The organism is Microbulbifer variabilis (genome assembly GCF_020524905.1).
Taxonomy (GTDB): domain Bacteria; phylum Pseudomonadota; class Gammaproteobacteria; order Pseudomonadales; family Cellvibrionaceae; genus Microbulbifer; species Microbulbifer variabilis_A.
In genome coordinates, this window is sequence record NZ_JAIVKI010000004.1 from 1 (window position 1) to 57,671 (window position 57,671).

At 49.3% G+C, this 57,671-nt stretch carries 61 protein-coding genes, 1 tRNA gene and 1 pseudogene (1 of these 63 running past the window's edge); 16 read left to right on the top strand and 47 right to left on the bottom strand.

From position 1 onward, the window contains the following. Window positions 1-266: 266 nt before the first annotated feature. The 12 genes from LC073_RS06630 to LC073_RS06685 all read right to left on the bottom strand — a co-directional run bounded on the left by LC073_RS06630 (window position 267) and on the right by LC073_RS06685 (window position 11,535). Window positions 267-356: transfer RNA gene (locus LC073_RS06630), tRNA-Ser, on the bottom strand. A gap of 279 nt (window positions 357-635) precedes the next feature. Further along, window positions 636-830, bottom strand: coding sequence for a carbon storage regulator CsrA (gene csrA / locus LC073_RS06635; RefSeq protein ID WP_091391203.1), 195 nt, complete (start codon window positions 828-830; stop codon window positions 636-638). Between the two features lie 239 nt (window positions 831-1,069). Then, complete coding sequence (locus LC073_RS06640; protein ID WP_152452370.1) at window positions 1,070-2,293, bottom strand: aspartate kinase; 1,224 nt, start codon at window positions 2,291-2,293, stop codon at window positions 1,070-1,072. 129 nt (window positions 2,294-2,422) lie between these two features. Then, window positions 2,423-5,035 (bottom strand): alanine--tRNA ligase, encoded by a 2,613-nt coding sequence (gene alaS / locus LC073_RS06645; RefSeq protein ID WP_226645269.1) that lies wholly within the window; start codon window positions 5,033-5,035, stop codon window positions 2,423-2,425. Window positions 5,036-5,106: 71 nt separating this feature from the next. Further along, complete coding sequence (locus LC073_RS06650; RefSeq protein WP_226645272.1) at window positions 5,107-5,454, bottom strand: histidine triad nucleotide-binding protein; 348 nt, start codon at window positions 5,452-5,454, stop codon at window positions 5,107-5,109. A 4-nt stretch (window positions 5,455-5,458) separates the two neighbouring features. Then, the gene (locus LC073_RS06655) at window positions 5,459-5,644 is read right to left on the bottom strand and encodes a Trm112 family protein (RefSeq protein ID WP_152452364.1); all 186 of its coding nucleotides are present in this window, start codon (window positions 5,642-5,644) and stop codon (window positions 5,459-5,461) included. A gap of 132 nt (window positions 5,645-5,776) precedes the next feature. Beyond that, the gene (locus LC073_RS06660) at window positions 5,777-6,616 is read right to left on the bottom strand and encodes an alpha/beta hydrolase (protein WP_226645274.1); all 840 of its coding nucleotides are present in this window, start codon (window positions 6,614-6,616) and stop codon (window positions 5,777-5,779) included. 44 nt (window positions 6,617-6,660) lie between these two features. After that, the gene (locus tag LC073_RS06665; RefSeq protein ID WP_226645277.1) at window positions 6,661-7,680 is read right to left on the bottom strand and encodes a class I fructose-bisphosphate aldolase; all 1,020 of its coding nucleotides are present in this window, start codon (window positions 7,678-7,680) and stop codon (window positions 6,661-6,663) included. Between the two features lie 47 nt (window positions 7,681-7,727). Then, window positions 7,728-9,206: a glycerol kinase GlpK gene (gene glpK, locus LC073_RS06670; RefSeq protein ID WP_226645281.1), complete on the bottom strand. Its 1,479-nt coding sequence runs from the start codon at window positions 9,204-9,206 to the stop codon at window positions 7,728-7,730. A 99-nt stretch (window positions 9,207-9,305) separates the two neighbouring features. Then, window positions 9,306-9,794, bottom strand: coding sequence for a regulatory protein RecX (locus tag LC073_RS06675; protein ID WP_226645284.1), 489 nt, complete (start codon window positions 9,792-9,794; stop codon window positions 9,306-9,308). Beyond that, window positions 9,795-10,835: a recombinase RecA gene (gene recA, locus LC073_RS06680; RefSeq protein WP_226645287.1), complete on the bottom strand. Its 1,041-nt coding sequence runs from the start codon at window positions 10,833-10,835 to the stop codon at window positions 9,795-9,797. Between the two features lie 184 nt (window positions 10,836-11,019). Continuing rightward, window positions 11,020-11,535 (bottom strand): CinA family protein, encoded by a 516-nt coding sequence (locus LC073_RS06685; protein WP_226645290.1) that lies wholly within the window; start codon window positions 11,533-11,535, stop codon window positions 11,020-11,022. A gap of 613 nt (window positions 11,536-12,148) precedes the next feature. On the opposite strand from LC073_RS06685, the gene LC073_RS06690 reads away from it, so the two are divergent. The 3 genes from LC073_RS06690 to LC073_RS06700 are packed head-to-tail and all read left to right on the top strand — an operon-like array spanning window position 12,149 to window position 17,405. Continuing rightward, window positions 12,149-14,176, top strand: a complete 2,028-nt coding sequence (locus LC073_RS06690; RefSeq protein ID WP_226645293.1) for a family 16 glycosylhydrolase — start codon at window positions 12,149-12,151, stop codon at window positions 14,174-14,176. A gap of 18 nt (window positions 14,177-14,194) precedes the next feature. Then, window positions 14,195-14,650: a hypothetical protein gene (locus LC073_RS06695; RefSeq protein WP_226645296.1), complete on the top strand. Its 456-nt coding sequence runs from the start codon at window positions 14,195-14,197 to the stop codon at window positions 14,648-14,650. A gap of 13 nt (window positions 14,651-14,663) precedes the next feature. Next, the gene (locus LC073_RS06700) at window positions 14,664-17,405 is read left to right on the top strand and encodes a discoidin domain-containing protein (protein ID WP_226645298.1); all 2,742 of its coding nucleotides are present in this window, start codon (window positions 14,664-14,666) and stop codon (window positions 17,403-17,405) included. Between the two features lie 139 nt (window positions 17,406-17,544). Here the strand turns inward: LC073_RS06700 and LC073_RS06705 are convergent, their stop codons facing one another. Then, complete coding sequence (locus tag LC073_RS06705) at window positions 17,545-17,979, bottom strand: GNAT family N-acetyltransferase (protein ID WP_226645301.1); 435 nt, start codon at window positions 17,977-17,979, stop codon at window positions 17,545-17,547. A gap of 26 nt (window positions 17,980-18,005) precedes the next feature. On the opposite strand from LC073_RS06705, the gene LC073_RS06710 reads away from it, so the two are divergent. Further along, the gene (locus LC073_RS06710) at window positions 18,006-18,614 is read left to right on the top strand and encodes a tRNA-uridine aminocarboxypropyltransferase (protein ID WP_226645304.1); all 609 of its coding nucleotides are present in this window, start codon (window positions 18,006-18,008) and stop codon (window positions 18,612-18,614) included. A gap of 339 nt (window positions 18,615-18,953) precedes the next feature. Here LC073_RS06710 and LC073_RS06715 read toward each other — a convergent pair whose 3' ends face one another. The 4 genes from LC073_RS06715 to LC073_RS06730 form a co-directional block, all read right to left on the bottom strand. Next, window positions 18,954-19,295 (bottom strand): DMT family transporter, encoded by a 342-nt coding sequence (locus LC073_RS06715; protein ID WP_226645306.1) that lies wholly within the window; start codon window positions 19,293-19,295, stop codon window positions 18,954-18,956. A 548-nt stretch (window positions 19,296-19,843) separates the two neighbouring features. Further along, a complete protein-coding gene (locus tag LC073_RS06720) occupies window positions 19,844-20,623 on the bottom strand; it encodes a hypothetical protein (protein ID WP_226645309.1) in 780 nt (259 codons plus the stop codon). Window positions 20,624-21,656: 1,033 nt separating this feature from the next. Then, window positions 21,657-22,007: an antibiotic biosynthesis monooxygenase family protein gene (locus LC073_RS06725; RefSeq protein ID WP_226645313.1), complete on the bottom strand. Its 351-nt coding sequence runs from the start codon at window positions 22,005-22,007 to the stop codon at window positions 21,657-21,659. A gap of 321 nt (window positions 22,008-22,328) precedes the next feature. Next, the gene (locus tag LC073_RS06730; RefSeq protein WP_226645316.1) at window positions 22,329-22,907 is read right to left on the bottom strand and encodes a TetR/AcrR family transcriptional regulator; all 579 of its coding nucleotides are present in this window, start codon (window positions 22,905-22,907) and stop codon (window positions 22,329-22,331) included. A 101-nt stretch (window positions 22,908-23,008) separates the two neighbouring features. On the opposite strand from LC073_RS06730, the gene LC073_RS06735 reads away from it, so the two are divergent. After that, window positions 23,009-23,491: an HPP family protein gene (locus LC073_RS06735; protein WP_226645318.1), complete on the top strand. Its 483-nt coding sequence runs from the start codon at window positions 23,009-23,011 to the stop codon at window positions 23,489-23,491. A gap of 534 nt (window positions 23,492-24,025) precedes the next feature. Then, the gene (locus LC073_RS06740; protein ID WP_226645320.1) at window positions 24,026-24,967 is read left to right on the top strand and encodes an IS110 family transposase; all 942 of its coding nucleotides are present in this window, start codon (window positions 24,026-24,028) and stop codon (window positions 24,965-24,967) included. A gap of 104 nt (window positions 24,968-25,071) precedes the next feature. Here the strand turns inward: LC073_RS06740 and LC073_RS06745 are convergent, their stop codons facing one another. The 20 genes from LC073_RS06745 to LC073_RS06840 form a co-directional block, all read right to left on the bottom strand. Continuing rightward, window positions 25,072-25,611, bottom strand: coding sequence for a helix-turn-helix transcriptional regulator (locus tag LC073_RS06745; RefSeq protein ID WP_226645322.1), 540 nt, complete (start codon window positions 25,609-25,611; stop codon window positions 25,072-25,074). Between the two features lie 139 nt (window positions 25,612-25,750). Beyond that, complete coding sequence (locus LC073_RS06750; RefSeq protein ID WP_226645325.1) at window positions 25,751-26,089, bottom strand: hypothetical protein; 339 nt, start codon at window positions 26,087-26,089, stop codon at window positions 25,751-25,753. Window positions 26,090-26,237: 148 nt separating this feature from the next. Further along, on the bottom strand, window positions 26,238-26,465 hold the full coding sequence (locus tag LC073_RS06755; RefSeq protein WP_226645329.1) for a hypothetical protein: 228 nt from the start codon (window positions 26,463-26,465) through the stop codon (window positions 26,238-26,240). Window positions 26,466-26,555: 90 nt separating this feature from the next. Next, on the bottom strand, window positions 26,556-26,918 hold the full coding sequence (locus tag LC073_RS06760) for a hypothetical protein (protein WP_226645332.1): 363 nt from the start codon (window positions 26,916-26,918) through the stop codon (window positions 26,556-26,558). Between the two features lie 290 nt (window positions 26,919-27,208). Further along, window positions 27,209-27,544 carry a hypothetical protein gene (locus tag LC073_RS06765; protein ID WP_226645335.1) on the bottom strand — a complete coding sequence of 112 codons (336 nt, stop codon included), beginning with the start codon at window positions 27,542-27,544 and terminating at the stop codon, window positions 27,209-27,211. A 126-nt stretch (window positions 27,545-27,670) separates the two neighbouring features. Further along, a complete protein-coding gene (locus LC073_RS06770) occupies window positions 27,671-28,153 on the bottom strand; it encodes a hypothetical protein (RefSeq protein WP_226645337.1) in 483 nt (160 codons plus the stop codon). Between the two features lie 159 nt (window positions 28,154-28,312). Continuing rightward, window positions 28,313-28,666, bottom strand: a complete 354-nt coding sequence (locus LC073_RS06775; protein ID WP_226645340.1) for a hypothetical protein — start codon at window positions 28,664-28,666, stop codon at window positions 28,313-28,315. Between the two features lie 168 nt (window positions 28,667-28,834). Continuing rightward, the gene (locus LC073_RS06780; protein ID WP_226645342.1) at window positions 28,835-29,149 is read right to left on the bottom strand and encodes a hypothetical protein; all 315 of its coding nucleotides are present in this window, start codon (window positions 29,147-29,149) and stop codon (window positions 28,835-28,837) included. Window positions 29,150-29,268: 119 nt separating this feature from the next. Further along, the gene (locus tag LC073_RS06785; protein ID WP_226645345.1) at window positions 29,269-29,763 is read right to left on the bottom strand and encodes a hypothetical protein; all 495 of its coding nucleotides are present in this window, start codon (window positions 29,761-29,763) and stop codon (window positions 29,269-29,271) included. Window positions 29,764-30,294: 531 nt separating this feature from the next. Continuing rightward, window positions 30,295-30,660 (bottom strand): hypothetical protein, encoded by a 366-nt coding sequence (locus LC073_RS06790; RefSeq protein ID WP_226645348.1) that lies wholly within the window; start codon window positions 30,658-30,660, stop codon window positions 30,295-30,297. A 92-nt stretch (window positions 30,661-30,752) separates the two neighbouring features. Further along, window positions 30,753-30,986: a hypothetical protein gene (locus LC073_RS06795; protein ID WP_226645350.1), complete on the bottom strand. Its 234-nt coding sequence runs from the start codon at window positions 30,984-30,986 to the stop codon at window positions 30,753-30,755. 437 nt (window positions 30,987-31,423) lie between these two features. Next, complete coding sequence (locus LC073_RS06800) at window positions 31,424-31,723, bottom strand: hypothetical protein (RefSeq protein ID WP_226645353.1); 300 nt, start codon at window positions 31,721-31,723, stop codon at window positions 31,424-31,426. 106 nt (window positions 31,724-31,829) lie between these two features. Next, complete coding sequence (locus tag LC073_RS06805; protein ID WP_226645357.1) at window positions 31,830-32,090, bottom strand: hypothetical protein; 261 nt, start codon at window positions 32,088-32,090, stop codon at window positions 31,830-31,832. A 461-nt stretch (window positions 32,091-32,551) separates the two neighbouring features. Next, the gene (locus LC073_RS06810) at window positions 32,552-32,860 is read right to left on the bottom strand and encodes a hypothetical protein (protein WP_226645361.1); all 309 of its coding nucleotides are present in this window, start codon (window positions 32,858-32,860) and stop codon (window positions 32,552-32,554) included. 128 nt (window positions 32,861-32,988) lie between these two features. Then, entirely contained in the window at window positions 32,989-33,390 is a 402-nt protein-coding gene (locus tag LC073_RS06815; RefSeq protein ID WP_226645363.1) for a hypothetical protein, read from the bottom strand. Between the two features lie 1,031 nt (window positions 33,391-34,421). After that, the gene (locus tag LC073_RS06820) at window positions 34,422-34,706 is read right to left on the bottom strand and encodes a hypothetical protein (RefSeq protein WP_226645365.1); all 285 of its coding nucleotides are present in this window, start codon (window positions 34,704-34,706) and stop codon (window positions 34,422-34,424) included. A gap of 118 nt (window positions 34,707-34,824) precedes the next feature. After that, window positions 34,825-35,223 carry a hypothetical protein gene (locus LC073_RS06825; RefSeq protein ID WP_226645367.1) on the bottom strand — a complete coding sequence of 133 codons (399 nt, stop codon included), beginning with the start codon at window positions 35,221-35,223 and terminating at the stop codon, window positions 34,825-34,827. A 106-nt stretch (window positions 35,224-35,329) separates the two neighbouring features. Next, window positions 35,330-36,496, bottom strand: a complete 1,167-nt coding sequence (locus LC073_RS06830) for a transposase (RefSeq protein WP_226645369.1) — start codon at window positions 36,494-36,496, stop codon at window positions 35,330-35,332. Window positions 36,497-36,633: 137 nt separating this feature from the next. Further along, complete coding sequence (locus LC073_RS06835; RefSeq protein ID WP_226645372.1) at window positions 36,634-37,029, bottom strand: energy transducer TonB; 396 nt, start codon at window positions 37,027-37,029, stop codon at window positions 36,634-36,636. Window positions 37,030-37,131: 102 nt separating this feature from the next. Further along, complete coding sequence (locus tag LC073_RS06840; protein ID WP_226645375.1) at window positions 37,132-37,716, bottom strand: DUF4375 domain-containing protein; 585 nt, start codon at window positions 37,714-37,716, stop codon at window positions 37,132-37,134. A gap of 766 nt (window positions 37,717-38,482) precedes the next feature. Between LC073_RS06840 and LC073_RS06845 the strand changes: the two are divergent. Beyond that, window positions 38,483-38,847, top strand: a pseudogene (locus LC073_RS06845) (site-specific integrase). Next, window positions 38,766-39,497 carry an integron integrase gene (locus LC073_RS06850; RefSeq protein ID WP_226645820.1) on the top strand — a complete coding sequence of 244 codons (732 nt, stop codon included), beginning with the start codon at window positions 38,766-38,768 and terminating at the stop codon, window positions 39,495-39,497. Before LC073_RS06845 ends, LC073_RS06850 begins: the two are co-directional and overlap by 82 nt. 78 nt (window positions 39,498-39,575) lie before the next feature. Here LC073_RS06850 and aroC read toward each other — a convergent pair whose 3' ends face one another. Then, complete coding sequence (aroC, locus tag LC073_RS06855) at window positions 39,576-40,652, bottom strand: chorismate synthase (RefSeq protein ID WP_226645378.1); 1,077 nt, start codon at window positions 40,650-40,652, stop codon at window positions 39,576-39,578. A gap of 177 nt (window positions 40,653-40,829) precedes the next feature. Further along, window positions 40,830-41,753 carry a 50S ribosomal protein L3 N(5)-glutamine methyltransferase gene (prmB, locus tag LC073_RS06860; RefSeq protein WP_226645380.1) on the bottom strand — a complete coding sequence of 308 codons (924 nt, stop codon included), beginning with the start codon at window positions 41,751-41,753 and terminating at the stop codon, window positions 40,830-40,832. A gap of 384 nt (window positions 41,754-42,137) precedes the next feature. Between prmB and folE the strand changes: the two genes are divergently transcribed. Both folE and LC073_RS06870 read left to right on the top strand, forming a co-directional pair. After that, entirely contained in the window at window positions 42,138-42,683 is a 546-nt protein-coding gene (folE, locus tag LC073_RS06865) for a GTP cyclohydrolase I FolE (protein ID WP_226645381.1), read from the top strand. Between the two features lie 62 nt (window positions 42,684-42,745). Then, window positions 42,746-43,090: a 5-carboxymethyl-2-hydroxymuconate Delta-isomerase gene (locus tag LC073_RS06870; RefSeq protein WP_226645383.1), complete on the top strand. Its 345-nt coding sequence runs from the start codon at window positions 42,746-42,748 to the stop codon at window positions 43,088-43,090. A gap of 12 nt (window positions 43,091-43,102) precedes the next feature. Here the strand turns inward: LC073_RS06870 and LC073_RS06875 are convergent, their stop codons facing one another. The 7 genes from LC073_RS06875 to LC073_RS06905 form a co-directional block, all read right to left on the bottom strand. Continuing rightward, window positions 43,103-43,972 (bottom strand): alpha/beta fold hydrolase, encoded by an 870-nt coding sequence (locus LC073_RS06875; protein ID WP_226645385.1) that lies wholly within the window; start codon window positions 43,970-43,972, stop codon window positions 43,103-43,105. 143 nt (window positions 43,973-44,115) lie between these two features. After that, window positions 44,116-44,574: a phosphohistidine phosphatase SixA gene (gene sixA, locus LC073_RS06880; protein ID WP_226645387.1), complete on the bottom strand. Its 459-nt coding sequence runs from the start codon at window positions 44,572-44,574 to the stop codon at window positions 44,116-44,118. Between the two features lie 19 nt (window positions 44,575-44,593). Further along, window positions 44,594-45,118, bottom strand: coding sequence for a DUF4389 domain-containing protein (locus LC073_RS06885; RefSeq protein WP_226645388.1), 525 nt, complete (start codon window positions 45,116-45,118; stop codon window positions 44,594-44,596). Between the two features lie 12 nt (window positions 45,119-45,130). Beyond that, window positions 45,131-46,162, bottom strand: a complete 1,032-nt coding sequence (locus tag LC073_RS06890) for an NAD(P)H-dependent glycerol-3-phosphate dehydrogenase (RefSeq protein WP_226645390.1) — start codon at window positions 46,160-46,162, stop codon at window positions 45,131-45,133. A 253-nt stretch (window positions 46,163-46,415) separates the two neighbouring features. Next, complete coding sequence (gene htpG, locus LC073_RS06895) at window positions 46,416-48,329, bottom strand: molecular chaperone HtpG (protein WP_226645392.1); 1,914 nt, start codon at window positions 48,327-48,329, stop codon at window positions 46,416-46,418. A gap of 264 nt (window positions 48,330-48,593) precedes the next feature. Further along, window positions 48,594-49,802 (bottom strand): serine hydrolase domain-containing protein, encoded by a 1,209-nt coding sequence (locus LC073_RS06900; protein ID WP_226645395.1) that lies wholly within the window; start codon window positions 49,800-49,802, stop codon window positions 48,594-48,596. A gap of 237 nt (window positions 49,803-50,039) precedes the next feature. Further along, the gene (locus tag LC073_RS06905; protein ID WP_152454432.1) at window positions 50,040-50,642 is read right to left on the bottom strand and encodes a peroxiredoxin; all 603 of its coding nucleotides are present in this window, start codon (window positions 50,640-50,642) and stop codon (window positions 50,040-50,042) included. Window positions 50,643-50,977: 335 nt separating this feature from the next. On the opposite strand from LC073_RS06905, the gene LC073_RS06910 reads away from it, so the two are divergent. From LC073_RS06910 to bfr, 3 genes are all read left to right on the top strand, one after another. After that, a complete protein-coding gene (locus tag LC073_RS06910; RefSeq protein WP_226645396.1) occupies window positions 50,978-51,190 on the top strand; it encodes a bacterioferritin-associated ferredoxin in 213 nt (70 codons plus the stop codon). A gap of 161 nt (window positions 51,191-51,351) precedes the next feature. Further along, complete coding sequence (locus LC073_RS06915; RefSeq protein ID WP_226645398.1) at window positions 51,352-52,680, top strand: DUF2254 domain-containing protein; 1,329 nt, start codon at window positions 51,352-51,354, stop codon at window positions 52,678-52,680. A gap of 299 nt (window positions 52,681-52,979) precedes the next feature. Next, on the top strand, window positions 52,980-53,459 hold the full coding sequence (gene bfr / locus LC073_RS06920) for a bacterioferritin (protein WP_226645401.1): 480 nt from the start codon (window positions 52,980-52,982) through the stop codon (window positions 53,457-53,459). Window positions 53,460-53,565: 106 nt separating this feature from the next. On the opposite strand, the gene grxD is transcribed toward bfr, so the two are convergent. Continuing rightward, on the bottom strand, window positions 53,566-53,892 hold the full coding sequence (grxD, locus tag LC073_RS06925; RefSeq protein ID WP_226645403.1) for a Grx4 family monothiol glutaredoxin: 327 nt from the start codon (window positions 53,890-53,892) through the stop codon (window positions 53,566-53,568). Window positions 53,893-54,234: 342 nt separating this feature from the next. Here grxD and LC073_RS06930 point away from each other — a divergent pair, with 342 nt between their 5' ends. The 3 genes from LC073_RS06930 to LC073_RS06940 form a co-directional block, all read left to right on the top strand. Further along, on the top strand, window positions 54,235-55,419 hold the full coding sequence (locus LC073_RS06930; RefSeq protein WP_226645406.1) for an aspartate aminotransferase family protein: 1,185 nt from the start codon (window positions 54,235-54,237) through the stop codon (window positions 55,417-55,419). A gap of 22 nt (window positions 55,420-55,441) precedes the next feature. Further along, window positions 55,442-56,356: an ornithine carbamoyltransferase gene (gene argF / locus LC073_RS06935; RefSeq protein ID WP_226645409.1), complete on the top strand. Its 915-nt coding sequence runs from the start codon at window positions 55,442-55,444 to the stop codon at window positions 56,354-56,356. Window positions 56,357-57,190: 834 nt separating this feature from the next. After that, window positions 57,191-57,671, top strand: the 5' portion of a protein-coding gene (locus LC073_RS06940; protein ID WP_226645412.1) for a ribonucleoside-diphosphate reductase subunit alpha. The gene runs 2,459 nt beyond the window's last position; 481 of the gene's 2,940 nt are visible here — the first part of the coding sequence; the start codon lies at window positions 57,191-57,193; its stop codon lies off the right edge, out of view.

The window sequence follows — 57,671 nt, forward strand, 5'->3', positions numbered from 1 at the left end:
TGCTTGATCGAATTTTTAAACAACTCAGTTGAGCGCTCGGCCCTAACTGCGGGACGCGTATTCTACACATCCAGGCTGCTGAATCAAGTGATTTTTTGCAGCTTTTTTCGGTGATCCGAGTGGCTCAAAGCCTTTTTCGAATCCCGGCAAGTGCGTTTCCGCCCCTGCTTGAAGTGGCGCGCATTATAGTCGCGACTCCTTCTTTTGCAAGCCCCTCAAAATTTCTTTTGTGAGACTTAAGCCTTCAAATAAGAAGGCCTAAATTATGGCGGAGAGAGAGGGATTCGAACCCTCGATGAGTGTTAACCCATACGCCCTTAGCAGGGGCGCGCCTTCAGCCACTCGGCCATCTCTCCTTTTAAGCCTCAATGGAAGCTCAGCTTCCAGGCCACCTCCGAAGAGGCCTTTCGAATCGATCAATCTATTTGATTGCTCGCTGAAAGTGGGCGGCATAATACCAACGGTTCGGCAAAAATCAATGGTGAATCAATAACTTTTTGCAGTTTTTTGCTTTTCCGGACACCTTTTACACAAGGTGTTCAAAAAAAAGACTTTTCCGCCAAGCGCGAAGCATAAACAACAAACAGCACAAATAAAAAAAGGCCGGGATCCCGGCCTTTTAGAAAAGAGTTCGCTTACTCGTTGCCACCCTCCTCAGAGGATTGCTTTTCACGCTGGATGCGCTGGTAAATTTCTTCGCGGTGTACGGCGACTTCTTTTGGCGCATTTACGCCAATACGCACCTGATTGCCTTTCACCCCCAGCACGGTAACCGTGACATTGTCGCCAACCATCAGCGTCTCGCCAATTCGGCGGGTTAAAATCAACATTACCTACTTCTCCTTGATCATCCTGTGATAAAGAGCAGCCTGCACTTTCCCAAAGCTGCTCTTATTTGGTCATCATAACCGGGTGGCGGTACACGCAAGGTCAAAAACTACCCATCACACTCTTCAGTATTGACCAGTCGAACGAAATCTCAACAGGTTGGATGCAATGCCAAACAACTGAATCGAAATGGGAAGGCTCTCTTTGCCTTAACTCCGGTTATAGTGTTCTTTCATCTCTCTCACTTGGAGAGTTCAAACTCACTGTGCAAAGCGCGCACTGCCAGCTCGAGATAGCGCTCATCAATAATCACCGAAATCTTGATTTCGGAAGTGGTGATCATCTGAATATTGATATTGTCTTCACCCAGCGCACTAAACATACGACTGGCCACATTTGCATGGGAACGCATTCCCACGCCGACAATAGAAACCTTGGCAATCTTGTCGTCTGTGATCACCTCACGCGCGCCAAGTTCCGCTGAGACACGCTCCAATACTTCGCGAGCCTTGCCTAAATCGTTGCGATGCACTGTGAAAGTGAAATCGGTGGTTCCATCAACCGCACTGATGTTCTGTACGATTACATCCACCTCGATGTTTTCTTTGCCAACAGGCGCCAAAATACGGCAGGCAACGCCGGGGGTGTCCGGGACACCACGGATCGTTAACTTGGCCTCATCACGGTTGAATGCGATGCCGGATACGACAGGTTGCTCCATCTCGTTATCTTCCTCATCCAGGCTTATCAGGGTTCCTTCACCCTCTTCAAAAGTCGAGAGCACGCGCAACGGAACCTTGTACTTGCCAGCGAACTCCACGGCGCGGATTTGCAGGACCTTAGAGCCAAGACTGGCCATTTCCAGCATTTCCTCAAAAGTAATCCGATCCATACGGCGCGCACTATCCACCACACGTGGGTCAGTGGTATAGACCCCATCAACATCCGTATAAATTTGGCATTCCGTGGCATCAAGCGCAGCAGCAAGCGCTACACCCGTGGTATCTGAACCGCCGCGCCCCAGAGTGGTGATATTTCCGTTGTCATCCACCCCTTGGAAGCCGGCGACCACAACCACTTTGCCGCTATCCAGGTCCGTGCGCATACGCTCGACATCAATACGCTGGATACGGGCTTTGGTATGGGCATTATCCGTGAGGATTTTGACCTGCCCGCCGGTATAGGAGCAGGCATCGTAGCCGCGCTTTTTCAGGGCCATGCTCAACAGCGCAATAGTGACCTGCTCACCAGTGGATACCAGTACATCGAGTTCGCGAGGGTCGGGTTTTTCCTGAATCTGGTAGGCTAGATCAATCAGGCGGTTGGTCTCTCCACTCATTGCGGAAAGCACGACAACCATACCGTGCCCCTTTGCACGAAATGCGGCTACCTTGTCGGCGACAGCTTCGATACGCTCAATAGAGCCCACGGAAGTACCGCCATATTTCTGCACGAACAAACTCATAACTTTCTGTGTTTCCTTAGCTCCAGGCCAAGTCCGCGCACCGCTCGAAATCGTGCAGGCGCGCACTTAATCACCAAACTTCGGCGAAATCAACTTCACACACTATTTATGGCGCCAATTTGACCTAAATTAGCTCTTGAGGGAGTTCTCCACCCATTCAGGCACTTCCTGCAACATGCTTGGCAGAGCCGAGGCATCGGTCCCTCCTCCCTGCGCCATATCGCTGCGGCCACCGCCTTTACCGCCAATCTTTCCTGCGGCAAAGCGCATTAGATCACCCGCGGACAGGCGATCGGTGAGGTCTTTAGTAACCGTTGCAACAAGGGCAACTTTCTCTTCACCCGGCGCCGCCAACAATACGACGCCACTGCCCAGCTTATTTTTCATCTGGTCGGCCAGATCGCGCAAAGATTTGGGATCAGCTCCATCAATTGAAGCAGCTAACAGCTTAAAGCCTGCAATCTCTATCGCTTGGGCACTGAGATCACCTCCAGCACCACTGGCCAGCTTGGTTTTTAACTGCGCAATTTCCTTTTCCAGTTTGCGATTATTGAACAGTAACTGTTCCACTTTATCCGCAAGTGTGTCTGGACGCGCCTTGAGAAGTGCCGCCACATGCTCGATCCGCTGCTCAGCACGATCAAACTGAGCCAATGCATGAGCACCGGTAACTGCCTCAATACGGCGCTGGCCGGAAGCGATACCGCTCTCACTCACAATACGCAATAGACCGATATCACCGGTGCGTTTCACGTGGGTGCCACCACACAGCTCTACGGAGAAAGCGACACCTTCTGCAGCCCCCATAGAAAGGACGCGCACTGTATCGCCATACTTTTCGCCAAACAGTGCCATGGCGCCCATTTCTTTGGCTGACTCAATATCAGTCTCACGAGTATCCACCGGCGTATTGGCGCGGATCTGTGCATTCACCAGGGATTCAATCGCATGCAACTGCTTGGCGGTGACCGCTTCCGGGTGGGAGAAGTCAAAACGCAAGCGCTCGGAATCAACCAGTGAACCTTTCTGAGTCACATGTTCACCGAGCACTTTGCGCAGAGCGGCGTGTAGCAAGTGAGTTGCGGAGTGATTTAAAGCCGTCGCCTGGCGTACATCCGCAGATACTTCTGCAGTAAGCTGCTCACCGACAGCTATAGTTCCCTGTAGCATTTTACCGGTATGCAAATGATGGCCGCCCTGCTTGTTACAATCGCGCACCTCAAAACGGCCCGATACGGCCTTTAGATAACCACTATCGCCAACCTGGCCACCCGACTCAGCATAAAACGGTGTGCGATCAAGGATTACCACACCCTCTTCACCCTCTTCCAGGAGCTGAACCTGCTCACCAGCTTTAACGATCGCAATCACCGTGCCTTCGGCTACAGTCGTTTCATAACCGAGAAATTCCGTGGTGCCCTGCAGGTCCAGGGCATCGGTGTAATCCTGTTTGAATTTACCAGCGGCACGTGCCCGCTCTCGCTGGGCTTCCATAGCGGCTTCATAACCTGCCATATCCAGGGACAATCCACGTTCGCGGGCAATATCCTGGGTCAGGTCTGTAGGAAAGCCGTAGGTATCATGTAAGGTAAATACCAGCTCGCCAGGTACTTCACTGCCTTCAAGAGAGCTCAATGCACTTTCCAGCAAGGCCATGCCCTTGTCTAAGGTCTTAGCGAATTGCTCTTCCTCTTTGCGCAAGGCCTGCTCAATCAGCGACTGCTTCTCGCGTAACTCCGGATAGGCCTCACCCATCTGCTCTACCAGGGCCTTCACCAATTTGTAGAAGAATACTTCCTGGTGGCCCAACTTGTGCCCGTGACGTACTGCCCGGCGAATAATACGGCGCAGTACAAAGCCACGGCCTTCATTGGAAGGCATAACGCCATCGGCGATAAGGAAAGAACAAGAGCGGATATGGTCGGCAATTACCCGCAGGGACTTTTCTTCCAGATTATCGCAACCAACAATTTCACTGGCCGCTTTCAACAGCGCCTGGAATAGATCGATTTCATAATTTGAATGCACGCCCTGCATAACAGCGGCGATACGCTCCAGACCCATGCCGGTATCGACGGAGGGCTTGGGCAGTGGGTGCAGCTCGCCGTCCGCAGTGCGCTCGTACTGCATAAATACCAGGTTCCAAATCTCGATATAGCGATCGAGATCATCGTTGTCGGAGCCGGGAGGACCACCGGGGACATCTTCACCGTGGTCATAGAAAATCTCTGAGCTTGGACCACAGGGGCCGGTATCACCCATCTGCCAAAAATTATCCTCGTCGAGGCGGGAGAAACGCTCCGGGCTGACTCCCACTTCCTTTTGCCAGATATCGGCGGCCTCATCATCGCTAATATGCACGGTTACCCATAGGCGCTCTTCGGGCAGATTCAGCACTTTGGTGAGGAAGTCCCAGGCAAAACGGATGGCGTCGCGTTTGAAATAATCGCCAAAGCTGAAATTACCCAACATCTCGAAGAAAGTGTGGTGACGCGCGGTATAACCTACGTTTTCCAGGTCATTATGTTTACCACCCGCGCGCACACAGCGCTGAGAACTCGCCGCGCGCTTATAGGGGCGCGACTCCTGACCGAGAAAGGTATCCTTGAATTGCACCATGCCGGCATTGGTGAACAACAGGGTCGGATCATTGCCCGGCACCAGAGAGCTAGACGGCACCAGGGTATGGCCCTGTTCGGCAAAGTAATTCAGAAAGGCGTCGCGAATCTGTGCGCTTTTCATCCGGCGTAATTCCACTTCGTTAGTTGAGAGTTATTGAATGACACCGATGACGCGGTGTCTCGTCTGTCCCGCTACTGTGCGAGCCCCTGTTCGGGCATTAATTGTTGAGCCAGCAGATGAACATGCAGGTGAAATACGGTCTGTCCCGCGCTTCGACCATTGTTGACCACAAGTCGAAATCCCTCTAGCTCTAGCATTCGCCCGAGTTCAGCGGCTACCCACATCAGGTGGCCGAGCAGGGCCTTGTCATCGCTTTTGGCGTCGGACAAGTTAACCAGGGGTTTACGCGGAATAATGAGGAGATGGGTCGGGGCTTGTGGCGCCCGGTCCTCAATAACGACACAAAGATCGTCCTCGTAGATTTTCTCGTTTGCTATTTCGCCCGAGATTATTCGACTGAAAACGCTGGGTTCACCCATTGGTTTATTTTTCCAGCTTTTCCTCAGCAGTTAGCTGACGCGCCTCGGATTCCAGCATTACCGGAATGCCATCCTTTATTGGATAGGCCAGACCACTGGCTTTGCACACCAGCTCCTGGGTCTCCTCACGGTACTCAAGCGGCGCCTTGCTCACCGGACACACTAACAGGCTCAGTAACTTCTTATCCATGTTCCACCCCACGATTTCCCCCTGACATAACAGGCAGGGGGCAAAAATGACCGCGTATCATACAATGCTTCATAGGGTTTTTCACGGCATTCGCCACGGCTTCGAGTCTCCGGGGTTGGCACCCGCTTATTTTTATCCAGAGGTGACAGGGCCCGCTTGCTGTACATAGGATTTCAGGTGTCCAAGCAACAAATCCCGCGCCAGACGCCCTTCTTCCACCTCGTTAAAAAGCTCGTGATACGCCTCGGGAAAGCAATGCAACATTTTACGAATCGACCCCATCCGCCCGAACCACTCACGGCTGACCGCCGCATCCGCAAGCCGATCGGATTCTGGCAGCAGCATCAGACAGGGCACCAACAATCGCTCCAGATTGGCGGAAACAAACTCCCGCTCGCGCAAAAAGGTCTCAAACCAGCGCAGGGAAACTCCGCGATGAACCAATTCATCCTCGCGGTAGGCTTCAACCACCGACGCATCCCGACTCAACCACTGGCTATCAAGCCTGCTGGAAAGTACCAACCCCGGGAACAGTTTTGCCAGTAATAACACCAGCTTCAATTCCAAACCCGATGGCTCTTTAGCTCCACGGAATCCCGGCGCAGACAGGATGATACTGTCCACCGCACCATAGCGAATGGCACTACCACAGGCGACCATGGCCCCCATACTATGCCCCAGCAGATGCAACTTTGTACCGGGATTACCACTTTTGACCAGGCAGATGAATTCATAGAGATCCTCGCAATAGAGGGAAAAATCCTCTATGTGGCCCCGCTTCCCTTCCGACAAACCGTGACCGTAATGATCCGGCACATAAACGCTGAAGCCGGCCCGATTGAGGTGCGCCGCCAAGGCACTGTAGCGACCACTGTGCTCTCCCAGCCCATGGGAAATCACTACAACCCCCTGTGCACCTTCAACCCACCAACGGCGGTAATGCAGAATTACATTCCTTGTTACGAATTCCATTGGCACTCCCTAACTTTTATTGTTTTATCTCGGTTAACTCGCCCCTAACCCTCACTTTCAAGGCTATCGCGGTACTTGCCCAACATAGCCAGGTGATTCATACACGCTCGCTTGACCAGTGCCCTTTGCGCCACTTCGGTGTTCTCTGTCTGACCACTCCAGGCCTTTAGCGCCGGCTGCTGTAACGCCCGCCCATAGGAGAAGCTCAGCTGCCAAGGGGCATTGTTAAGCTGATTGAGCGCGTTAAGGTTTTCTGTAGCCTCTTCTGGCCCCTGACCACCAGAAAGAAAATTGATACTGGGCACTGCGGCGGGCACACAGCGCCGCAGGCTGCGCAAGGTATATTCAGCGACTTGCTGCGGCTCAACTTTAGGCAATTCCGATCCGGGAGTAACCATGCTCGGCTTTAACAGCATCAATTCCAAGATGACGCCGTGGCGATACAGGGCGTGGAAAACGCTGTGCCAAACTTGCTCATTGACAGCAGCGGAGCGTTCGAGACTGTGATTGCCATCCATAAGCACTTCCGGCTCAACAATCGGTACCAGTCCCTCAGACTGACAGGCAGCAGCGTAGCGGGCCAGCATTTCCGCATTGGCCGTGAGCCCCAATTCTGTGGGGTTATGGGAAGTCACCGGATAGACTTCCCGCCACTTGGCAAATCGTGCCCCCTGTGCCTTGTACTCCCGCAAGCGCTCGATAAGCCCATCGAGTCCATAGGTAATCATATCTCCCGCCGCGCCGGGTAACGGTCCCTTACCTTTGTCGACTTTGATCCCTGGCAAAATGCCCTGTGCGGCCGCCACCTGCGGCAGAGGAGTGCCACCCCGATCACTTTGACCAAGTGTTTCCTCGAACAGAATCACTCCACAAATAAAGTCTCCAAGACCTTCACTCGCCAGCAGGGCCGCACGGTAATCTCGGCGGTTTGTTTCGGTCGACTCCACCCCGACCGCAGAAAAGCGCTTGGCGATAGTTCCGCTGCTCTCATCTGCGGCCAGAATCCCACGCCGGCCATCGACCAGGGAATCTATTGTTGCCTGCAACTCATCTCGAATCGTCATAGAGACACCTCCATGTACCAAAACCCAGTCAAGGATAGCCGCTTCAATCAAAAAGCTTTACAGGCCGCAACCGCTCGCTGCCAACCCGACAATAAAGATGCTCTTTTTATTGCGGGCATTCCCGGCAGAAAATCCCGTTCAATCTCCTGCAGGCACTCGGGTAACCGGTGAAAATGCCAGAGATCACTGCCGATTCCCGCCAATAGCGCCGCCCCAATCGCCGTAGATTCAATCTGCTTGGGGCGCTCTACACGCAGGTCGGAGATATCGGACTGAAACTGCATCAGAAAATTGTTCGCGCTGGCCCCGCCATCGACACGCATATGGGTGATATCGACCCCCAGGGCCTCCTCCATAAGCCGTGCCAGCTCATCACTCTGGTAAGCGATAGATTCGAGTGTGGCACGAACCACTTCTGCGCGCCCAGCACCCCGGCTCAATCCACACAGGGTTCCCCGCGCCGATGAGTCCCAGTGCGGAGCACCCAAACCACTAAACGCCGGCACTAAATACACACCACGGGTATTGGGAATACTCTGCGCGATAATTTCGGTATCGACGGCCTGCTGAATCAACCCCATTTCATCCCGCAGCCATTGTATTGCAGAACCCGCGGTGAAAACTGACCCCTCAACCGCATAGGCTGGTGAGCCATGGATATCACAAGCGATGGTGGCAAGCAGACCACGGGGCGGGTCGGGCCGCTTATCACCGGCATAGGCCAGCATAAAACAGCCAGTGCCATAGGTATTCTTGATATCTCCAGGATTAGTGCACCCCTGACCAAAAAGGGCCGCCTGCTGGTCACCGGCCACCCCACAAATAGGTGCATTAATTCCGGCAAAGGCCATGGGGTCTGTATCGGCAAAGTGCCCAGCGGATGGCCTTATCTCAGGCAGAATGGACTCGGGGCATTCGAACAGCGCCAGTAATTCCGGGTCCCAGCACTTTTGTTCCAAGTTGTACAGCAAGGTGCGACTTGCGTTCGTGTGATCGGTCAAGTGCGCGCAGCCGCCGCTCATTTTCCAAATTAACCAGCTATCTACCGTACCAAAACACAGATCCCCCCTGCGGGCACGCGCCTGCAATTCCGGCTGCTGACGAAACAGCCACAACAGTTTGCTGGCAGAAAAGTAAGCATCCAGGAGCAGTCCACTGCGCTGGCGCAGCCATTCGGATTTCCCTTCGGCAGCAAACTGCGCGCAAATGTCCGCCGAGCGCCGACACTGCCAAACAATCGCCCGATGTACTGGCTCACCCGTGTGCCGGTCCCACAGAATTGTGGTCTCCCTCTGGTTGGTAATACCTACCGCTTTGATATCGGACGCTCGAATCCCGGCACGCTGCAAGGCTGCAGCACAAACACGCTGGGTGACCTGCCAGATTTCCTCGGCATCCTGCTCAACCCATCCGGGTTCTGGATAATAATTGGGGATCTCGGAATAACTGCGGCCCACCAAGGCACCACCACTATCAAAAACAAAAGCCGTGGTGCCCGTAGTGCCCTGATCAATGGACAGGATCATAAAGTCTCTCGCGCTTATTATTTTTTCTCTCACTACCCTGTAGCCCGGCTGGGAAGCATAGCTTCCGCACCCCAAGCAAGCATGAGAGTATAAGCGTGATTACTCTTCGTCCAGCGCCCAGCAAATGGCGTCCGAGGGGAAACCGCGGTAAGTCAGGTAGCGCTGGCGGCGTGCGCGCTCTTTCATCTGCTGCTCACGCGGCAGCTCCAAATCAATTGGCGAGCGGTATTTTCGCTGCAGCTGCTCAAGCGCCAGGACAAACCAATCCACCTCCAACTGCTCCACAGCCTGGGATAACAGCTCAGCGGAAATGCCGCGTTGCTGCAATTCCAAACGGATACGCAGGGGCCCCTGGCCACGCTGAACGCGAGAACGGGCAAAGACTTCGGCAAAGCGCTGATCAGACTGGTAGTTGAGTTCTTGCAGGCGCTCGAATAGCGCATCGAAATCGGCATCGGGGAACTTACCCGCCAGCTTCTGCCTCAGCTCGAGACGGGAGTGCTCGCGGCGGGTAAGTAGCTCAAGCGCCGCGCCGAAAAGCGCTTGAGCCGGGTCAGCGGTGAAAGCCGCTTTGGAAGAAAAAGACACTTACTCTTCCGGTAGTTCCACAGCCTCTACCGGGCTGGAGTTGGCTGGAGCCGAGTCACCCAACAGTTGAGCACGCAGCTGGCCTTCAATCTCGTTACGGATATCCGGATTTTCACGCAGGAACTTGGTGGCATTGGCCTTGCCCTGACCAATCTTATCGCCCTTATAGCTATACCAGGCGCCCGCCTTATCAACCAAGCCCAGCTTCACGCCATAATCAACGATCTCACCGAGCATGTTGATGCCTTCGCCGTACATAATCTGGAAGTCAGTCTGCTTAAAGGGGGGAGCCACCTTATTCTTCACCACCTTCACACGGGTCTCGTTGCCCACCACTTCATCACCATCCTTCACTGAGCCGATGCGACGGATGTCCAGGCGCACAGAAGAATAGAACTTGAGGGCATTACCGCCGGTGGTGGTCTCCGGAGAGCCAAACATCACACCGATCTTCATACGAATCTGGTTAATAAAGATCGCCAGGGTATTGGTGTTCTTAATATTGCCAGTCAGCTTGCGAAGCGCCTGGGACATCAGGCGGGCCTGCAAGCCTACATGGGTATCACCCATCTCCCCTTCGATCTCCGCGCGCGGGGTCAAGGCCGCCACAGAGTCCACAACCAATACATCCACAGCACCGGAGCGCACCAGCATATCCGCCACTTCAAGGGCCTGCTCGCCGGTGTCGGGCTGGGAGACGATCAGCTCATCAACATTCACGCCCAGCTTCTCGGCATAAATCGGGTCCAGAGCATGCTCCGCATCAACGAAAGCGCAGGTCCCGCCCTTGCGTTGAGCTTCGGCAATCACTTGCAGTGTCAGGGTAGTTTTACCAGAGGACTCCGGACCATAGATCTCGACGATACGACCGCGTGGCAGACCGCCTATACCGAGCGCCACATCCAGGCCGAGGGAGCCAGTAGAGATTGCGGGGATACGCTCGCGCTCTTTATCCCCCATACGCATCACTGTGCCCTTGCCAAACTGGCGTTCGATCTGCGACAGCGCCGCCTTCAATGCCTTGTCTTTATTGGAATCCATGACCATTCCCGTATTTCTGAGCTGTGTTGAGTGGGGGCAAGCTTATCGAAGGATTACTGTATAAGCAACCAGTAATTCCGGCACAACCAGTACCACTCTTCCCAGCATAGAATCGCAACCCCTGCCCGGCACAATACCGCTGCCGCAAAGACAAACAGACCCGGTATCCTCCCTGGTAGCCTCCCTAAACAGGGTGGTCTTCCAGAATTTCTAGCATCCCCTTGATGGCTTCCTCCACCGCTTGGGCCTGCACAATGGCGCGACCCCCCTGGAAATGGAAACAGCGGGCATCAATCTGAACCGGCTCCTGCCCTTCCGCATGGGCCCACGCAATCCATACTGTCCCCACCGGCTTCTCCTCAGTGCCACCGTTAGGCCCCGCAATACCACTTACTGCCACAGAAAGGTTGGCATCCATCATGGCCAACACCCCACAGGCCATCTGCCGGGCAACTGGCTCGCTGACCGCGCCAAACTGCTTCAAGTCCTTAACGTCCACCCCCAACAATTTGTGCTTGATACGATCGGCATAGCTGACAATAGAGCCATCGAACCAATTGGACGCGCCGGAAATGGAGGTTATCGCCGCAGCAATCGCACCACCAGTGCAGGACTCCGCCGAAGTCGCAAACCAGTGACGTTTTCCCAATTCCTCCCCAAGCCGCTGTGCCAATGTCGTTATCTCGTCACGATCAACCATTTTTCTTCCCGCTATTTGTCTCTCTAGACACCCACCCATCAGGGCAACCTGAATATCACCACATTGTAAGCCTGCAGCAAGCACCTACCACCAAGCTTTTAATTTTTCAGTGCCAATCTATAGCACATAGCATATCGACTTTTTCATCCATGGAATAAAGAAAATAAGGCCCCAGAAGCAATAATGTAGTTACAACAATTACTGCCAAACAGAAGTGTATTTAAAATACTATTTTAAACCGCCATCCATCCAATCAAACCAAAGGAAAAATCCTCCTATACATAGATATCTTACCCTCATAACTAATTGGCTTTTATGGCATTAAAGTTTATCCCTTAGGCCCTTTCCTAAAATCGCAACAGGAACAGCCCCACAACCGACTAAAAAATATTGCATCACTCGTATGCGGCAGGCAGGACTGGCCTCACGATAAAGGGGTAGAGCTGTCGCCCCAGTACAATCGGTTATTTGTTAGGCTTTGATCGGTGTCGATAAATCACAACCAAAAAACATTTTTTCATTAAATCAACGGCACTCACTGCGATAACACAACGCCAAATAACAATATTATTAAAACGGCATTCCTTATAAAAACCAACAAAGAAAACAAACTATGCTAGTTAAACAATCAGCGATGGCACTGGCCATTCTTGGGATCTGTACATCTTCATTAACCAGCGCGAAAACCTTAATCTGGGAGGATAATTTCGATAATGACAGCATTGATAAATCTATCTGGACTTACGATGTAGGCCATTGGGGTTGGGGCAATAATGAACTGCAAAATTACACTGATGATAGTGATAACGCCTATATAGAAGATGGCAATCTGGTTATTCAAGCCCTGCGCAACAGCGATGGCAGTTACACTTCTGCTCGCCTGAAAACGTTAGGCCGACTCTCTTATAAATATGGCTCAATCGAAGCCCGGATCAAACTACCCGATCTCAACGCTGGCCTCTGGCCGGCTTTTTGGCAGCTTGGTAGCAACTATGGGCAGGCAGGCTGGCCCGCTTGCGGTGAACTGGATATCCTCGAAGCTGGTATGGCGGAGGCACTTAATAGCGGCAGTGTGAACTCAGCCATCTCTGGCGCTTTCCATTGGCATCACGAATCCGATGACTACACCGGGCAGGCGGACTACGGCCAAAGTAAAAACCTTATTGAAGATTTTGGTTCCAACAGCGACTTAACCGAGGAGTATCATATCTTCGGTATGACCTGGACTCCCGACAGCATTACGATGTGGGTAGACGATGAAGCCAATGAGATAATCAGCATTGGGAGTGAAGATCCGGCGTTTGACGAATTTCGCCAAGAACACTTCCTAATCCTCAATCTCGCTGTGGGTGGTCTTTTTCCTCAGATTTTCACCAATGAAGAAATCACTGCACCGATGCCCGCCAAAATGTATGTGGACTATGTCCGTATCTATGATAATGACGACAACAATTACAGTACTGAAATCATCCTGGCCGAAGACAGCGCAAAAACCGGCAACGTCGGTATATACGGTGAGAATGGGAATATCACCGAGTCTCTAGAGCTCGGGACCGATACCGAGCTCTATATTTGGAACAATATGGAGTCCGTTGCAAGCCTGGAAGACAGTGAAGCACTGGAATTTAATATTGGTGCCGGCGACTGGTTTGGTATGGGCTTTTGGATGCACTACGACCTAAACATGATGCACTACCAAAATGGCCACCTAAACCTGCGCATCAAGACCACCAGCACCGAGACTATCGGTATTGGTATCGCCAGTACCGGCAGCGCTAGCGATACCTGGATTGATTTGGTCGATGGCGGTGAAGCTTATGGGTTAAAGCGCGATGGTGAATGGCACCAAGTCAGTATTCCACTCAGCAAGTATGCACTGGATTTTCACACCATTAGTCAGGCCCTAATGATTCGTGGTGGTGCACCTGCTGAGGACTTCACCCTGGCTATTGATGATATTTACTTCAGTGAGGGAGAAACAAAGGTTATCCCCGGTGACATCTTTGCCTTATACAGCGAAACTGCCGAGAGCGATTCCACTTTTGAGCTGGGTACCGACGGCAATTTATATGTGTGGGAAAACACACTGGTGGAAGCCCCTCAATCCCCATTCGAGGGAGAGAAGTCCCTTTCCTACCAGTCCTCTGGAGCTGGTTGGTTCGGCATGGCATTTACCGCCGATAGCTACTACGATCTGTCCGCTTTCGACAACAATACTGCCTCATTGAATTTTGCCCTCAAAACCAGTAGCAATACCCCCTTTAAGATTGGTATGAAAAGTGGCAGCATCAATGATGTTGAACAAAAATGGATCGAATTTAATAGCGGTTCTGATCCCTATGACTTCATCCGTGATGGTCAATGGCATCAGGTATCCATCCCCATCAACGATTTCAGCGATGAAGTTGATATGTCTAACGTGATTCAACTCTTCGAGCTACTAGGAGTTGAAGGAAATATCGACGCTATTGAGATCGATAACATCTATTTTTCCAGTGGAACCACGGAACCCAGCTGTCAGCGCCCACCCCGCAAGTGCCGCCCACATTACGGGCGACATAAGCACCCTAAAGGAAAATGCAAACCCTGCGGCCCCCGCCCACCGAAAAAGGGCCCCAGGCACACGGTAATTGAAGGGTAAGAAAGCCAAGCTCTGTTTTTGAGTGTCTACCGCCCAAATAATGATTCACTAAACAATGAAATAGATGAATATTCATCTATTTCATTGTCGCCCATCGTTAACGATAACTTGTTGAGCCTTAGCACTAGTAACAAGCCAGGACTTTCTATAACAATAAGTACATATTCTCTAGACCATTTTCCTCAAACCCCAACCCAAAACAAAACAAAACAACAGAAAAAACCGTTATTTCTACAAGATTCCGCAGATAAAAATTTTTTTCTTTTCTGTGGGATAGGGCGGACCACAATTACGATAGAAAGGCTCGAGGAGCTTTTATTTGGAATTTCTGTTTTGCTAGGCTTCCCAGCGGGCAACCAATTAAGCTGTCAGATAAAAAAACAACAAACATTCAATCACTCAATAATAATTATTCCATCTGAAAATATTGGTGCCGCAACCTCACAATCAAGATGTTCACTTCACTATAAATAAAGAAAGAAAAATCATGCTTATCAGAAAATCAGCGATAGCCATGGCTATGGTGGGCGCCTGCGCGTCTTCATTTGCCAACTCTAAAACCCTAATGTGGGAGGATAATTTCGATGGCGATAGCATCGACAGATCCATTTGGACTTATGATACTGGAGATTCCGGCTGGGGTAATAATGAATTACAAAACTATACAGATAATAGCGACAACGCCTACGTTGAAAATGGCAACTTAATAATTCAGGCATTAAAAAATGCCGATGGTAGTTTTACCTCAGCACGACTGAAAACCCTTGGGCGTCTATCTTATAAATATGGCACCATTGAAGCCCGTATTAAACTGCCAGATTTGAATGCAGGCTTATGGCCCGCTTTTTGGCAACTAGGCAATAACTACGGCCAAGCTGGTTGGCCCGCCTGCGGCGAGCTGGATATTCTTGAGGCTGGCATGGCCGAGGCTATCAATGCAGGCAAGGTAAATTCCGAAGTCTCTGGCGCTTTCCACTGGTGGCATGAGTCTGATAATTACACCGGCCAAGCGGATTTCGGGCAATCTAAAAACCTTATAGAAGACTTCGGTTCCAGCACAGGTTTCACGGATGGCTACCATATCTTCGGTATGACCTGGACACCTGAAAATATCGCCATGTGGGTGGACGACGAAGCCAATGAAATTGCCAGTATCGGTACCGATGACCCAGCATTTAGTGAATTTCAACAGCAGCATTTCTTAATTTTTAACTTGGCTGTCGGCGGCATCTTCCCTCAGATCTATGACAACAATGAAATCACAGCTCCCATGCCCGCCAAGATGTACGTTGACTATGTTCGTATCTACGACAACGACGATAGCAACTACAGTACAGAACTCTCACTAGCTACCGATACCGCAAAAAACGGTAATATCGGCGTCTATGGTGAAGGCAATATGCTCTCCGAATCCCTAGCATTCGGCACCGATATTGAACTTTATGTGTGGAACAATATGGAGAGTCTATCTGACCTTGATAACAACGAAGCGTTAGAATTCGAAGTCGACGCAGGCGACTGGTTTGGCATGGGCCTGTGGATGTACTACGACCTAAATTTGATGAACTATCAAAACGGTCATCTGAACTTCCGTATGAAGACCACTAGCGAGCAGAGTATTGGCATTGGTATCGCTAGTACCGGCGGTGATGAGACTTGGATAAACCTCAGTGTCGACGGCGAGACTTTTGGCCTGGAACGGGATGGCCAGTGGCATCAGGTCAGTATTCCACTAAGCAAATTTGGTGTGGATTTTCACACTATCAACCAAGTATTCATGTTGCGAGGCGATGCGCCCAATGAAGCCCTCACCCTGGCCATCGACGATATCTACTTCAGTGAGAGCCTGGCCAAAACAACGCCTAGCGGCACTTTCTCTCTATATAGCGAGACTGCCGAGGCCGACTCCTCCTTCGAGTTAGGTGCCGATGGCAATCTGCATATATGGGGGGAAACCCTGGCTGAGGGGGCCACTTCCCCTTATGAAGGCTCTGAGTCCCTATCCTATGCCTCCACCGGTGCAGGCTGGTTTGGAATGGCCTTTAGTGCTAACAATTACCACGACTTGTCCGCGTTTGACATCGATACCGCTAGGCTGAACTTTGCCCTCAAAACCAGCTCTACCACCGCCTTCAAGATTGGTATGAAAAGCGGGAGCATCGACGATATCGAGCAAAAATGGATCGACTTCACTAACAGTGCAGACCCTTATGGTTTCACTCGCGACGGCCAGTGGCATCAAATATCTATCCCACTAAGTGACTTCAATGATGAAGTAGACATGTCTAACGTAATCCAACTATTCCAGCTCTTGGGTGTAGATGGTGATATCAGTGATATCGAAATCGACAATATCTATTTTTCTGGAGGCAGCGTCAGCGAAGGCAACTCTGATGGCAATACCGGTAACAACGACGATTCCAGTGGAGAAGAAAATAGTGAAAATGGCTCCAACAATGATGATGGACCCGGCAACAAAGACTTGACGACCCAAGCTACCATCTCCGCCAGTAATGAAATCCAGCCCATCGCCAATGTCATTGACGGCAATAACAATAGCCGATGGGAGAGTGCTCACGGTGGGGATTCCGCCTGGATTCTACTGGACCTTGGCGAAGCTGAAACTCTAAAGACACTTTCTATCCAATGGGAAACCGCCAACGCCGCAACCTACAGCGTACAAGGCAGCAACGACACTATCACCTGGACAACACTATCCAGCTTTGGCGGTGGTACTGCTGGTGAGCGTACCGACGAGCACTCGCTTAGTGGTAGCTACCGCTACGTGCGCCTGTACTTTACCGAACGCAGCACCGCATACGGTTACTCTATATGGGAATTAGGGCTAACCGGTGGCAGCGTGCAAAGCCTCAGCGTCTCCGCCACCTCAGAGATTCAAGGTGCAACACTGGCTATTGATGGAGATAACAGCAGCCGCTGGGAAAGTGCTCACGGCCTGGATACTGTCAGCCTAACCTATGATCTTGGCGCGCAGCAGGCCATCAGCACTGTAACTATCGACTGGGAGACCGCCAACGCCGCCGCCTATACCTTACTTGGCAGTATCGATGGCAATAACTGGAACACAATCCAATCCTTTTCAGGATTAAGTGCTGGCGAACGTCGAGACTCAATCAGTGTAGACGGCAACTACCGCTACCTGAAAATTGACTGTACAGAGCGCAGCACAATATACGGATACTCCATCTGGGAGATCAACGTTCTTTAAATAAGTGGGGTACCGCCTTGGGCTGGTGCCCCGTTTATTACCTGCCCGTAAAAAATTTCAGTTTCAATTAAACGCTGCAGTGCAACTCTATAACTCTAGGATTGCCTTCTGGTATGAAAACAAATATCTATTGATTTAATTATCGATAGACCATTGCCAAAATTGAACGCCCCTGATCCAAGTAACATTGGTACAGTTCAGCAACGGGTGTAGCCAGCGATTCTGCATCAACCCGTTCAAAGCCCAATGACAAATAAAAAGACTCTAAGTGGGCATAGGGAAATGTATAGGTATCCCCACCAAAGCGCTCAGCTAACAGTGTTAGCAACAGTCGAGCAACGCCCTGCCCCCGTTGCTCCGGGGCCACTGCAATCCCCGCCAGCAGTTTAAAGGTTCCATATCTGCGCAAGTATCCACAGCCAACTATCTCGCCACGCTCGCTACGCACTACGGCACAATCCTCGTGACGCTTGGCTTTGCCACGAAATCCATGCATGCGATAGAATTTGTTTGCCAGTGGAATCTCAATATCTGCCAGCCATTGGACCTTATAAGAAGGCTGCGTGATCCCCATAAATCTGCCCGTACCCAGAAGTCAAAATGCCCAGAGAAACCTGTAATACCTGTTTACGCCCACCCAAAGTTTGCTATTGCAGTGCCCTGGTGAGCCTAGCCAGTACCATAAGAGTGGTGATCATACAGCACCCGCAAGAGGAGAAGCACCCATTCAATACCGGACGCATGGCGCGCCTATGCCTGAGTAACAGCGAGCTGATGGTTGCTGAAACTTTATCTACGTATCATTTAGATACCTTGCTCAGCACCCCCTCAGCACTACTCTACCCTTCACTGGACTGGTTACCGGACAGCACCGAACCAGATGAAAGTTGTCATCTAGGAGAAAAATCCAGTAAAACGCAAGCAACCATCAAACAGCTAATCGTGATAGATGCTACCTGGAAGAAATCTAAAAAAATTCTCCACCTAAATCCTTTGTTACAAAAACTTCCAAGGATCAACCTTAGTGGTGGCCTTGAATCAAATTACACAATTCGAAAGACCTCTGTTGCTGATGGCCTATCAACCATTGAAAGCATCGCCACAGCAATGCAACTGCTTGAACAAAATGATATTTTTTTTAGATTACTGGAGCCTTTTAATAAGATGATTGCTTTACAACAGAAAAGCTACACTGTCGAGCCCGCCTGAGAATTAGCGCAGCTGATAAACCATAGCTATCCAATAGTTTCTTGAATCACTCATAAGTATTTTCAATATTTCTCATAGAAGAGCTCATTCAGAGTGAAGCAGCAAATATAGACTAAGATGGATGCCCTATCCTGATAACTTTAACTACCAGAGCATATAATATCTAGCTTTACAATCGATCCATTGAACTTTTAAATATTAAGCGGCTACCTGAATAACCCGAATCGACAAATTTATCACTTACAATAAGGCCGTGAACTTTTCTCGCCCATGCAAAATATTTATTCTATTCTATACTCCACAGTGGCAAAAGTGGCAGACAAAAACCTAATTTTTCAATTAGCTGCCACCACCACTCACACTTCGAGAAAATAGATTGATGACTATTACACCCAAGACGATAAGAGCTATACCAAGAGCCGCTCCCCAATCAAGCTTTTGCCCAAAGAAAACAAAGCCGACCAGAGTAATTAACGCAACGCCCACCCCAGACCATACTGCATATGCAACGCCAACCGGAATGGTCTTTAGTGAAAAAGAGAGCAAATAAAAGGCAATCCCATAAGAGATGACCACTACTATGGATGGGACAACTTTAGAGAATCCATCTGAGTTTTTTAGAAATGACGTACCCACGACTTCAGCAACAATCGCCATGGAAAGATAGACCCAATGTGACACTTGATTTTCCTATTTTTATTGATGACAGGATTCTGTAAACCAGACCATACTTTCATGCTGCAAAATATACAAATGTGGCCACATGAACGCACTTGAGTTGAAGTGCCCAAAGATATTTCTATTGAGATTCCATTTATAATAGCAAGGCCACCAAGACCTAAATCACCCTATAAAAAGCTGATAGAGATCTTCATATATCACCAGTAATTGTCACATATGAACAACACTCCGTAGCTTGGCAACACCTACAAAAATACTTCCGAAGCCTATTATAGGAATAGTCAACAAAACCGTCAGCTCTATACTACCAGAAAGATATTTAATATTAGATACAGGACTAATTGATATAACCCATAAAACTGAGACTAAGATTATAAAAAACTATGAAATAGCCTCAATCATCGATCTAATTATCTACATATGGCTCTGTCTATGAACGTTGAGCAGCACTGACAAATACTATCGCTGCTCGGCAGTGGCGCAAAGCGCCTTTTCTTGCGTGTGATTGTTAGGCAGCATAGCTCTCTAGTTCGGAAAATCAAAGACCATCAACCGGAAGAAACCATATCCACAAGCAAGAGAGCGAGAAAGGCAAAGAAGAAGAGCGCTGTACTCAGCGGTGTCTCTGGGACTTTGTGTGCCTCCTTCAGGAGTTCCTCCGCAGCCAAATACAAAAGAGCTGCAGCCGCAAATGCCAATACCCCTTCGATCCAACCGCTCGACAGTGCTCTCCCACCCAAATACCCCACAATCGCTCCGATTAGAGGAGAGAAAGCCACGAGAGTCGTCGTCCGTAAACTTCGAATCCAAGAATCACCACTTCGTCTAAGCGTCGCACCCATGGATAAACCAAGGGACAATAGTTCAGCCGATAAAGCAATCGCCACCAACAAAGTCTGTTGATTAGAGCCGCGAGCCGCGGCGGAGGTTACTCCAATTAGCGAACCATCAATAAAAACATCAGTGGTGACAACTCCAATTAGAGTCCACTTCTCTGCCCGACCACTTCCACGGGCGAGTCGCTCTGAGACTGCTCGAATCGAGAGCATAAAGATAATACCAGTGGCAAAACCGAATGCGACAGCAAGAGGAACACCTCGATGGAGTACATCAGGCAGGATCTCAACACCCAATGCCGCGAATACTAAGCCGGCGGCTGTGTGCTGAATATATCCATGAATCGTCGCTGAAGGCGGCCGGAACGCAGCGATAACACCTCCGACCGCGAGCGAAGTTGCGCAGAGCAAACCATAGACTATGACATATATGAGATAGGTATCACTACCCACGATCAATGATCCTTGAGTATTACTGTACGCATGCTGCATACAGCACGGTTAAGCCTGAAGAAGCTAAGCCAAAGAATAGCTAAACTTGTCCCTATTTTTTATGAATACTTCTCTACGTACATATTATTCTAGAATGCTAATGAATTTCTGGGCGAATTCTTCTCATGACTAGAAATAATAAATATAATACATTTCCCGCCAGCCACACATAAAATTGGTTGACTCCATTCAAAATCACTGACCAACAAATTTAGCCAATTTTTTATTCTGGAAATTATACACCCTCAAAAAAATAATAAAGCATTCCTTGCCTTAAATTACATCTCCTATTTATATATTTGGAAGGATTCGAATATTTAAGTAGCGCCATCGCAACAATGGGACCATTCGATTTATATTTGATGTTTTTTGAAAAAAATAGTAACACTCCGAAAAAAAGAAAAGCTATGTTGATATCATAGCTTTAATAAGCTGATACCCTTAGCTTATAATTGTGGACTTTTCAGGCACCTCATAACTATTTAACTTGAAATCTTAGCACCACTTTAACTATACAAGGCGCCCATTAACACTAATATGCTTTCATATAATGTTTTACTCAGTGGATACCGGAACAGAGTGGCTTTGTTCTCACGTAGCATATAGCGCAAAGCGAGGGGAGTGCTGGCGATCCGTCATAGTAACTTGATAGGCGACACAGTAGTTTTTAAATAATTATTATTTATTAGTTCACTAGCAGATGGGTAGCCAAGAATACTGGTGTATTTACAACTATTTATACGCAACCAACTTAACACTTTGACCTTTTGCTCATCAGACATACACTCAAAATTAAACCAATTAAGAACACAAACTACTGTATCATTACCTTAAAGATCATAATCCTCCATTAGATTCAAAATATAATCGCTGTTTCTCAATTACATATAGCCTTGCAAAATATAACAGATTTTAAATGTTTGCTTATGGACCAAATTATTATCAAAGAAACAATCTGATTCTTTCAAAACCTTAAATTTTTTTCAAAAATCACACTTCATAATTTTCCATAATGCTTTATCGTATCACTTACCTAAACTTGTGTAGCATTTGTTTTTTTCAGTATAGTGTATTGCCCTGGTGATACTTTAATAGGCTCAGGAAAACCCTTGCCAAGCACTCTCATGCCTTCATTGTTTTCACCTATGTCATTGTGGAATCCAGAATTAACTACTTTTTCGAAGTGCGCATATGATTCCCATACTACGATATTAATGTACTTTGATGATCCATCATCTTCTCTATTGATTGATTTGTAAAAAGTGGAGCTGACAAAACCTTCTTTTTTGCTGAAGTACAACACGTATTCATCACGCACTTCTTCTGCTATTGTTTCCATTCCATTAGGTACGATGATCGTGTTTATTACGCTAATTGTTTGCATAAAGTAATTCCGATTAATTGCATAAAGTTTCCAAAAAGGACAGTCGAAGTGTTTGCGAGTGAAGCGCGCTGCGTAGGCTGGGCGAGCCGGCTTAGCCTAGTTATAGCTGACGCGCGCAGCACTGCCTATTTACTCTTTGCCAGCCAACGATGACTGGCAACTGCCTAGTAAATTTATAGGGAAAAATGGCATACTTTCCTCATCAAATAATTCTCTTATTGGCACTCCACACAGAGCTTGTTAAGCTAAAGCGAAGACACTTGAATGAAAATGCGGTGCCAAAATACGGGAGTGTTTTCTTAACCTTCGTAAATTTTCAGTTTATTTGTCAGCATAGCAATTCAGAACTTTCTCCAGTATTCCTTTGGCTTCCAGCGCCGCATCAAGTTTTCCCTGAACGTGAGCCATTGAGATTGCCCCCTCTTTAAGCAGAACGATCAGGCTTGTAATCTCTTCTGTTATTCCCTCTGGAAGAGACAATTCGCCAACATGCTTTCGAATCAATACCGTTATCCCAGCTTTGTGCTCGGCGCAGGCCCGATGGATTGCATTGTCTTGGTCACCGAATTCAGCGCTGGCATTGATGAAGAAGCAGCCATTGAAGTGGCCAATATCCGGAACCCGGCTATGAAACCAGTCAGTTAAGGCATTAAACAATTCTAGCAATGCGAGCTTGCCTGCAGGAACATTCTCCAGCCTCGATATAAGCCAAGTCCGGTAACTGTGATCACGATAACGTATTGCCGCTTCTACCAGATGCTCTTTACTAGGGAAATGGTGATAAAGCGTCTTTTTAGCTATGCCGGACTCTGCCAGCACCAGATTTACACCCACGGCGTGAATGCCGCGTGTGTAGAAAAATTTAAAGGCGGTACGAACCAACAATTCTTGCTTATCCATCGGCAATATCAACATCAGACCAGATACTCGAATCTTGACACTAGAAGACGAAACTGTCTATCCTTAGGTAGACCGATCTGTCTACCTAAGAGGTTTTCCCTATGCACAATCGCCTGATAACTTCACGCCGTTCTGTCTCTTTACTAGCGGGCCTGGGAGCAATGCTGTGTATAACCGCTCTGAGTAGCCTGGGTAGTGCAATTCAGTCCACCATTTGGTTGATGGCTCCCTTTGGCGCGACAATGGTAATTCTTTTCGGATTGCCGGAAAGCCCACTTGCACAGCCTAGGAATATCATCGTAGGACACCTTCTAACAACCGCGATTGGCCTTTCTGTAGCAGCTTTAGCGGGCGTTACACCCTGGTCTATGGGGTTAGCTGTAGGATTAGCGGTAAGTTTGATGCTGCTGACCAACACTACTCACCCACCAGCTGGGGCCAATCCTCTGGTCGTTATGCTCGCAGGTGAACACTGGGATTTCCTGTTGATGCCGGTGGCGGCTGGAACCGTTCTGATTGTGGCTTTCGGGGTGCTATACCACCGGCTTATTTCCGGGCAACGGTATCCGAAGCGATGGTTGTAAGCAGGGTTCCTCAGACAAACTGAGCAGCTTGACCGGCAATTATGCCGGGGCCCAGCTCGCTCATTTGCATAACGAGGGTGTAGAAAAACTCACCCCCAATTTTCACATTGCGCTTCTACGTGAAAAATAGCCTACTCATCAGTGAAAACTAAATCAGAGTTCGCGTAGAATCACCATTCTTGGTCAACATTTGATCACACCTGAAGAATCATAGGTGTACATTAGTTTTTCAACATCCTAACGCTTGGCGCAACGGCGAAGCACATAGTGCTGAGTCCGGCAGCCAAAGGCTGCGTATTGCCGCCACTTGTATGGTTGTTCTTGTCCGATTCTGATGTTGAAAATCCTTTTCGCTAACGGGTAAATTGAGACCCACCTTCGGCGGCCACCGAAGGCCTTGTTTGTCACAGTTCGTTGCTGCGCCGGTTCATAAAGACCGATAACAAGTATGAACGTGACAGACACTCACTAGGCATAACTCGAATAGTCATGTGGGCCTCGAGCCCGAATAGCAAGGCGGAGATAGCTTATCTTATGGAACCTCAAGAGATCAATGTCGGTATCGACACCAGCAGTAAACAACTCGATATTTATGTGAGACCTACTGGCCAGTTCTTTAGTGTTACCAATAACAAAGAAGGTATTAAAGACGCTATTAAACAACTACAACCGCTTAAACCTCAAAGAGTATTAATCGAGTCCACAGGAAGACTAGAATTAGAATTCGTCTGTGCTGCTCATAAAGCGGGAATGCCGATAGTTGTTTGCAATCCTTCGCAAGTAAGAAACTTTGCAAAATCAGCGGGACGGCTCGCCAAAACAGATAAGCTAGATGCAATTGATATCGCACATTTTGGTGAAGCAATTAAGCCAAGATTGTCATCAATCAAACCAGAAAAACTCAGAAATATCAGTGATTTGCTGACGGTCAGGAACCAGTGCTTAGAGATGAGCACAATGCAAAAGAATCGTCTCAGGAGAATGCCTAAGTCTGTTCACAAGCCCATTCAGGCTATCTTAAAGGCCATCAAGAAAGAGCTAGAAGGGGTCGATAAGCAACTTGATAAACTTGTTAACAGTGTTGCCGAGTGGCGACAAAAACGCGATCTCTTATTAAGCGCTAAAGGAGTCGGCAATGTACTGGCTTACACGCTAATGAGCGAACTTCCTGAGCTGGGCAAGTTGAACCGCAAAGAGATTGCAGCACTTGTGGGTATCGCCCCGATGAATCGTGATAGCGGCAGCTTCCAGGGCAAGCGCTATATTCGAGGTGGGCGACATCGTGTACGCACGGTTTTATTTGTTTCTATGATGTCGGCAATACAATGCCATCCTAAATTAAAACCAATGTATGAGCGCCTGGTCACTGCTGGCAAACCAAAGAAAGTAGCCCTTATCGCATGTATGAGGAAGCAACTTACCATCCTAAATACGATGGTAAAAAACAACACTTACTGGGATGAGAAAATGGTTTAAATATTTGACAAAGGGCCATAGTCACTTGTTATGCCTAGTTCTGGGGGGTTACCTGGACCTCAAATGGAACCCCACTTGAAGCTGTAAACTTAATACCCGCAGATTTATGAAATCTCTGGAAGTAAAACCGGGCTAGCCACAAGTACAAACCCGGTAGACTCTTTGAATTCGTACACTTTCGTTTTTAAACGGATTTGATTCTCCGGCGTTTGCTCCGTGCTTAGCTCAATTTTTAGCATATTATTTATACGCATTTCGCTTTCAGCGCCTTCCTCATTAAGAAGTTGAATAGATGCCAGCTGTTCATTATTTGAGCTTGCATCTACTTTAAGCATAATTGGAGATGCCGTGGAGAAAGAGGCGTATAGAAGAGATGCGCCCCTAAGTACCAATATTGCAGCAATATAATTCTTGATTCGTTTTACGACAGAAAATTTTTCTGACTCTTTCACAAGGATATCTTCTGGCACTATTGAAAATGCAGAAGAAATTGATTTGACCGACTCCTGGGACGCATTACCACTTTTCTCGATTCGTTGTATCGTTCTTAAGCTAACCGATGCCACTTCAGCAAGCTGCTGCTGACTCCAGGCTCGCGACTTTCGCAGGCTGATAATCTTACTTGTATCTACTTGCACTTCCATTTCTCTGTCCTCTGAAAATTGAACTCAAATTTTCATCGGATCAGCCTTAATTAGTTACGTCATTCTTACGATATTAGTACGAAATTCATGCGACAGGCATAACGCCTGTATAAATTGTGCCGAAGCGATAGCGTAGGCATCAATTTGATACATTTGTTCTGTGTTGATCTAGTTCGCAATAATAATTATAAGCTGGACCAGGATTAATTGGATTCCAGCCTTCGTTTATTGCACTCTTAATACATAACTCAATTAACTTTGGCGCCACAGAGTTTGGATAGCTAGTTATTGCAACATCTGGACGCAGCCACTTGAATTCAACCGATAACGTAGAACCTTTTTGGCTATCTAATTCAATAGCAGCAAGCATTTTCCCACCTTGACAAGCTTGTGTGTAAGTCGGCCGGTCTCGTACGATCCAACGGTACGAATTTCCTTCTACTACAATTTTTCTACTTCCCTTTTTAGGTATACTCACGATAACTCCTTTGACACAGAACGCCCAGCACACAGGCGGCCGAAATGAAGCAAAGCGCAATGTAGGCCGTCCGGCCCGGCGATTTTCGCAGGGCTTAGGTGCTGCTGTTTGTTATGTGCAACCCCTAACATTGGTGATTTTCTCTTACTTACGATTTTTTAAAACCCCAAACCACAAGGGCTAGCCCTATAACAAACATCAAACCAGTAGATATTTCTGCACTATCTGTAAACACTACTTTATAATAAGTTCCTGGCTCAGGTTCTACAAATAGACCAACAACATAGCCCCATATATCTAAGGGTAAGAACGCAGACAGACCGAAGAATGATAAGGTTAACAGAGTTATTCCTAGTACTTTTGCAGTCTTTTTCATAAATTTTTTTACGATACTAATTACACATAACGCCCGCAGCACACGCGAGCATAGCGAGTCGAGGCCGATAGGCCGGTGTGGCTGCGTTTGTTATGAGTGAATATCGTGAACAAATTGATGCCTCATAGACTTCGGCCAACTAGGATAAACTTGAGATAGATGCTCTATTACTTTCAGACCAACATATTTGAAGTCAATTTCATCAAATGTCACGACAGGCATAGCTCCTGACGTAAGCTTTTCTATCGCCTGCTTGTGAAATCCACAGAATATTGCATAGGACATTATTTCATGCCACTCGTTTACTCTGTCTTGTAGCTTCTCAACACGATCCCATGTGGATAAAAGTGTTGGAAAGGTGCCACGACCTTCGCCAATCAACTCACCATCCGAAATGGAAATCTCACGAGGCCAAAAGAGCCTACTTTCCTTGATCAGTCTACTGAACTTCATCTTTACTCATAACGAGGGTGTAGAAAAACTCACCCCAATTTTCACATTGCGCTTCTACGTGAAAAATAGCCTACTCATCAGCGAAAATATAGCCAGAATTCACATAGAATCACCATTTTTGGTCAATATTTGATCGGATCTGAAAAATCATAGATACACTTTAGTTTTTCTACAGCCTGAACGCCTCCAGCAGGGGCGGCCGTAGGGTTTAGCGTGCGAAGCGCGCTGCGTAGGCCGTCCAGCCGAGCCCCGAAGGGGCTGGGTGATCCTGCCTGGATTTGTTAAATGTTTCACCACGATGACCAGTGGTATTTATGTACAAGCTTGCCGTCTGCACTGAAACAAAACGCATATTTGCTGGGTAGCTTCAGCGTGTTCTCGTACCAAGCTTCTTTAACGCACCCAGAAATCCTTTGTTCTTGAGACTTTTTAAAACCCCGTTCTGGCCCTTCCGTACCATCAGTGACATATGACGGTTCGCCTGCCAAAGCTAGTAGCTCATCATATGAGCTTCCTATAGGCAATGATTGCATAGCTTCAGTAGGACCATTTTCGCCCAGGAGTATGTAGCCGCACACACCGAGAACAAATACAAAAAGGCTGAAAGCAAGTACCTTCTTATTCATGAGCACACGCATGACATTTAACGCCCCGCTCACCCGCACATACTGCGGAGAGCGTTCTTGTGAAAAGTGGCGCGCAGTGACACACAAAAACGAGCGTAGCAGTATGTGTCGGTGTGCAGCGGTTTGTTAAGTTTTTTGGTAGTAAGCACGTACAATTTCCTTTGCCTGCTCTTCTGTGATCTCATTAAGTGAAACTTGGTTTAGAACTTGACCAGGTTCGCTATATGAACAGGTAACTACTACCGAGTAAATTTCCTTCTTTCTAGCCGAGCTTGAAGCTTTATTAGCAAAGTGTTGGTACACAGATATTATGTGTTCCCATATTATTATTTCATTTAAAGGGTTTTTATCTCTCCTGAATCCATCCTCCCACTCCTCATAACTAAGAGGATACACTTCCGATAAGTTGGACATGATAGATTCTATGCGCGCCTTCATTTCCCCTTGGAAAGGCTCATGCTGATATTCGCCCTGCTTAAGCTGGGCGCTATTGGCCCAATATTCCTTTCCTTCGTAGCTTACTCGTACCATTCCTGGTCCAATTTGATCAGAAGGTACTGTAGAAACATCTCCGGTCTCTACATCTATTACTTCAAAATTTTCAGCCATAACCACACTAGATATTAATAATGAAAGGAAAATTGCTCGATACATAATTCAAACTTAACGCTCACATTTGGGGCGGCCGGAGCGTAGCGTAGGACGTCCCAGCCGCGTTTTTCGCGGCGGCAACATGTGCTTGTTAGACGATTTTTCGTGTTTTCTGGATCAGGGAGTGCCGGTTATTACAGTGCTTGTCCATTCGACTAAAATCTTTCCATTTGTGGTTAGAACGCTGTATTCAGTATCACCGCTCCTCCCTGCCTTAACACATATATTAACGGGGACGCCGGGTTGTCCACCTTCAATCTGACTTGCTGCGTACGCTGCACCCACGATGTGTGCGGCTTCACTAATCGTTGTTGATAGCCCCAATTCGTTGGCATGATCGGAAACTAGTTTGATTTTCTCGAAGTGATCGAGACCGAAGTCTTTATCCATACCGACTCGAACACAAGGATCCTGAAGCTCGCAGCCCATAAGAACTCCACTGATGATTATTAGAATACCAATAATACGCACAGCTTTTTATCCTCCACCGTCAATTGCGACAAGGTGCTGATCTCCGTTGGAGATCATTTTTTTTGAAATTTTGGCAGCAGCACAGCCTGTGCGTCTAACGCCCCAATAACCAGCAGCCGGAGCATAGCGTAGACTGTCCGGCGGAAGTCCGAAGGGCTGGAGTGAAGTTCATTGGCTGGTTATGATTGTACTGACAAGCAACAACATTGCAAATGTTAAAACACATAAAAGAGATGCCTTATATTTCTTAGCTACACAAGTCCGCAACCGCAGAATTTCGTCAGAAAAATTTTCTCGACCAAACTCTGCCTTACTAAAAATGAAGATCCAATAGTAATACGAACCATTTAATGCTGAGAAATATTTCTCATACACTTTCGGCCGCTCTTTTTTAATCAAAGCAATAAGTACTTTACCAGAAGCTGTTGCCCATAGGAAAAGCGCCACGCCCAATAGGAAAAACAACAATGCAGAGATTAACATCGACCTATTCAACACTCATAACGCCTTGCTCAACGGCGACCCGAAGCGAAGCTTTGGGTTGTCCGGTGGAGGGCCTTTAGGCCCGGAACGTATTGCAGCAAATTGTTATATGCTATGCATTATTCATCTTCAAATGCAAATGCCGGCTTACTAACCTGAAGAGCTTGAAACTGGCTATCACTCAGAAAGCAAATGTTGAAACATTGATCAATCCTATCTACGCTAGTCGTATGAACCATTCTGGCGATATTTTGATGGTCGTATTTCTGTAAGATCAAATTAAACTGGGACAAAAAATTATTCTCGAACCATTCAGGTGAAGAAACATTAAGTATAATTGACTCTTCTTGGCCATCAGCAAAAAAATTAAATACCCATCCGCTAGTAGTCGTAGTGTGGCTGATATTTGTGATTGAAAATTCATCTTTAAGCAATTCTGCCATTTCATCAAGCAAAGCAACATAGGCAATTGGACTATCATATGATTCAGCATCATCCAAAATGAAGTATTCCGCTTTACTTATATCTCTAAACTGTGTGATCAGAGAGATAATCTCATCCCAACTATGCTCTTGCCATTCTTCTATACACTCGCTTACAGACCTTATGGTCATGCTAAATCTCCTATTCTAGGTTACATATAACGCTTCAATAACCGGCAGCTGTAACAAAGCGAAGCGTAGTGTAAGCTGTCCGGCGCCGAAGGCGCGAAGTTGATTGACTTGTTATGTGTTTTACTCACAAAGGAACCCTTTGGCATTGTATATTGAATAGTATTTTGTGGAGGCGCCAGGTGTGTGAGCAAAGCCAATTTCAATTGGCCCTTTCGGGTCTGGAACGATTACATTTCCACCTAGCTCAGCCACTTTCCTCTTTGCACTCTTAAATGCACCCTCATCAGTCTTGCCTGTTCCAGATACGAAGCCTTTCACTTTACAAGAAGTAGGTTCGTGATGACGAAAGATGACACTTCTCTCTATTGTGTTACAGCCGACTATTACCAACAAACTGGCAACTACTAGATTTCTCATATGTGATTACACATAACGCCTCAAACACCGGAATGGTGAAGTTGGCGGCTTTTTTGGAACAAAAAAGGTGAAAGCTTTACCATGTCCGCGTGCTTTGACTTGTTACATGCTGAGCTACACACTTGCTATTTCCTTTATTTCCGTAAACTTAATGGGCAAACTGTAAAGACTACCCATGCTTAATAATTTTGTTTTGAGTTCGTTACTCATAACTTTGGAAGGCTCACGCTCTCGTTTATACGGCCCACCGTGTAAGTTCCAATCATAGACATATAGCCCAAAATCTGACCAAACTTCCGAGGTGCCCCAATTGGGCGATTCGAGCTGCTCTGAAATATTGTCATGCTCAGAGTATGCCCCTATTACTGAGCCTGGAATCGTTCCTTCGCCAGCTGTAGAGAATAAGCCAATATTTCCTTCGCTATCTATAGCGAACCAGTCGAACTCTCTGCCTTCTAATTCTTCTTCGTAGATACTCATGATTTAGGCATGTAACGCTCTAATAACCGGCAGCCGAAGCGTAGCGTAGGCTGTCCGGCGCGCGCCTTTCGCGCGCGAAGTTCATTAGCTTGTTATACGTATTGCTGCCCATAGATCACCAAGGCAGCAGAAACAATGACGGAGGCGAAGATCGAGTAGTTTAGCCTCTTTAACCATGCCTCATTCTCTTTATTCTTAAACCGGACAAATGCTCCGATAAGCGAAAGACCCAAGAGAAGGATCATGACTGGCATAAAGTCAGTGAAAACTGCCCAAGCCGTCATTGCGATGATGCTCAGCGGAACCAAGAAAGCCAAACCCTTCACTTCATTCTCCGATCTAATACGTATAACGCCTGCAGCAACGGCCGTAATGTAGCAGCGAAGCTGCGGAATGGAGGTCCAGCCCCGAAGGGGCGCTGTTGCCTGCATTTGTTAAAGTGCTATTGCTTGAATTCACTGCCTTACATATTTTTTAGTGAAACTATATAAGAGCAAACCAGCGAAGACGCAGGGGTAAACAAAGATAAAGTAATAAATCCCTGTGAAGAAGCCAAGAAGAGGCGCTGCCCATATATCTCGACCAGTAATTGTGCCAGATAGCACTGCGTAAATTGTGGCTATGACCATTGCTAGTATGAGCAAGGCCCCACAAATAATAAACGCTCTACTCGCTGCTCTCTTGATCATAGTTGTACTTTAACGCCGCAAGCAAAGGCGCGCGTTAGCGCGTCCAGCCCGCAGGGCGATTTTGCCTTGCTTTGTTATGGGCATTTTTCACCGTGCTCGTCATATGGATACTTTGCCCAATCTGTGCAGCTGCTGCCATGACATGTAACTACGAACTCGATGCAACGGCCACCACCTGTATATAAAAAGCCAAAATCTGGTTTTGACGATGCTGAAGAATTAAATGGTTTTAACCCCTCAAGAGGCAATTGATTCTTTTTTAAATATATCTCGATTGCTTCCCTAGCCTGACTCTCCATTTCTGGAGTAAGTTCTTTAGCTTGTTTGCCACAGCCTACCAATAAAAGGATGCAGGTTAGAAAAATCATTTTCATTATTTATCTCAGACCTCAAGCCCCATAACGTTGCCAACAGGGGCGGCCGAAGCATAGCGTAGGCCGTCCAGACCAGCTAATAGCTGGGCGAGCCTGCTTGGCCTGGTTATGTGGCTGGGGGGATATCAGAATGCTCGCCATTTTTAATTACCTTACGCATGAAATTAACTAAGTGCATTAATACCAAAGCTATTAAAACGCCTATGAATTCAGCACCAAGAGGTATTATCTCATCTTTCCCAAGTAGGAAGCGAATCAATCCTACAAGAACTATCGAGGCACACAGTGAAAAAATAAGCTTAATTAAGTGTCTGATAAAAATTTTACCGCAACCACCTGCTTTAAACCCATCAATGACATCAATCATATTTCCTACTCATTGACACATAACGTTGCCAGCAAGGGCAGCCGAAGCGAAGCATAGGCTGTCCAGCCCAGCCTCCGGCTGGGCGATCTTGCCTGGCCTGGTTATAGCTGGCGCGTACTGAACGACCTACTTGCTCTCTGCCAGCCAACTTTGGCTGGCCACTACCCGATAAATTTACAGGGAAAGTACCATACTTTCCCCACTGGTTAACTACCTGATTGGCACTCCACGATGGCGTAACTGGCTTACAGGGCTTGCTGACTTAAAACGAAGACACCAGAACGAAACTGCGGTACTAGCTTGCAGGAGAACTCTCAGGAAAAGTGTGCTCAGATAGAGATTGATGCTTTTAGCAGGTACAAAACATCTAAAAATTGACCGCCACAATAACGCTCGTAGCACGAGCAAAATTGAAGCGCAGCGCCAATTTTGTCGGCGTGCCTACGCTTGTTATCTGTGTACTAGCGAATAAACCAATACAATCCTTTAAAGCTTGGTGCAGCCAGAATATCAGTATGCCTCACTGACTGGGGATCTTCCTGCAAACTCTTCTTTAACTTACGTAGTTTGACAATGCCTCTTATCGCCTGCGAGAAGATTAGCACTGCCAACGCAAGAATTAAGGTATCGAATCCCATTCCAGCAAGTAACGTGGATGCGAGAGTAATCAGTGCAAGAGGCCCCATTAAAAAGGAGGTAACCCAACAACTGAGCAAGTTTGAATCAATCTCACCATAGAGGTCTACTGGCTTTTTTCGAGTTCTTCTCATTCTTTACCTACAGACAGATAACGCCTTGCTCAGCCGCCGCCGGAATGGAGCCGCCTTGTGCTAGCGTAGCGTACAGCACAAAGCGAGCGGAGTGTAGGTGGTCGGATGCAGCAATTTGTTATGCTTTTTTATAGTTCTTTAGCCAATATTTTAGTAGCACGATAACCTTTATCCCTTTGAGTTACATATGCATGTTTGAAGGCTTTTCTAAAAGACATATTGTGACGTAGCTCGGCTGATAGCTTTCTGATGATCTTATGGGCACTATATGCCAAAAGTTCTTCTAGCAAACATACTCCAACCTTCACTAGTAAATCCGAGTCCTTGGTACGCCTACAAATTTCTCTTATTACTCTGAAGTTCTCGGCTGGGTTGTTTACAGCGCCATACGTTAGAGCTTCTTCAGCCTTAGACATTCCTTGAGGCGATTGAAGTTCAAATTTTATCCAGGCCCTTGCCATGGCATGAACCTCGGCATCGCACACTTTTAATCCTGGATATAAAAATTTCGATGGGCCATGTTTCTTCATATATTCACTGCATAACGCCCGCAGCAGGGGCGACCAATGCTGTACGCTTATTGTGCTAAAAAGGGAGCGCAGCGACCAGCACAATAAGTGCACAGCGTTGGGCGTCCCGCGGAGGCCCGTAGGGCCGGAGCATACTGCCTGCGATTGTTAGTTGTTTTACCCACCGAGCGCCTCATATGCCGCCCAAATAAATACCATAACCAAGCAACCAAAAGCGAACCAGTGGTAATTTTTTGCCCGCGCCAAATCAACTGCAACCATTGGTGTATATACAAACTTCAGGATACTGGAAGCGCCACCAACCACAACAAGAACTATGATTGGCCACCAAGATTTAGCTAGAAGCGACCACAACAAAATTGCAGGTATGCCGAAAGTAGTAATTAAGGCTTCAATTACTGTACCCGCGTAATGTTGCTTGGAAAGACCGCTACATTTCGGGCAGACGGCAGGGTGTAGAGCACTGGAATTGAATTTACTCCAACTCGAAATACTTCTTTCATTACAGTAAGGACATGTATGCTTCATAAGCCCGATTCAGACAACTAACGTTGCCAGCAAGGGCAGCCGAAGCGGAGCGTAGGCTGTCCAGCCCAGCCTCCGGCTGGGCGATCTTGCCTGGCCTGGTTATAGTTGGCGCGCTCTGAACGACCTACTTGCTCTTTGCCAGCCACCTTTGGCTGGCCACTGCCCGATAAATTTACAGGGAAAATACCATACTTTCCCTACCGATTAACTATCTGATTGGCACCCCACAATCAGGCAACTTACTTGTAGAATTTGTTGACTTAAAACGAAGGCATATGAACGAAACTACGGTGCCAGCTTGCAGGGAAACTCTCTGGCGAAGCGCGTTCAGGTAGAGATTGTTACTTGCAGCAACTACAAACTATCTACAAATTGACCGCCACAATAACGCCTTGCTCAGCCGCTGCCGAAATGAAGCCGCTTTGTGCTAGCGTAGCGTATAGCATAAAGCGCGCGGAGTGTAGGCTGTCGGATGCAGCAACTTGTTATAAATTTCTATGATGCTAGCTAAAAATTGAACCAATAGCCTCAAGCACACCCGTAACAGCACAAACCAAACCTTCTACGAAGGCTTCCAAAACACCAGTTAAAATCTCAACGATACCCACGGTAGACTCGGAAATAACAGTCGGTAATACAAGGCCAGCTATTGCGGACACAGCAATAGCTGAAGAAACCAATTCAACTCCATAGATTATGCTGTAGCAAATAACAGCAACTATAGATAGAGAGCAAATAGATTGAATAACCCTCAGCAATTTCGATTTTTCTTTTGGTTCACTACTCATTACTTAGTCCTATTTATAACGTTGCCAGCTGGGGCGGCCTGCGCTGCTTATGCGCGCAGCGCATAGCGTAGGCCGTCCCGCGGAGGCGCGCAGCGCCGGAGCGTACAGCCTGGCCTTGTTAAGCATTTATCTCACTGGCCTCCATAATATTACGACGAGGAACTATGCCCCACAATGCCGGTAACGCTCCAAGAACAAAGCCACAAAATAGTGTTTGAAGTTGTACAGGCCAAAACGCAAGCTTCACTCCTACACCGTAAATTGCATATGAATTCAAGGTAACATCTAGCACCATAACTATGGCGGCGAGAACTAGGCCAGCTCTCAATTTAGCTAAAATCAAAACTACCACAAGGAGATCAATTACAGACAATGCAGTCCAGAACGCATTGAAACCGAATGGCGCAAAGGTATATGGAAAAGGCCCACCATTTACGATATCTGCTACGTGATTAATGCATCCAATCATAAAGCATGCAGCAATTACCGAAATAAATATTTTTTTTGACTGTGGCACGATATTTCCCTATGCGCTAACGCTGAGATAACAGTCCTCGCCACACAAAAAAATAAACTCGCTCTGAGTTTAGGATGTATCGCATGAGCTATCAGCGAGGAACTGTTCATCGTTTTGTTGTACATGGGCGCCGGCACGATATATCCGGCCGACCATCTTTATTAATGGAATTACCTTTTTTTCGTGAGGGCCACCATCGGTGAGAAAGCTTGGATGGGCCTCCGCAGATCTTGCAGTAAAGTACCATAGATAGCCTATCTGCACTATTGGGAACCGGCGCTAATGTGCCGCATACCTTACGGCAACGTTGATAGTCTTCCTTTGCAGCCGCCGCATACAGACCATAGTACCGAATAGTGTGAAGCCCCCGAGGAGGGACATGCTGAAGTACCCGACGGATAAATTCCCGGGGTCTTAATTGCTGGGACTTGGTCCGCTTGTCTCGGTGGTCAAGATAGCTCATCTCAACCACATCAGATTCAACACATTTTAGTTGGCGAGGGTCTACCGGCCCGCCTTTGCAGTAGCGAGCTAAATACAGCAATACTCCCTTACTGTGCTCATATCGTTCTTCGATCCGGACACTCCAGGACTTTTTATACAGACCACGGTACATTCGCCAAAAGGCATCACATGTCATGTCGGGTGGTAAATTCATGTCGCCGGACTCAAATGCAGCTTTTACCAGCCCCTGGAGCGTACCTCGATATACCTGACGAATCACTTTACTGGGTAAAAGAAAATTACCTAAATCCTTCCAGCTCCCCAGCTGATCAAGGCCGCCTGCCGTCACCAGGCAGTGCGTGTGAGGATGTAAATTAAGTTGTCGACCCCAGGTATGAAGCGCCATAAGGATGCCTGGCTTGGCCCCTCCATGACGCTGATCAGACAAAAGCTTTAACAAAGTCTCCCGACTGGCCTGAAAAATAATTTTCGAAAATAGCGCTTCGTTGTAACGCCATAGCGAAAGGTACTCATGCGGCAAAGTAAAAATGACATGAAAGTGGGGTTTATTTAGCAGCCTTAATTTTTGCTTTTCAATCCACTCAAAACGCTTTTTCTGCGCACACAAAAAACAACTCCGATGTCGGCAAGAATGGTTTATTTCGATCCCGGGGTGATTTTGTTTGCATGTATAATAACTGACGCCCATCGCGCTAGTCCGGCAATGAGCTAACGCATCGATGGCCTTTAGATTCTTTAATGGTTGTTTTTCTGCTACTAATTTATCGCGGTAATCGGCAAACAAATTTTGTATGGTGCGATCGGACATATCCTTTTGTTCTTTACTAATATATCTCTGATGTTACCTCTTTGCCGCGTAGCGGCTATGTACAACGCCTTGCCCACAGGCAGCCGAAACGCAGTGTAGGCTGTCCAGCCCCGAAGGGGCGATTGTGCGGCAACTTGTTATTCATTTGGGCTTAGAAAATAGCTAGATTTTTGCCTGTGCGTACAGGGTTGCACCAAGGGCTCAAACTGCCATTTACTCACAACTGGAACTACGCTTTTTTCTAGGAACCAGTCAAAAGAAATCTTTGCCTTATCTCTGTTTGGCTTGTTCTCAGATTCTACAACTTTAAGATCATTGATGTGGCCCGATTTTTCTACAGTAAATTCAACCACAACATATCCCTCTACAAAGATATGCATGTAAGACGTGCCTGGAAGATATTCTCTAACCTGCTCCGGAAGCGGGTATGTTGGATTGGGAGCACTTATCTCCTTTAAACCCTCACACTTCATCTCTTGCGCAGTTGTTATTGCAGAAAAAAATGCGAAATATAAGGTAATTAGCTTTTTCATAGTGATGCATAACGCTGAGTGCAGCCGCATTTTTGGAGAAGCCCTTTTGTGCTATTTAAGCACAAAAGGAGCGACGGAAAAAATGTCGGCTGGCACGTATTGTTAGGCATTTTTGACTAGGTCATTATTTATTGCGTAAGTTTCAAGCTTCTCTGTTAGCTGATCTGGATCTTTATAGAATTCGGTGTCTAGTTCATCTAGATCTTTCGAAACATCATCAGAATTAGTTGCCACCTGACGTAAATATTGCTCTTTTGGGACATCCGAGTTGCCAAATACTATCTGTTTAGCTTTGCGCAATAACCTAAGTGAATTTGTTGCTTTAAGTTGAATTAGCCCTAATTCAGCATGCGTGTAGTTTTCACCAGCTGAATTGGAAAAGTACTGATCAAAGCCACCATTATAGACTTCACCACTCAGGCAATTAACCGAAAAGTATATTTTTTCTGCTTCAGACAGAGATTTAAAACCTTTACTTTCGTCATATACACGAGACACTAACTCGCTCCAAAAGAGCCTGAACGGGCATGTTTTATCAAGCTCTCTTTCCTTTTTATAATACTCCTTTGATTTTTCCATGCTTTCTCGTATGCCATTTTTACAGGCCATACAAACACCACCCGTTCTCTCTGCTGTACTAGGAAGAACAAGCGCACCGCATTTTGTACATGGTACTTTCTCTGTCATTTGTACTTTTGCCTAACGAAAATAGATATGCGGAACCGTTAAGGAAGTTGGCAGTACCTTTGCGTAAGCAAAGGGAATGACAACTTTTAGGTTTCCGCATCATCGGGTTGTTATTTGTTGCTCGTGGCATTGTGAACAAATCCACTACAAATATCTTTCTTGCTACTGTCTACCACGATTCGGAGAGAAAAATTAGCAGCTCTAGGTTCGCGGCCTTGCTTCGCTTCGAAGCGGCTGCGCCGTCCGCATCAACTTCGTTATGCGAGCGTCGCTGAAGCTTCGAAGCTTACACGAAGGTTGAACCGTTGACTATGGGCTTTCACGCCAATACTGTTTTTATATACAGCAACCCAATAATCACCTGCTATTCTTAACTGTACCCTCGCAAGACTGGAGCGAGCGACCAATAACAGTGTATTCAAAAGCAGCTGCATTATATCACCCTGCAACATATCCCCAGATCAAAAAACCACCAAAGACCTAAAAAATATTTACAAATCAGAGAGTTAGCTATCGCTGACATAGAAATACTCAAGTGGATATATTGCAGCTGCAATATATCTTGTTATTTTGTTGCTTTTGATCACAGATGTAAATCGTTCAAAATCAAGGAGTTAACTCTTATATTACCGTGGATATGTGCAGCTGCTTTTGATCTTGGTTATTGACAGCACCGAAAAATAATAAATACTGTATATAAAAACAGTACAAAGAAAGCATCATGGATGATATTCGCCCTAAGCTACCTTCTAAACCTGAACGTTTTATGGATATTTTACGTCAGCATATTCGCAAACAGGGACTATCGTACCGAACAGAGCAAACTTACACGCACTGGATAAAGCGATTTATTCACTTTAATCGATTGAAGCACCCTGCTGGTATGGGCCCGGCTGAGGTGAGGAGTTTCTGACTCACCTTGCTGTTCAGGGTCTTTGCGCATCCAATACGCAAAGAGTGGCTTTGAATGCTATTGCCTATCTCTACAAGCAGTTCTTAGGCAAGGAAATCCCAGACTTGGATTTAAGCTTGCAAAGAAGCAACGACGGCTGCCTGTTGTTTATAGTCGTGAGGAAGTTGCCGCGGTTCTTAGTCATTCACAAGGAGTCTTCAGATTACAGATACAGCTAATGTATGGCTCAGGGCTCCGTAGTGCCGAACTACTATCTCTCCGAATAAAAGATGTGGACTTTGGCAGTAATAATATTTTTGTCCGCGGCGGAAAAGGAAATAAGGATCGAACTACCCTTCTTCCGCAGGGAGTAATCCCAGATCTAGAACGTCAAGTTCAGTGTGTATCTCTCCTTCATCAACAGGACTTACTGGCCGGCTACGGTTTGGTTTACCTACCGGATGCACTCGATCGAAAATACCCTAATGCCGCCAAACAACTTGCTTGGCAATACTTGTTTCCTGCTAACACTATCAGCAAATGCCCTCGATCAGGTATCTACCGAAGACACCATATGCACTCGTCCACATTGACGCGCCAAGTAAGTACCGCTGCGGGTAAGGCTGGAATCAACAAACCAGCACGCTGCCATGCCTTTCGGCATAGCTTTGCCACACATTTACTCGAAGCAGGTTACGATCTGCGTACTATCCAGGAATTATTGGGGCACTCTGACATCAGCACTACTGAGATTTATACCCATGTAGTAAATCGTGGTGATAAAGGGGTTTTAAGCCCATCTGATCGACTTCGTAGTATCCACAAAGTTGAGGAAACTTGCCCTGGATATTTGGCTGAGATTACTGAGCTGCAAATGCAACGTTTTTAGGCTGTGCTGTAATTTAAAGGATTCTGAATACCGGCTTTCGCCGGTACCTTGTTAGAAAGACTGTTGATTAGTGGCAAATCAGCCGGGAGTCACGTCTCCATTCTGACCCCGGTGGCGTAGGGCGTGATCCACTAACACAAGTGCCATCATTGCTTCAGCAATTGGCGTTGCCCGAATACCCACACAGGGATCATGTCGACCTGTTGTAACCACCTCAATAGCATTGCCGGAGCGATCGATACTACGGCCGGGTATACGCAAGCTGGAAGTAGGTTTCAGGGCAATATGGGCAACGATATCCTGGCCACTGGAAATACCGCCGAGGATGCCACCGGCGTTATTGGAGAGGAAACCCTCCTCAGGAGTAATTTCATCGCGGTGTTCGGTGCCCTTTTGTTCCACACAGCCAAAGCCAGCTCCGATTTCCACCCCTTTTACCGCGTTGATGCTCATCAGACCGTGAGCCAGATCTGCATCCAGGCGATCAAAAATCGGTTCGCCCAGTCCGGCGGGGACGCCGCTGGCATGTACCGAGATGCGCGCGCCGATGGAGTTACCCTCTTTGATCAAAGCCTGCATATAGGCTTCCATTTCGGGTACCCGTTCGGCATCCGGGCAAAAGAATGGGTTCTGGCCGACTTGATCCCAGTCCAGTTTTTGCACCTTAATCGGTCCCAATTGGGACAGGTAACCGCGCACTTCGATACCGTATTTCTGTTTTAACCATTTTTTGGCAATGGCCCCGGCCGCAACACGCATGGCAGTCTCCCGTGCTGAAGAGCGGCCGCCACCGCGGTAGTCACGGATACCGTATTTTTGCCAGTAGGTGTAATCGGCGTGCGCCGGGCGTACCTGCTCGGCAATATTGCCATAGTCCTTGGAGCGCTGATCGGTATTTTCAATCAACAGGCCGATGGGTGTACCGGTGGTTTTTCCTTCAAACACACCAGAGAGAATTTTCACCTGGTCCAGTTCACGGCGCTGGGTGGTATAGCGGGAAGTACCTGGCTTTCGGCGATCCAACTCCAACTGGATCTCTTCCTCACTGATTTCCAACCCTGGGGGGCAGCCATCAACAATACAACCCAAGGCTGGGCCATGACTTTCGCCAAAGGTGGTGACGCAGAACAGCTTGCCAAAGGTATTGCCCGACATATGCGACCTTTCCAGATAACAGTTGGTGAATTAACAGCGGTTGGCTTTGCGGAGAACGGTGCATTATAAAGGATCTAGTTGCCGCGCGCGGAGTTCATGGCAAAAAGCACAATTGCTGCAGGTATGTGTCCCTAATAGAAAGCCCGGCAATAGCATTTGCCGGGCACACAAAAAGAATTACCCTTTTTCAAAGTGGCTTTGGTAAGCGAGCAACTCTTCGCGACTAATGACAAATACCCCATGGCCACCGTCCTCAAACTCAGGCCACATAAATGGCACTTCCGGGAAGGCTTGCTCCAGAGCTTCCCAGCTGTTGCCCACCTCACAGACCAGCAGACCTTCCGGCTGTAGGTGATTGGCAGCCTCGCGCAACAGACGACGAGTGAAATCGAGGCCGTCTTCACCCGAACCCAGGGCAATTTCCGGCTCGGCCAGGTACTCTTTCGGCATCTCCGCTAAATCGCGGGCATCCACATAAGGGGGATTGCAAACGATCAGCTCATAACTCATACCCTGTAAACCACTGAAAAGATCCGACTGCACGGCCCGCACACGCTCGTTGAGTTGGTGACGGTTGATATTAATCTGCGCCACCTCAATGGCACCTTCTGAAATATCGCTCAGGTCCACTCTGGCCTCAGGGAAAGCCTCTGCACAGGCGAGACCGATACAGCCACTGCCACAACAGAGGTCGAGGATTGCCAGTGGCTCTACATTGAGCCAGGGCTCGAAATTGTGGCGGATCATTTCGCCTATGGGAGAGCGTGGCACCAGCACTCGCTCATCCACATAAAAAGTCATGTCACAGAAGTGCGCTTCATTGGTCAAATAAGCCGCCGGCAAACGCTCGGTAAAGCGCCGCTCAAGGAGCGTAAGTACGTCCCGCCGCTCCTCCATGGTCAAGCGCGCATGCAGGATTTCCTGCTTGCTATAGGGCGGCAAGTACAGTGCGTGGGTGACCAGCAATACCGCCTCATCCCAGGCATTGTCTGTGCCGTGACCATACCAGAGGCCTGCTTCGCTAAAACGGCTGGCTCCCCAGCGGATATAGTCCAAAACCGTGGTCAGCTCGTGCAGGCTGGATTCACGCCTTTCTATCATTGAATCTATCCTTAAGTGCTATGTATCTCATCAGGGCCTATTGTCACTAATTGGGTAGCCTCTGTTGTGGCTATAGAAGCGCCAATCAAGGCACGAGGAGTGTAGTTTGGTTGTTCCAAATAAGCGACGAGTAACACTGAGTGGCGCTTTTATAGCTGCAACCCGAAGGGCCTAGGCCATTTTCTGCCCAACTGCATTATCGGTCGTTTATGTAGAGTGATTAGGTTTCACTCCTTTTGCCTTCCCGAGCTAACAATGGCCTCTGGCAGAGGCTATCAAATTGGTGTCAGTAGGCCCCTAGGTCCGCGCGGATCTTTACTCTCGGGTTACAAACGCTTAGGGTAGCGCACCCGCCCCTCGGGCTGAGATGTTGGAAAGAGCAGCATGAACGAACACTACGCACGAATTATTGAAGCAATCGGCGAAGATCTGCAACGCCCCGGACTCAAAGATACTCCGAAGCGCGCCGCAAAGGCCATGGAATACCTGACCCGCGGTTATCAGCAGACCGTTAAGGAAGTGGTCAGTGACGCCCTCTTCCCCAGTGACTGCACCGACATGGTATTGGTCAAGGATATCGAACTCTACTCCCTCTGTGAGCACCATATGCTGCCGTTTATCGGTCGCGCTCATGTGGCCTATATCCCCCAGGGCAAAGTACTGGGCCTGTCCAAGGTGGCGCGCATTGTCGATATGTACGCACGTCGCCTGCAGATTCAGGAGCAACTGACCACCCAGGTTGCCAAGACCCTGCAAACGGTCACTAATGCTGCCGGTGTCGGCGTTATTATTGAAGCGAAGCATATGTGCATGATGATGCGCGGTGTGGAAAAGCAAAACTCCGTGATGAAGACCTCGGCAATGCTGGGCACCTTCCGCGAGAACCAAGCCACACGCAACGAATTTCTTTCCCTGATAAGCCGCCCCTAAGGCTGCCAACCAGAACAGCGCGGCCCCTACTGGGGTCGCTCGTATTCACGGAGTGAATTACCATGCCCCATCTGGTTATTGAGTACGCTAAAAATCTGGAAGAACGGATTTCTGTCGCCGCCCTGATCAGCTCGGCACAAGAGGCGATGCACAGCTCCGGCTTATTCGCCTCGCACACCATTAAGACCCGCGCCAAGGCCTATGAGCAGTTTATAGCCGGTGAACATGGCGATAGTTTTATCCACGCTGAAATTCGTCTGCTGGCAGGCCGCAATAAGCGGGAGCGGGAAGCGCTGAGTTCCGCGGTATTTAACTGCCTGTGCCAGTTTGCCGATGGAGTGCCGGCAGTATCGGTGGAAGTACGTGAAATGGATCCCAGCTGTTACTCCAAACGTGTACCTTTCTAGGGCCTGCTAACACTAGGCAGCCTCACCACGCAGGAAAGGCCCAAACCATTCGGCTATAGCCTCGGCGCCCTCCTCCATATGCAGGTGGTGGCCGCCGGGTATCTCCCTGACCTCGATATTTTTATAACCCTCCAACACCGGACGCAGCCGCTCGATCATGTTGGCAATCCCCTCCTCCGCCAATACCAGATGCACCGGCATGCTGAGGCGCGACAGGAAAGCACGCACCTGCGCCTCATTCAATTTGGCTGAGGACGCGGCCATCAGGCGCGGGTCATTGCTCCAGGTGTAGCCGCCCTCGATCGGCAGGGTTCCCCGCTCGGCCAAAGCGCGCGCCGCCCATTCACAAAGGGGGAACATGCCGTTCATGCGCGCTTCTACCGCTTTTTCAAAAGTGGGGTAGACCTTTGCTCTGCGCTGACTGTAGCGGGTGCGCTGGGCGATGGCCTTGGCAAGAATATCCGGTGCCTCGCTATCTTTCGTTGCTGGCGGTACCAGTCCATCAATCAGGGCCAGGCGCTTGATGCGCTTGGGAAAAGCCCCGGCGGTTATCACACTGGCAATAGCACCGCGGGAGTGAGCCAACAAGGAGAAGTTGCGCCAGCCCAGGGCCTCGGAGACTCCAATAATGTCCTCAGCCTCCTCCCAAATATTGTAATTGGCATGAGGAGAACGATGGTAGCTGCGCCCATGGCCGGCCATATCCACGGCGACCAAGTTAATACCCTCAAGCAGTGGTGCCAAACGGTCAAAGCTGGCGCAATTATCCAACCAGCCATGCAGCGCTAATACCGGCTCCCCTGAGCCATCCCCCCACTGCCTCGCGGCAATAGTCTTACTGTCGAATTCCAGGCTGATTTCGTGGGGGGCGGCTTGCTTCATGCGCGCTGATTCCAGGATAAAACTAAGAATTAAGAGACGGATGGTGCAGGCCCTAAGTCCTGCGGGCAATGACAGTTAACGCCAGCCATGTGGGGATTTGAGTGCAATAGGCTGAGCGAGAGAGAAACCGGCATGGAAAACAGCTAGCCGGCGTGCTGTAACCACTGCAGTTCGGCACAACCATTGGCCCACACTTCTGAACTCACGCAAGCGAGACTGGAAGTGCCCATGGGGTGTTGGTTGCCGCTGCCGCAGAGGTCATTCAGCAAACTGCCCACCAGCGGCTGGTGACTTACCAGGAGGAGGGGGAAGCTATCGGCCAGCTGCTCTTGTAGCCTGTCGAGCAACTGCTGAGGATCGGTATCGCCAATCAACAGAGGCTCGGTGACAACCGGCAGCCCCAGATGTGCGGAGACAATATCAGCGGTTTGCTGGGTGCGCACAAATGGACTCGCCCAGATGGCGCGTACCGAGGACAACTCCTCAGCACGCTCTTTGCATACCTGCGCCACCTGCTTTCGGCCGCGCTCAGTAAGCGCGCGGGCAGCATCGTTACCGTACATGGGCTCGGCCTTACCGTGGCGCAGGATAAACAGATCCATTGATTTTGCCTCAACCGGTTTAGTGTTTGCTGCCGCGCTCGTCGGACTCACCCTTTTGATCATTAAAGGACGTTGAAGATTCTTCCGCGCCCTCTTCTACCAACTCGGGTTTATCATCATCGCTGCCCAGGATAATCGCCTCCTCGGCCTCTTCTTCCTTTTTCGGCTCGGGCTCAGTTTTTTTCTCAGCCTCGACATCATCCTCAGAAGCCACAACCTCTGCATTAACCTCTTGCGCCCCCTCGTAACCGGACAGATCATCCACCTCGGACTCCGGCCATTCGGCAAAGGGGAAAGGTTTTTCCTCAGAGTTATAAATCAGAAACTGTACGGCCTGGTAGATATAAGAGGCGAGCTGATCACCGAAGCGGCGCAAATTGTCATTGGCGCTGCCACCGGTAATCGAAAACAGGAACTGCAGCACAACCACCGCCAGCAGTACCCAACTGGCAATCTGTAGGCAGATTCCGAACAGTATCATGTAGATCAGCCGCACCCACTGATTCCCGGAACTCAGGTTGCGCTTTAAATCATCATTTTTCATAAGAGGCTTCCATCAAGACTTGGCCGAATAGGCCACATCGAAAGTTTGCACGCCCGACATTAAATTACGAATTACCTCTGGAATCGGGCGCTCTTCAAATAATATGGCGTGAATAGCGGAAACCAAGGGCATGTAGACGCCCATTTCATCTGCTTTCTTTTTAATCAGACGAACGGTGTTCACCCCTTCGGCGACCTGACCGATTTCCGCGACAGCGCGATCCAAGGGTTTACCCTTCCCTACCAGATAGCCCACCCGATAATTTCGGCTGAGGTCAGAGGAGCAGGTCAGGATTAAATCGCCAACGCCGGCAAGGCCAATAAACGTCATAGGGTCCGCGCCCATGGCCTCGGCAAAGCGCATCATTTCCGCGAGCGAACGGGTAATCAGTAAGCTGATGGTATTTTGCCCACGGTCCATGGCCGCTGCCATACCGGTAACAATGGCATAAATATTTTTCAGTGCTCCAGCCAACTCCACGCCAAACACATCGTTACTGGAGTAGACACGGAAGGTCTCTGAGTGCAATGCAGACTGGATATCCTTGCACAGGGCTTCATCTTCACTGGCAATCACGGTTGCAGTGTAGTGGCCCGCGACAATTTCCTTGGCAAAGTTGGGTCCGCTCAGCACCCCCACACGCATTCCCTGGGTTTCCTCGCGCAGGATATCGCTCATCAAGTGGAAACTGTCGTGCTCGATCCCCTTGGTGGTGGAGATCAACATGGTGCCAGGTTTCAGCAGCGGGGCTACACGGCGTACCACTTCGCGGAAAGACTTACTGGGTATGGCGACAAAGACAATGTTGCAACCTCGCACGACTTCCTGCAGGTCACTGCTGATGCAAAGCTCGGGATGTAGAGCCACTCCAGGCAAATATTTGCTGTTCTCACGGGTTTCCCGACAGGCTTCCGCGCTCTCCGAATCCCGCATCCACTGGCGGGTGTCGTGACCATTACCCGCAATAATGTTGGCAATAGCCGTACCGAAACTACCGCCGCCCAATACAGCGATGGAGAGAGGGTTGGAAGTTTCCTTTTGCATATTGATACCGATAAAGCTTCTCGAGGGCAGGGATTATAGAGCTATGATCCGCTCAGCCCAAAGGGTTCAACTTTCAGGATCTTGCGCATAAAGTTACAAAATAACACGCCAAAAACGGAAAACGGCCCCAGCAGGGCAAGCTGCCGGTTCCACAACCGGGCTGTTCCACTGGGGCCGTAGAAATAAGGCGCGGGAGTTTTACAGAGAAACCACCGCGCCAGGCTCCTAAGAGCTTTTAGCAACAGGCTAAGACTTAGCCGTGCATTTCCAGCAGCAGAGTATTCAGGCGACGCACATAATCGGCCGGATCCGCCAGATGATTGCCCGCGGCCAAATTAGCCTGATCCATCAGGATATTGGTGAGATCGGCAAAGCGGTCCTCATCCTGCTCCTGATCCAGGCGTTGTACCAGCGGGTGCGATGGATTGATCTCAAAAATCGGCTTGGCCTCCGGTACCGCTTGACCGGCCTGCTCAAGGATACGGCGCATCTGCGGGCCCATATCCTGCTCGCTGACCACCAGACACGCCGGTGAGTCCACCAGACGGGTGGTAGCGCGCACAGATTCAACGCGGCTATCCAGAACGGACTGTACGCGTTCAACCAGCGCACCGGATTCTTTCTCGACCTTCTCGCGCTCGGCCTTATCTTCTTCGCTCTCGGCTTCACCCAGGTCCAGCGCACCCTTGGCCACATCTTGGAACGGCTTGCCATCGAATTCGTGCATGTGCCCGACAAACCACTCATCCACCTGGTCGGTGAGCAGCAGCACTTCGATGCCTTTCTTGCGGAATACTTCCAGATAAGGGCTGGATTTAGCGGTGGCGAAGTTGTCTGCACACACGTAGTAGATCGCTTTTTGGCCATCTTTCATACGGCTGACATAGTCTTCCAGGGACTGATCCTGTTTACTGGTATCGGTATGGGTGGTGGCAAAACGCAGCAGCTTGGCCACTTTCTCTTTGTTGGAGAAGTCCTCAGCCGGACCCTCTTTCAGCACATTGCCAAACAGATCCCAGAATTTCTGGTACTCATCGCCGTCCTTCTTGGCCAGCTTGTCCAACATATCCAGTACGCGCTTGGTCAGCGCATTCTTGATCGCATCGGTATTGCGATCTTTCTGCAGGATTTCACGGGAAACGTTCAGGGGCAGATCGTTGGAATCCAGTACACCTTTTACGAAACGCAGATACAGCGGCAGGAACTGCTCGGCATCGTCCATGATAAAAGTGCGCTGTACATATAGCTTGAGACCGCGGGCGGCATCGCGCTGGTACAGGTCAAATGGCGTGCGTGCGGGGATATACAGCAGACTGGTGTAATCCTGCTTGCCCTCGACACGGTTATGGCTCCAGCTGAGCGGTTCGTCAAAGTCGTGGGAAATATGCTTGTAGAACTCCTTGTACTCCTCGGCTTTCACTTCGGAGCGCGGGCGGGTCCACAGCGCCTGGGCCGCGTTGACCGCTTCAAACTCAGGTGCCTTCTCTTCTTTTTCCTCACCCTCTGCCGCCGGCATTGCCTCTTTCAGCATCTCCACTGGAATGGCGATGTGATCGGAGTACTTTTTGATAATGGAGCGCAAGCGCCAGCCATCGGCAAATTCTTTTGCATCTTCTTTCAGATGCAGGACTACGCGGGTACCGCGCTGGGGCAGCTCCACATTCTCAACGGAGTATTCCGCTTCACCGTGACATTCCCAGTGCACACCCTGGTCGGCTTCGAGGCCGGCGCGACGGGTAAATACATCTACTTTGTCGGCAACAATAAATGCGGAGTAGAAACCAACACCAAACTGACCAATCAGGTGTGCGTCTTTTTTCTGGTCTCCAGTGAGCTGCTGCATGAACGCGGAGGTGCCGGAGCGAGCAATGGTGCCGAGATTTTCGATCACTTCATCACGGCTCATGCCGATACCGTTATCGGTAATGGTCAGAGTGCCCGCGTCTTTATCGAACTCGATACGAATACGCAGATCCGTATCATCGGCAAATAATTCTGGCTTGGATAGCGCTTCAAAGCGCAGTTTGTCGGCGGCATCAGAAGCATTGGATACCAGCTCGCGCAGGAAAATCTCCTTGTTGGAGTAGAGCGAGTGGATCATCAGGTGTAGCAGTTGCTTGGCTTCTGTCTGGAATCCGTGGCTCTCTTTGTGGGCCTCAATGGTCATCTGTAGGTCTCCCCATACACGTCAATCGGAACAGGGAGCAAATATTGGGATCTGCTGGCAGGTTTCAAGGGCGAAGCCAGAATTAGGAAAATTGAGAATAACATCGTGACTCAAACGGCCTTTAAGTCATTAACCATGTGAGTGCGACATTTTTGAATAAATTGGAGCCATCGGGAAAGTGCAACGCGGCTGGGATTCCCCCTTAAAACCCCACCGCTCGGGGCTTTAATGGGAAGGTGATGTTGCTGGTCATTGAGCACTCAGCTAACGCTTACGGCTGGCCTTAGCCTTGAGGGTAGCGGCCTTGTCCTTGCCGGTGATATCGATCACAAAGTTAGCGGTCAAATCGGAAATCACCCGCGATTCGGCATTCATCAGGATGGCGATACCGATCTTCAGTTTCTCAGAGTAGGCCACTGCCGCGCGGAATCCGGCCACCCAGCCACCGTGGTAAATAATGCGGTCATCGCCGATGGTATAGAGGCGCCAGCCGAGGCCATAACCGGCATGGGACAGGTAGTCCCGCCAAATGCGGTGGCGCATATGACGCTGGGTGGATACCCGCTCTGTGGTCATATCCTCAATCATGGCGGGAGTCAGTACCTTGGGGTAATAGCCCATCTGTGCTTTCAGCCACTGGGCCATATCCGAGATACTGGCATTGACGCCCGCCGCGGGGGCAGCGAAATAATATTCTTTCTCAACTTTCACCGGACGCCAGCCGCTACCAGTTTGCACGTGGGGCGCGGCGCGGTTGTCCGAAGCCATAAAGCTCTCCCAACCCACTGAGGCATTCTGCATATTCAGCGGTGAAAAAATTCGTGACTTCAGCTGCTTGGCATAGGTGCTGCCCGTTGTCTGGAGAATCACATCCTCAATCAGACTGAACAGCACATTCTGATAGCCGTAGCACTTTCCCGGGGTACAGCGCGGATCGATATTGGCAAACTTCGGTAATATCTTGCTGAGCGGCGTGTTGCTTTCCAGATAGTCATCGTAGGCGTTGGGCGTAAGGCCAGAGGAATGGCTGAGCAGGTGCTCCACCTGCAATTGACGCGACATTGACGGTGTCTTGAAGCTGAGTTCCGGCACATAGTTGACCACCTTATCGCTCCAATTAAAGCGATTCTCATGCTCCAGCACCGTGGCCATACTCGCGGCAAAAGTCTTCGAGACCGATGCCAGACGGAAGATGGTGTCGCGGTCCACCTTGCCCGCCTTTCCGCGTATACGTACACCGTAAGTGTCCATGGCGACCACCCGGTTGCCATCGACAATGACATAGGCACCGCCGGGGATCGACTTGCCGGCCATCATCTGCCGGAAGTATCGGTCAAACTCCTTCGCCTTGGCGTCTATATCCATCGCACGCGCAGGCAGTGCCACAGTGCACAGGAGCAGCATTGAAAGAAGGACACGCGCCTTCCCGGCACGGAGGTGATAGACGATATTTGAAAGAATTGCAGGTCTCATACGCAAATCGAGCCGCCAAAGCAATCCGGTACATGCAGATAAGACTAGCAGTCAGCGGGCAAAAACTCTATTTAGGCGCCACGCAGGACTGACTGCTGAATTCTAGTCTCTCACCACTGCCCCTGTGTGTATCCCCATGCCACCCGCTTAACTCTGCGTATTGGCACTCATTAAAACGAAAAAACCGCCTTCCGGCGGTTTTTTCTGCATTGGGGGATTGCCCCAGCGACTTTGAGCTTACAGCTTCTCAGCGTTCTCGCTCAGGTAAGCCGCTACACCTTCCGGAGAAGCGTTCATACCTTTGTCACCTTCCTGCCAACCGGCCGGACAAACTTCGCCGTGCTCCTGGTGGAATGCCAATGCATCAACCATGCGCAGCATTTCGTCAACGTTGCGGCCCAGCGGCAGGTCGTTCACAACTTGGTGGCGAACCATGCCTTCCTCGTCGATCAGGAAGGAACCACGGAAAGCAACACCAGCGTCTGCTTCTACGTCGTACGCCTGGCAGATTTCGTGCTTAACATCGGCAACCAGGGTGTATTTAACCGGACCGATACCACCCTCGTTCACCGGGGTGTTACGCCATGCGTTGTGAGAGAACTGGGAGTCGATGGAAACACCGATCACCTCAACACCGCGCTTTTCGAACTCAGCAAAACGGTGGTCGAAAGCGATCAGCTCAGAAGGACATACGAAGGTGAAATCCAGCGGGTAAAAGAAAACAACCGCTTTCTTACCTTTGATCGCTTCTTTCAGGTTAAAGGTATCGACGATCTCGCCGTTACCCAATACCGCTGCAGCGGTGAAATCCGGAGCCGGCTTGCCTACCAGTACTGCCATGAAAACCTCCTCAATCCAATAATGGGTTGTTGATAAAGAGAGTGAAGTGTTCAATTTATACGCGACAGCTATAAATTGAATAGGATTTGATAGTGGGCCGCTATGATACACATCCACTTATTACAGGCCCATAAATTTTTTAAATGAGGCTGATAGCAGAAAAGCTATGCGTGAACCAGGCCGCAAAATAGGAAAAAACAGCCGCTGAACCGCCCAAAAAAGAAACATAGAGATCAAATTTCAATCTTTTAGAAATCTTATTGACACTCATTCTCAATTGCAATAGGATTCACATCAGTCTAGTATTGAGTAGAAATTGAGCAGAGCCCACAGCAATGTATGTATGTATCTGTAAAGGTATTACCGACCGCCAAATCAAAGAGGCTGTCTATGATGGCTCCACCTCAGTGAAAGCCCTGAGGCGCCAGCTTGGAGTCTCTTCCCAGTGCGGTCGTTGCGCCGAGCAGACCAAGGAAATCATCAACGAAACCCTGGGAGCCGGAATGATCACCGCCGCCACCAGCGGGTTGTTTTACTCTGCCAGTTAAGCTGCCATTTGCGGCCGCCTCACGTTGAAATTGTGTGGCGGCCAAAATCTTCCCCCATCGCTTCCTCCAAAACCGTCCCCCCCGCAGACGCTGCCCGCCACTCTATGATGCGCACACGCGATGCTCTAAGCTGAGTGCACATCAATGGCTCAGTTTGGAACATGAAGAAGCATTTTCTACACCTCTACGAACAACTCCGCTCCAGCTTTTGGAGTGTACCTCTCATTATGATTTTATCGGCGCTGCTGCTCGCTTACTTGATGCGCCAACTGGATACCCTATTAAGCGCTCTGCCACTATTTGAAACCGCCAGCGTTACCACCCTAGACTGGCTTCACATGCGCGATGTCAACAGCGCGCGCGCCCTACTTTCCGTTATTGCTGGCTCGACCATTACGGTGGCCGGTACCGTGTTCTCAATTACCGTGGTGGCACTAACCCTCGCCTCTAACCAGTTTGGCCCCCACCTGATCAGGAATTTTATTCGCGACCGCAGCACCCAGGGCTCTCTTGGGATTTTTCTCTCCACCTATGTCTATGCGCTGGTCACGATGCGCGGTATCGAGGGAACAACCGGGGACATAACAACTTATGGTTTTGCCATTCAAATTGCGCTGCTGCTTACCTTGATCAGCATCGGCTACCTCGTTTACTTCATCCACAATGTGGCGCAATCCATTCAGGTAGATAACATCGCCCACCAGATCAATCTGGAGTTCCACCAGGCAATCAACCGGGAGTACCCAAGCGCTGCAGAGTCCGACAAGGGTGAGCACTTCGATACTGACCGCCTCGAGCTGGGTGCGAGCTGGATTGCGGTACCCACTCCTCGCGGTGGCTACGTACAGTTTATCGACCGGGAAAAAATCATTGCGATTGCTGAAAAATTCGATTGCTGTGTGCAGATCAGTTGCCATCCCGGTTCCTACGTACACAACTGGGGGCAAATCGGCAGAATTTACCAAGATGCCGATTCGGAAAAATTAATCCCTCAAGTTCAGTCGGCTTTGCAGATAGGCGCGCTGCCCACTGCCGAGCAGGACATTGTTTTTTCCATGCACCAATTGTCCCAAATCGCGGTACGCGCACTCTCCCCAGGCATTAATGATCCTTTCACGGCCTACTCTTGTGTCGATCGGCTTATTGAAGGATTGGGTACAGTGCTGCAAAGACCGGAGCCGGCAAACTGTTTTACCGACTCCGCCGGGGTTTTACGCCTGGTCAGCTGCAAATTGGAATTTGCCCAGCTACTCAATGCTTCCCTTGATGAGATCGTCGAACACGGCCGCGCCAATGGCGTATTTATGCGTCATCTACTTAACGCCCTGAACGATCTCGCCGAAGTTTGCCAACGGGAAAAAGACAAGGCCGCGTTATTTAATTATCTGCAGCGCCTAGCTAACGACAACAAAATATTTATTAAGAGTGAAACTGACTCCAATCAAATTCAGGAAATAATATCGGCTATCCAAAAAAGGCTAACCGCTTGACGCTGCAACCTTAACAAGAATCATTTTCGTTGCTATTTTCGGCCAAATTCGTGTTAAAAACCGTGTTTTTCCTGCATTCCGCAGCTAACAACTTCCCCTTGACTTGCCGCAAATCGCAACGCAAACTCGGCCCGGATTGCAGTTGCCACCCTAAAATAAATTGTGGGAAATCGGTCAGCCGCAGACATCAGTGACTAACACAATTTAGTGACTTTTTATTGCTACTTATTTCAAGTAATCAACAAATAGGAATTCTCTGAGGGTGATATCTAGCTCGCAGGGCCACAGGAGCAAAAGCTATGAAAGGCGATCCCAAGGTTATCGAACATTTAAATAAAGTACTGGGCAATGAGCTGGTAGCTATCAACCAGTATTTTCTGCATGCGCGCATGTACGACAACTGGGGGTTGAAAGAGCTGGGTAAGCAGGAATACCACGAATCCATCGATGAAATGAAACACGCCGATTGGCTGATTGAGCGTATCCTGTTCCTCGAAGGTATCCCCAACCTGCAACACCTGGGCAAATTGATGATCGGTGAAAATACCGAGGAAATGCTCAAGTGCGACTTGAAGATTGAATCCAAGGCGATCCCCGATCTGCGCGAAGCCATCGCTTACTGCGAATCCGTGCGCGATTACGGCAGCCGCGAGCTACTGGAAAAAATTCTCGACTCAGAAGAAGAGCATGTCGACTGGCTGGAAACTCAGTTGGAACTGATCGACAAAGTGGGCATTCAAAATTACCTGCAAACCCAGATGGAAAAAGCGTCCGGCTAATTGTTTACTTTCATTATCGGCAAAAAAAACCGCGGTCTTTACCGCGGTTTTTTTGTCATGCGTCCGGCAATCCTTGCCACCGGAGTCGTATCGACCGGCGAACGATTTACTCGTCACCCTCGGCGGAAGCCTCTTCGATCAGGGTTTTCAGCTCACCATTTTCATACATTTCCATAATGATGTCGCAACCGCCGATCAGCTCGCCCTTTACCCATAGCTGAGGGAAGGTCGGCCAGTTGGCATACTTAGGTAATTCAGCGCGAATATCTGGATTGGCCAGGATATCCACATAGGCAAAGCGCTTACCGCAGGCCATCATCGCCTGGGAGGCGCGCATGGAAAAGCCGCACTGGGGGGCGTTAGGGCTACCTTTCATATAGAGCAGAATGGCGTTGTCAGCGATCTGCTGTTTGATGTTCTCCAGTGTATCCATAAGCGTGAGAAACCTCAGGTGGTGGAAGCAAAATTAATGAACGTGCATCGCATCGGCACCCAGCCATTGCGCACGGCCGAACATTGTACCTCAGCGCGGGGGGGAATAAGTACCCGCTGCAGAGCACGACAAAAAATAAGCGCCACACTTCAGCCGCGCATCTCCCTCCACAAAGAGAAGTGAAATAGATAGCCCACACGACGCAGAGCCTGTGGTAGCATTGATGATTCAGGATATTTTGCAGAATGAAATACACAAAACAGAATTTTCTGCGGAATCCAACCTGTATCGAGCCTAATAAACAACCCAATTGAACCACCGAAGAAAAAAGGAGGCGCCTCAGTGTCCCCCCCCACACTCATGCACAACTATGGCGAGAGAACCCTGACCCTGGTCCGCGGCGAGGGAAATTACGTGTGGGATGATCGCGGCCACCGCTACCTGGATGCCATTTCCGGCATCGCCGTATGCGGCCTGGGCCACTGCCACCCCAAAGTCACTGAGGCCTTACAGGAGCAGGCCAACACCCTGCTCCATGTCTCCAACCTGTACAACATTCCCCCCCAACAACAGCTGGCTGATCGGCTCGTATTCCTGTCGGGTATGGACAATGTATTTTTCTCCAACTCAGGAGCCGAGGCGAACGAGGCCGCCATCAAATTAGCGCGCAAACTGGGCAATGAGCGCGGGCTGACATCACCGCAAATTGTTGTTATGGAGAGAGCGTTTCACGGGCGGACGCTGGCCACCCTCACGGCAACCGGCAATGAAAAGGTCCAGCAGGGCTTCGCCCCGTTGCCCGAGGGCTTTTTGCGGGTGCCATTCAATGATGTGCAAGCCATTGAAAATCTGGCGCAGCAGCACAGCAATATCGTCGCCATACTGGTGGAGCCAATCCAAGGGGAAGGCGGTGTTCGACTGCCCGATCTGGATTATCTGAATAAACTGCGTGCGCTCTGTGATCGGCAAGACTGGCTACTGATGCTGGATGAAATACAGACGGGTAACGGTCGCAGCGGTAAAATGTTTGCCTATCAGCACGCGGGCATAGTGCCGGATGTACTCACCACCGCCAAAGGACTCGGCAATGGTGTCCCCATCGGCGCCTGCCTTGCCCGCGGTAAAGCGGCCCGTTTGTTCACCGCTGGCAGCCACGGCTCTACTTTCGGTGGCAATCCACTCGCCTGTCGCGCTGGCCTTGCAGTACTGGAAACCCTGGAAGCAGAATGGTTAATCGAGCGCGCAGAAAAATTGGGCGCTCAACTACTGCACTCCCTACGCCTGCGACTGAGCGATTGCCCTGGGGTAGTGGAAATCCGCGGACTGGGATTAATGATCGGTATCGAGCTCGACCGCCCCTGTGCTGAATTAGTGGAGCGGGCACGGGAGCAGGCATTACTGATCAATGTCACCGCCGGTAATGTCGTGCGACTTCTCCCTCCCCTGACACTCACAGACGGCGAGTGCCAGCAGCTGGCCGCTGATATAGGTACCCTGATTCAACAATTTACCCTGCAAGCAGTCTGAGGCACACAAAGGAGAACAATTTATGGCGATCAGGCATTTCCTCACCTTAATGGATCTCTCCGTAGAGGAACTAAAGCAAATTATCGAGCGCGCTATCGAATTAAGAACCCTGCGCAACCAAGGCATTACCACCGACCTTTTTCGCGGAAAAGTGTTGGGGATGATTTTTGAAAAGTCCTCTACCCGCACCCGTGTCTCTTTTGAAGCCGGCATGGCACAGATGGGCGGCAGCGCCCTATTCCTATCGCCGCGAGATACCCAGCTGGGGCGCGGCGAACCCATCGAAGACAGTGCCCGAGTCATCTCCCGTATGGTCGACATGGTAATGATCCGCACATTTGGCCACGAGACCCTAGAGCGCTTCGCGGCTCATTCACGGGTGCCTGTAATCAATGCTTTATCCGATAGTTACCACCCCTGCCAGCTGCTCGCCGATATCCAAACGTTCGTCGAACATCGCGGAAGCCCCGCGGGCAAAGTGGTGGCCTGGGTGGGAGACGGCAACAATATGTGCCACTCCTATATCAATGCCGCGCGGTTGTGCGACTTCGAACTGCGCATCGCCAGCCCCCAAGGCTACGCACCCGATGCCGATATCATCGCCGCTGCCGGCGACCGAGTAAAAGTTGTGCATAACCCTGTGGAGGCCGTGCGCGGTGCCGATTGGGTCACCACCGATGTATGGGCCTCTATGGGCCAGGAAACGGAGCAACAGACGCGCAGTGAGGCTTTCGATAATTACCAGGTGAATCACGAGTTGATGAGTCATGCCAATGAAGGCGCGATTTTTATGCACTGCCTACCGGCGCACCGCGGTGAGGAGGTCAGTGCCGAGTTATTGGAAGACGAACGCATATCCAAGGTCTGGGATGAAGCGGAAAATCGCCTGCATGCTCAGAAGGCACTGATGGAGTTTTTGCAGGAGCACAGTCTGTAAGTTCTATTGCACGCCGGTCGATGGTGCCATTTACGTCCAGCTGACCGGCCCTTTTTCCTACCCTCCAACCCCACGCCGATAGTGGCTGTACAAAACTCAACCAACTAATTTCTACAGCCCAGTTTCATGTGGCGCTTAAATACATATTCGGGCAGAATTACACAGATGGACAAATAATAAACAGAGAAGCGTGGACATAAAAATCACGCCACAAAATTGATCATCTTAGTACCAACTTGCTCAAAATGCGCTCATTCAGAAATGGTTATTGCCGTTGTTAATTTGAAGCGCCCCGGCTATTAAAAAAAATTGTAAGAGACTGTATTGGCCCCTCACTCACACCCGCAAATGCCATGCGCCCCAGCAGTGGCGGGCTCTGCCGTAGAAGTGGCTACTGACTCAACCCGCCTACCCACAATTTATCCACAAACAACCACAAAGTTATTCGCCTTGAACTGACCCGCCTACCGCATTATCTTGTAGCGCACTCGAGGCCGACCCCCTATATATTGGGGTAAAGGGCCTGGAGCATCCCCAAATCCAGGGGCGAATTCCGGTGCTCCGCCACACTTTTGGCGGTCGGTGCCAGACGCTGCTTTTTTTCAAAGCAGAATCAGAGGTAAGCGGGCGGAAAGGAATTATCCGCCACAGGCAGCAGCCGGTAGACCTTAACTGAGAACCGGTCATCGAGCCGCCTGTTTCCAGTGCCTTCACGGTGTGGGAGGAATCACTGGCCAAGCGATGGACCCGCTCCGCACATGCCACGCAGTCCTGTGGCGCTGTTCTGGTGAACACACGCGGACAGACAACATTACAAACCTTTCGGAGATTTACATGCACACAGAGACAGGGCGCTCTCAAACCGTGCCTGCGGCAAAATCGGGCACCTCCAGCGACCAGGCTACTGACGGCACCACTCTGGCCGCCACCGCACCAGGCCAGATCCGTGTGATCAAGCGCAACGGCACCGTTGTCCCCTATGACGATGACAAAATTTCCGTTGCCGTCACCAAGGCCTTTCTCGCTGTTGAAGGCGGCACCGCCGCTGCGTCCAGCCGTGTCCACGAGCAAGTCGAGGAGCTGGTTGGCCAGATCAGCGCCACCTTCAAACGCCGCATGCCCTCTGGCGGCACTATCCATATCGAGGAAATCCAGGACCAGGTTGAACTGGCCCTGATGCGCGCCGGTGAACACAAAGTTGCGCGCGACTATGTACTCTACCGCGAAGAGCACGCCCGCCTGCGCGCTGAAAAAGAAAAAAGCGCCAAGCAGACCGAACAAGCTATCGATGCGCACCCTAGTATTCGCGTCAAAC

Coding starts and splice junctions, on each gene's coding strand:
- LC073_RS06900 (WP_226645395.1), bottom strand. CDS start 49,802: ATGAGACCTGCAATTCTTTCAAATATCGTCTATCACCTCCGTGCCGGG.
- LC073_RS06700 (WP_226645298.1), top strand. CDS start 14,664: ATGCTTATCAGAAAATCAGCGATAGCCATGGCTATGGTGGGCGCCTGC.
- LC073_RS06665 (WP_226645277.1), bottom strand. CDS start 7,680: ATGACGATTCGAGATGAGTTGCAGGCAACAATAGATTCCCTGGTCGAT.
- LC073_RS06770 (WP_226645337.1), bottom strand. CDS start 28,153: ATGGCTGAAAATTTTGAAGTAATAGATGTAGAGACCGGAGATGTTTCT.
- alaS (WP_226645269.1), bottom strand. CDS start 5,035: ATGAAAAGCGCACAGATTCGCGACGCCTTTCTGAATTACTTTGCCGAA.
- LC073_RS06785 (WP_226645345.1), bottom strand. CDS start 29,763: ATGACCATAAGGTCTGTAAGCGAGTGTATAGAAGAATGGCAAGAGCAT.
- LC073_RS06650 (WP_226645272.1), bottom strand. CDS start 5,454: ATGGGTGAACCCAGCGTTTTCAGTCGAATAATCTCGGGCGAAATAGCA.
- LC073_RS06820 (WP_226645365.1), bottom strand. CDS start 34,706: ATGAGTAGTGAACCAAAAGAAAAATCGAAATTGCTGAGGGTTATTCAA.
- LC073_RS06760 (WP_226645332.1), bottom strand. CDS start 26,918: ATGAAGTTCAGTAGACTGATCAAGGAAAGTAGGCTCTTTTGGCCTCGT.
- LC073_RS06780 (WP_226645342.1), bottom strand. CDS start 29,149: ATGTTAATCTCTGCATTGTTGTTTTTCCTATTGGGCGTGGCGCTTTTC.
- LC073_RS06735 (WP_226645318.1), top strand. CDS start 23,009: ATGCACAATCGCCTGATAACTTCACGCCGTTCTGTCTCTTTACTAGCG.
- LC073_RS06915 (WP_226645398.1), top strand. CDS start 51,352: ATGAAGAAGCATTTTCTACACCTCTACGAACAACTCCGCTCCAGCTTT.
- LC073_RS06755 (WP_226645329.1), bottom strand. CDS start 26,465: ATGAAAAAGACTGCAAAAGTACTAGGAATAACTCTGTTAACCTTATCA.
- LC073_RS06705 (WP_226645301.1), bottom strand. CDS start 17,979: ATGGGGATCACGCAGCCTTCTTATAAGGTCCAATGGCTGGCAGATATT.
- LC073_RS06690 (WP_226645293.1), top strand. CDS start 12,149: ATGCTAGTTAAACAATCAGCGATGGCACTGGCCATTCTTGGGATCTGT.
- LC073_RS06835 (WP_226645372.1), bottom strand. CDS start 37,029: ATGAAAAAGCTAATTACCTTATATTTCGCATTTTTTTCTGCAATAACA.
- LC073_RS06910 (WP_226645396.1), top strand. CDS start 50,978: ATGTATGTATGTATCTGTAAAGGTATTACCGACCGCCAAATCAAAGAG.
- LC073_RS06765 (WP_226645335.1), bottom strand. CDS start 27,544: ATGAATAAGAAGGTACTTGCTTTCAGCCTTTTTGTATTTGTTCTCGGT.
- grxD (WP_226645403.1), bottom strand. CDS start 53,892: ATGGATACACTGGAGAACATCAAACAGCAGATCGCTGACAACGCCATT.
- LC073_RS06885 (WP_226645388.1), bottom strand. CDS start 45,118: ATGAAAAATGATGATTTAAAGCGCAACCTGAGTTCCGGGAATCAGTGG.
- LC073_RS06805 (WP_226645357.1), bottom strand. CDS start 32,090: ATGATTGATGTCATTGATGGGTTTAAAGCAGGTGGTTGCGGTAAAATT.
- htpG (WP_226645392.1), bottom strand. CDS start 48,329: ATGACCATTGAGGCCCACAAAGAGAGCCACGGATTCCAGACAGAAGCC.
- LC073_RS06830 (WP_226645369.1), bottom strand. CDS start 36,496: ATGTCCGATCGCACCATACAAAATTTGTTTGCCGATTACCGCGATAAA.
- LC073_RS06640 (WP_152452370.1), bottom strand. CDS start 2,293: ATGAGTTTGTTCGTGCAGAAATATGGCGGTACTTCCGTGGGCTCTATT.
- bfr (WP_226645401.1), top strand. CDS start 52,980: ATGAAAGGCGATCCCAAGGTTATCGAACATTTAAATAAAGTACTGGGC.
- LC073_RS06655 (WP_152452364.1), bottom strand. CDS start 5,644: ATGGATAAGAAGTTACTGAGCCTGTTAGTGTGTCCGGTGAGCAAGGCG.
- LC073_RS06815 (WP_226645363.1), bottom strand. CDS start 33,390: ATGAAGAAACATGGCCCATCGAAATTTTTATATCCAGGATTAAAAGTG.
- aroC (WP_226645378.1), bottom strand. CDS start 40,652: ATGTCGGGCAATACCTTTGGCAAGCTGTTCTGCGTCACCACCTTTGGC.
- LC073_RS06745 (WP_226645322.1), bottom strand. CDS start 25,611: ATGGAAGTGCAAGTAGATACAAGTAAGATTATCAGCCTGCGAAAGTCG.
- argF (WP_226645409.1), top strand. CDS start 55,442: ATGGCGATCAGGCATTTCCTCACCTTAATGGATCTCTCCGTAGAGGAA.
- LC073_RS06890 (WP_226645390.1), bottom strand. CDS start 46,162: ATGCAAAAGGAAACTTCCAACCCTCTCTCCATCGCTGTATTGGGCGGC.
- LC073_RS06660 (WP_226645274.1), bottom strand. CDS start 6,616: ATGGAATTCGTAACAAGGAATGTAATTCTGCATTACCGCCGTTGGTGG.
- LC073_RS06710 (WP_226645304.1), top strand. CDS start 18,006: ATGCCCAGAGAAACCTGTAATACCTGTTTACGCCCACCCAAAGTTTGC.
- prmB (WP_226645380.1), bottom strand. CDS start 41,753: ATGATAGAAAGGCGTGAATCCAGCCTGCACGAGCTGACCACGGTTTTG.
- glpK (WP_226645281.1), bottom strand. CDS start 9,206: ATGATCCTGTCCATTGATCAGGGCACTACGGGCACCACGGCTTTTGTT.
- LC073_RS06905 (WP_152454432.1), bottom strand. CDS start 50,642: ATGGCAGTACTGGTAGGCAAGCCGGCTCCGGATTTCACCGCTGCAGCG.
- folE (WP_226645381.1), top strand. CDS start 42,138: ATGAACGAACACTACGCACGAATTATTGAAGCAATCGGCGAAGATCTG.
- csrA (WP_091391203.1), bottom strand. CDS start 830: ATGTTGATTTTAACCCGCCGAATTGGCGAGACGCTGATGGTTGGCGAC.
- LC073_RS06840 (WP_226645375.1), bottom strand. CDS start 37,716: ATGACAGAGAAAGTACCATGTACAAAATGCGGTGCGCTTGTTCTTCCT.
- recA (WP_226645287.1), bottom strand. CDS start 10,835: ATGGATTCCAATAAAGACAAGGCATTGAAGGCGGCGCTGTCGCAGATC.
- LC073_RS06875 (WP_226645385.1), bottom strand. CDS start 43,972: ATGAAGCAAGCCGCCCCCCACGAAATCAGCCTGGAATTCGACAGTAAG.
- LC073_RS06725 (WP_226645313.1), bottom strand. CDS start 22,007: ATGCAAACAATTAGCGTAATAAACACGATCATCGTACCTAATGGAATG.
- sixA (WP_226645387.1), bottom strand. CDS start 44,574: ATGGATCTGTTTATCCTGCGCCACGGTAAGGCCGAGCCCATGTACGGT.
- LC073_RS06685 (WP_226645290.1), bottom strand. CDS start 11,535: ATGGTTGATCGTGACGAGATAACGACATTGGCACAGCGGCTTGGGGAG.
- LC073_RS06870 (WP_226645383.1), top strand. CDS start 42,746: ATGCCCCATCTGGTTATTGAGTACGCTAAAAATCTGGAAGAACGGATT.
- LC073_RS06810 (WP_226645361.1), bottom strand. CDS start 32,860: ATGAGAAGAACTCGAAAAAAGCCAGTAGACCTCTATGGTGAGATTGAT.
- LC073_RS06800 (WP_226645353.1), bottom strand. CDS start 31,723: ATGAAAATGATTTTTCTAACCTGCATCCTTTTATTGGTAGGCTGTGGC.
- LC073_RS06740 (WP_226645320.1), top strand. CDS start 24,026: ATGGAACCTCAAGAGATCAATGTCGGTATCGACACCAGCAGTAAACAA.
- LC073_RS06730 (WP_226645316.1), bottom strand. CDS start 22,907: ATGGATAAGCAAGAATTGTTGGTTCGTACCGCCTTTAAATTTTTCTAC.
- LC073_RS06790 (WP_226645348.1), bottom strand. CDS start 30,660: ATGAGTATCTACGAAGAAGAATTAGAAGGCAGAGAGTTCGACTGGTTC.
- LC073_RS06720 (WP_226645309.1), bottom strand. CDS start 20,623: ATGCAGCATGCGTACAGTAATACTCAAGGATCATTGATCGTGGGTAGT.